Here is a 56,188-nt window from a genome sequence, read left to right on the forward strand (position 1 = left end):
TCGGCGGCGACGGTGGTCAGGACGGCCGGGACGTCGAACGCCTTGGCGGCCTTGGCCAGGCCCACGGTGGCGTTGATGATCGCGGTGCGGTCGCCGCTGCCGGTGCCGAAGAACATCTGCGGCTGGTGGTCGACGAACAGCATCACCGAGTTGTCGGGCGTGAGCAGGTCCGGGCTGGGAGCGGCGTGGACGTTGGCGATGTCGAACATGGCGGCTTCCTTCTCTTCTTCCGTTCGTCCCGTGTGGGGCGTCGTCATCAATCAATCTGACGCAGAAGATATTTCTGAAAAAGAAGTTGAATTAAGAACTAAATTGAGCCGTGCGTCACACCCCTGACATGACCTCGGGGGTGCCCCCGTGAAGGAGGGCACCCCCGATCCGGGTCCAGTGCTCGGGCCGGAGCAGCCAGACGAGCAGGACCAGCGACAGCAGCGGCGCCGCACCCAGCATGAGGGCGGCGGGGGCGCGGTGCGGCTCCTGGGGGAGCAGTGAGCGGTAGCGGACCCGCTACGGCCGGGCCGGATCCGGCTCGGTGAGCGGTCCCGCCAGCCGGCTGTAGTGCTCGTAGTCGTAGCGCGGCGGTGTCGTTCCGGTCCGGCGGAGGCCGCCGGTGTGGCCGGCCGGGTGCGACGGCGTCCCGGGCCGGGTCGTCTCGGACGGTTGCAAGCCCTGGCGGGCACCCGTCGGCGTCGACGTCATGAGTCATCCCCCCGCACGCACGCGAGCGTGTGTTCATCGGTCCTTGGTCCCGCCATGGCCCCCCTAGACCATTGCGGACACAACGTGGCAGGTCGGCTTCACTGCGCCGGCCACGTGAAATCTGCGCGAAACGCGATCTTCCGGTTGCTTGGACGCCCCCTCGACATCCGTTCGCGCGAGGTTCCCGCCCTCGCGCGCGCAACCGGGCTCAGCCCCCAACTGCCGTGCACCGGCAGTCCCTTGGAGCCCAGGGTCATACGGTGTCCGGCGTGATCGCAAGAGCGAAACGCGGTGTTTACCACTCAAACCCGGTCATTGGGAAGCTTCTCGTAATCTTCTGGGGCGGTTGAGGTCACGCGTGTGCGGATGTTGAGAAAGTGCTCCTTTATGGCCGCCTCCGCGCGTATGGAGTCCCCGGACCGCACCGCGTCGAGGATGTCCCGGTGCTGCCGGCAGGTGACCCGAGGATCCTGCGGTACGTCCACCAGGGCGGTGCGGACGCGGTGGAACGCGTCCCAGAAGGCCTCCAGGACCTCGCTCAGCAGGACATTGCCCAGCCCTCGGTAGAGGGTGGCGTGAAAGGCGCGGTCGGTCTCGGCGAGACCGACCCCCCGCGCGGCCTGCTGTTCCATCCGGTCGACGAGCCCGTCCAGCTCGGCCAGGTCCTGCACCGGCACCCGCCCGGCCAGCCGGGAGACCAGTCCCGTCTCCAGGGCCTCACGCAGCTCCAGCAGCTCCAGCAGACTGTCCTCGCCCCGGTGGTGCCCGGCGACCGTACGGAAGGCGAGGCCCTCGACCATCGGGGCCAGTGACATCGGGCCGACATAGGTGCCGAAGCCATGGCGGATGTCGACGATGCCCATCGCCTGGAGCGCCTTGAGGGCCTCGCGCACGGAGTTCCGGCCGGCGTCGAGCAGCGCCATCAGCTCGGGTTCGGTCGGCAGCACGGCGCCCGGGGGCAGCCGGCGGTCGATGATGAGCTCCTTGATCCGCTCCTGCAGGTCGCGCGCCATGGCCAGAGGGTAACCGGCCAATCCGTATGTTTCCCGGGTGTGCGCGCATACGAAAGGGCCCCTCGCCGTGGCGAGAGGCCCTTTCGGTCGTGCGCCGCCAGGGACTCGAACCCCGGACCCGCTGATTAAGAGTCAGCTGCTCTAACCAACTGAGCTAGCGGCGCCTGCTGACCTGGAGAACTCTACCCGATGGCGAGGGGTGCTCCCGACCGGGCGCCCGCTCGGGGCCTCCGTCCGGCCGTCCGTACCCCCAAGTGACGGCCACCCCATGCACCTTTCGGGGCGTCAACAGGCGGTTCGAGTGGACAGTTGGAAAGCTGACGCATTTACATAAATAGGACAAATTCACCAGGGTGCGGACAGGGAGTGTGAGGGGAATCGCATGAAGACTCCGGCATTCGAGGAATTCGATCCCACAAGCGACTGCGACTGCCCCGGATGCGTACACGGACGCCGTGCCGGCCACCGCACCCGCCCCTGCGGCCCGGCCCTGCGCCCGGCGGCCCGCGGGGTCCTCGCACTCGCCGCCGCCGCGGGCGCGGTGCTCGCCGTCCCGGACCAGGCCCTGGCCGTCCCCGCGATCGTCCACGACACCCCCTGGCCCATCGTTCCGGCAGGTGAGGAGCCGCCGGCCACCCCGCAGGGCCGCATCACACCGCTGCACGGCACCGGTGTGATGCCGAGCGGGGTGACGACGCCCACGACGACCCGGGCCGCGATCATCAACCGGGCCAAGAAGTGGGTCGCGGCCAAGGTCCCGTACAGCATGGACGACTACTGGTCGGACGGGTACCGGCAGGACTGCTCCGGTTTCGTCTCCATGGCCTGGAACCTCGGCAGCAACGAGTGGACGGGCAGCCTGGACCAGTTCGGCGACCGCATCGCCAAGGACGAGCTGCAGCCCGGCGACATCCTCCTCTTCCACAACGCCGACAACCCGGAGAAGGGCTCGCACGTCGTCATCTTCGGCGGCTGGACCGACTACACCCACCGGAACTACACCGCCTACGAGGAGACCCCGCCGCGCGCCCGTCGCAGGACCACCCCGTACGCCTACTGGTCCAACTCCAGCCGCTATGTGCCGTACCGCTACAAGGGGGTCGCGGACAGCAAGGCCGCCAAGGAGGGCGAGAACACTCCGGTCGGGGCGGGTGGCGCGCCGCTGCCGACGGTGGGCATCCCGGGTCTCGCCTCCGTCGGCCCGGGCGCCGACAACTCCTACGTCGCCGAGCTCGGCGGTCTGCTCGGCGCACGCGGCCGGTCCCGCCTCCCGCACCCGGGGGTGGTCCCGCCCCCGGGCGCGGACGGCAGGAGCAGCACTCGGGCGCTGGCCCCCGTGGGGGCCCCACCCGGGCCGGCCCCGGTGACCCCGCCGGGGAGCCGCTCGGCGGGGTCACCGAAGTCGGCGGGGCTGCTCGCCTATCCGGGCCGGGGCGCCTTCCGGCCGGGTGCCGTCGGCCCCGATGTCACCCGGCTGGGCCGGAAGCTGCTGGAGAAGGGGTTCGGCAAGCACTACGCCCACGGCCCGGGGCCGCGCTGGACCGAGGCCGACCGCCGCAATGTCGAGGCGTTCCAGCGCGCCCAGGGCTGGCGCGGGGCCGCGGCCGACGGCTACCCCGGGCCGGAGACCTGGCGACGGCTGTTCTCCTGACGCTCCGACCCGCCCCCTGTCTCCGGCCCGTCCCCTGTCCCCGACCCGTCCCTGTCCCCGACCCGTCCCTGTCCCCGACCGGTCCCTGTCCCCCGACTGGTCCCTGTCCCCGGTCCATCCCTGTTCCCGGTCCGCTGTTCGACGCATCCCGGTACGAGAGACCTCCTGGCGCGGAGGGTGGAGGCACGTATGAACACGACGTCATCGCCGGCCCCGGAGCCCGAGGGGGTGCCGCTCGATCCCGGCACCTCGTCGGCCCGGCTCATCCACGGCGAGTCGACCACCGAGATCCCGGTCCACCTGCTGTTCCGGGAAGCCCCCGAACCGGTGTCCCTGCCGGTCGCCCCCACCGTGGTGGGGCGCCGGCTCGGCACCGGCGAGCAGCCGTGCGTGCGTCCGCCCGTCGAGCCGGCGCGGCGGGTGCCGGCCGCCGATCCCGAGCTGGCCGAGCGGCCGGCCTGGGTGCTGCCCGGGTCGGTCGGCGTGCTGGCCGGGCTCGGCGGCTTGAGCGGCTGCGGGGTCGTCTCGTGGTGGGCGGGTGTTCTCTCGCCGGCCGCGATGCGGGTGCTGGAGCTTCCGGCGAGCGCGGACGTGGGACTCGGGCCCACGCAGTTGGCGGCGTACGTCGGCGCGGGGGCGCTCGGTCTGCTGGGCTTCAGCGGGCTGATGCGCGGGCGCGCGGGGTACGCCTGGGTGCTCGGCGTGTTCGGCCGCTACCGGGGCACGGCCCGCCGCACCGGCCTGATGTGGGTGAACCCGTTGGTGGTGCGCCACCGTGCCGATGTCCGGCTGCGGCACTGGCGCAGCGAGCCGATCCCCACGGTCGACGCCAACGGGGTCGCGCTGCGGGTGGTCGTACTGGTGACCTGGCGGGTCAAGGACACCGCGCGCGCCGTGCTCGGCATCGACGACCACCAGACCTATCTGCGGGAGTGCGTGGAGTCGGCGCTGGCGCGGGTGGTGCCGCAGGTGCCGGTGGAGGCGTCCGCGACCAAGGACGTGGTGAGTCTGCGCAATGTCGAGGCGATCGGCGACGCGCTGACCCGGTTGGTGGCGGCGGAGGCGGAGCCGGCCGGGCTGGAGGTGTTCGCGGCGCAGCCGACCCGGATCGAGTACGCGCCCGAGGTCGCCGAGCGGCTGCAGCGCCGCCGTATCGCCGCGCTCGACGCCGAGCACCGGGACACGGTGCTCACCACGGTCGTGGACTCGGTGGAGGACACGGTGACCCGGCTGACCATGCGGGGACTGGTCGAACTCGACGACTACGAACGCAAGGCGCTGGTGAAGGACCTGACGGTCGCGTTCTACACGGGACGTCCGGCCGACGGCGGATGAGGACCGGCATCGGGATGGGGATGGACATGCACAACTCACCGCCATAATCTGGGACTTGGTCTAGACCTGAACGCGCGCGCACGGCTCGAGGAACTCCCCACATCCTTAGGAGCGGCAGCATGCGCATCCGTACGACCAGAAAGGCGAAGTGGTACGCGGCCGTGGTCGGCCTCGCCACCGCGGGTTCGTTCGTGCTCTCCACCGGTGGCGCCAGCGCTCACGGCTACACCGACCAGCCCCTCAGCCGGCAGAAGATGTGCGCCGCGAACGGCGGCATCGTCTCCGGCTGCGGCGACATCCAGTGGGAACCGCAGAGCGTCGAGGGCCCGAAGGGCTTCCCGGCGGCGGGGCCCGGCGACGGGCAGATCTGCTCGGCGAACCACACCAACTTCGGCGCGCTCGACCAGCCGAGGACGCCCTCGGGCACGGCGTGGCCGACCACCAAGGTGACCGGCGGGCAGAGCTACACCTTCCGCTGGCAGTTCACGGCCTCGCACGCGACGACCGACTTCAAGTACTACGTCACCACACCGGGCTGGAACCAGAACCACGCCCTGACCAGGGCGGATCTCAACACCACCCCGTTCCTGACGGTTCCGTACAACGGTCAGCGTCCGCCGTCCACGCTCACCCACACCGGCACCCTGCCGACCGGGCTGAGCGGGCACCACATCATCCTCGGGGTGTGGACGATCGCGGACACCGGCAACGCGTTCTACTCGTGCGCGGATGTCACGTTCTGAGCACCGCCCCGTCCCGGGTTCGTGCCGGGGGAGATTTCTGAGCCTGGCTTGAGGAGCCCCGGCGGTCCGGGCGGGTACGTTCCACGCACGTCGGCATGGTCATGACGGCGTGCGTGGAGCCGTACCGGACTCGGGGGAACCATGGACTTCTTCTTCTACGCGGTGCCGGGCCTGATCATGGCCGGGGTGCTGGCCATGGCGGCGCGTGTGATCGGCCGCGCGCTCCAGCTGAGGAGCAACTGGGACAGCGGGCTCACCGCCGAGGCGCGCTGTCTGCGGACGTACACGACGACCAGCGGCGGTCACGGTGACGCCACCGCCACCACCACGCTGCATCACGTCTACGAGTTCACGACCCGCGAGGGCCGCGCCGTCCGCTTCGAGGAGAGGGGCGGCCCCAGGACGACGGTCGAGGGCGACATCGTCCCCGTCCACTACACCAAGGCCCATCCCGAACGCGCCACCGCCCACTCCCCGGCCCCGGGCAGGACCCTGGCGGGCACGGTGGGGACCCTGGTCTTCCTCTCGGTGATCGTCGCGTTCTGCGTCGCCTTCATGGCCACGTACCACGCCGCCGCCGCGATGGACGACCCGTTCGCGGGCATGCCGTAGGCCCCTCGGCGAAGGCGGCGATGGGGTCGGCTGGGCGGCGATGGGGGCTGCCGGCAGGCGGCTCCCGTGGTGTGGGGGTCGGAGCCCCCACAGCGCGCGGCGGAGCCGCGCAAAAACAACGATGGCGAGCCGGTTCGCGCTTTCCGCGAACACGACCCGCCATCGCCATGGTGCGCCGCCAGGGACTCGAACCCCGGACCCGCTGATTAAGAGTCAGCTGCTCTAACCAACTGAGCTAGCGGCGCAGACTCTGTCGCTCTTCGCTCTCGCGTCCGGCGACAAAAGAAATACTACCTGGTCCCGAGGGGTGGTCGTGACCGCCTTCAGATCGCCAGGGAGAGCAGTACCGGAGCCGCCCCCTTGTTCAGCCGGTCCGCCGCCTGCCGCAGCCGGTGCGCGTGCTCCACGGGCAGGGACAGGGCCAGACAGCCGACCGAGGAGCCCGCGGTGATCGGGACGGCCGCGCACACCGTGCCCACCGCGTACTCCTGGAGGTCGAGGACCGGGACCGTCGGCGGATGGGCGTCGAGGCGGGACAGCAGCAGCTTCTCGTTGGTGATCGTCCGCGAGGTGAGCCGGGCCATCTTGTGCCGGGCGAGATGGTCCCGCCGGCCGTTGACGTCGAGCTGCCCGAGCAGGCTCTTGCCGACCGCGCTCGCGTGCGCCGAGGAGCGGAAGTCCACCCACTCGTGCACCGCGGGCGTCGCCGGGCCCTCGGCGCACTGGGTGACCCGCACCTCGCCGTCGATGTACCGGCTGATGTAGACCGCGGCGCCCACCGAGTCGCGCAGCTGGTCCAGGGTCTGCTGGAGCTTCTCGCGCAGCGCCTCCTCATGGCTCTGGGCCGAGCCCAGCCGGCTGAGGGCGGCACCGGTGACGTACGCGCCGTCGGCGGTCTGCTCGACGTACCCCTCCCGGCGCAGCATCCGCAGCAGGGGGGTCAGTCGTTGGGTGCCCAGGCCGGTCAGGCGGGCCAGTACGGCGTCGGTGACGCCGGTGGAGTGCCGCGCCACCGTCTCCAGGACGCGCAGCGCGTCCCGGGCCGAGTGGTACGGAGCGGTCGGCTCATGGGTCAGCGCCACGGTCTCCCCCTGCGCTTTTTGGGCCATTCTCGGGACAGCTTGGCTGACTCCACGATAAGGCTCAAGGGCACCCCAGGGGGCGGGTGTTGACGAACTCTCTACCGACGGCGGCCCGCTCAGCAGGAACGCGTCACCCTGGCATATGCCAAGGTCATGCTCCGGTCGGTGCGGCCCGGCCGGAGCGCCGCGTTCACTTCCCGTAATCAGAGCACCGCGCTGAGGAACTCCCGCGTACGGGAGTGCTCGGGCGCGCTGAAGATCTTCTCCGGGTCACCCCCCTCGACGACGTGGCCGGAATCGAACATCAGGATGCGGTCCGAGATGTCGCGCGCGAAGTTCATCTCGTGGGTCACACAGAGCATGGTGATGTCCGTGGTGTGCGCGATGTCCCGCAGGACGTCGAGGACCCCGGCGACCAGCTCCGGGTCGAGCGCCGACGTCACCTCGTCGAGCAGCAGCACCTGCGGGCGCATCGCCAGTGCCCGGGCGATCGCCACGCGCTGCTGCTGGCCGCCGGAGAGCTGGCTCGGGTACTTGTCGAGATGGTCGCCGAGCCCCACCAGATCCAGCAGCTCCCGCGCCCGCTGCTCCGCCTCGTCCTTCGGCAGCCCGAGGACGGCCACCGGCGCCTCGGTGACGTTGCGCAGCACCTTCATGTTCGGGAACAGGTTGAACTGCTGGAAGACCATCCCTATGTTCTTGCGGATCTCCCGGACCTGCTTCTCATCGGCCGGGAACAGCCGCTGCCCGCCGACCGTGATCGTGCCCTCGTCGGGCTGGTCCAGGGTCATCAGCAGCCGCAGGATCGTGGTCTTCCCGGAGCCGGAGGGGCCGATCAGCGTGACGTGCCGGCCCGCCTCGACCGAGAAGTCGAGTCCGTCGAGGACCGTGTGGTGGCCGAAGCGCTTGGTGACCCCCTCGAAGCGGATCAGCTCGCCGGTGGCCGCCGGCTCCTCGGCGTGGGCGTCGGGTTCCTTCATGAGGGGAGTGTCAGCGGACAAGACGGCGCTCCAGGGCTCGCAGGAGGAGAGAGGCGGGATAGGAGATCAGGACGAAGGCCACACCGATGACGGTGAGCGGCTCGGTGAACTGGAAGTGCTGCTGGGAGAAGAGCCGCGCCTCGCCGAGCATGTCGAGGACGGTGATCGTCATCAGCATCGGTGTGTCCTTGAGCATCGCGATGACGTAGTTGCCGAGCGCGGGCACGACCCGGCGGATCGCCTGCGGCAGGATCACCGCCCCCCAGGTGCGCAGCGGCGGCAGGCTCAGCGCGGTGGCGGCCTCCCACTGACCGGCGGGCACGGCGTCGATGCCGGCCCGGTAGACCTGCATCGTGTACGTCGAGTAGTGCAGGCCGATCGCGACGACACCGGTGGTCAGCGCGGAGAAGGCGAGCCCCCATTCGGGCAGCACGTAGAAGAGGAAGAACAGCTGCACCAGCAGCGGGGTGTCGCGGATGAACTCGGTCACGATCCCCACCGGCCAGGTCACCCAGCGGGTCGGCGTGCGCATCAGCAGCGCCCACAGCAGACCCAGGGCGAAGGCGATCAGCGAGCCGAGCGCCAGCGCCTCGAGGGTGACGAGCAGGCCGTCCCGGAATTGCGGCATGAAGGCGCTGACGGCGCCCCAGTCCCAGGTCACGAGACACCACCTCCGACGGGCTGCGGAACAGAGACTTCCGGCTGTGCCGCCCTGCCCGCCCCGGCCTTGAGCCGGCGCTCCAGGCTCCGCATCAGCCGGGTCAGCAGGAAGGCGATCACGAAGTAGATGACCAGGACGTACGCGTAGATCTGCGCGCTCTCCTGGAGTGCGAGCCGCACCAGGTTGCCGCTGAACGCCAGGTCACCCATGCCCATGACGGAGACCAGCGAGGTGCCCTTGAGCAGTTCCACCAGCAGATTGCAGAACGGCGGGATCATCTCCGGCACCGCCTGCGGCAGCAGGATCTTGCGCATGCGCTGCCAGGGGGTGAAGCTCAGCGCGATCCCGCCCTCCCGCTGCGCCGGGTCGACGGAGTTCAGGGCGCCGCGCACGATCTCGGCGCCGTAGGCCCCGTAGGTCAGGCCCAGGGCGAGAGTGCCCGCCCACATCGGCACCAGCTGCCAGCCGAAGGCGAGCGGCAGCACGAAGAACACCCAGAAGATCATGATCAGGGCGGAGGTGCCCCGGAACACCTCGGTGTAGAAGCCGGCGACGAAGCGGACGACCCACCGGCGATGGGTGCGGGCGATGCCGACGGCGAAGGAGACGGCCGTCGCGAGCAGCGCGCTGAACACGAGGAGCTGAATGGTGGTCCAGACGCCCTTCAGTACGAGTTCCCACAGGCCCGTGGTCATCCGCGGCACAGCTCCTTCGCGGTCATGTCCGTCATCTCGGCCCGGGTGAAGCCGAACGGCCGCAGGACGCGGAAGAGTTCGTCGCTCGCCCGCATCTTCTTCAGCTCGGCGTTGAAGGCGTCCCGCAGCGCGGTCTCGGTGCGCCGGAAGGCGAACGCGCCGCCGTCGACGTGCGGTTTGCCCTTCACCAGGGGTGTGAAGGGCTTCGTGGACTCGGCCGCACGGGACTTCTTGACGACCTCGCGCGTGGTCAGGGCGGTACCGGCGAACACGTCGACGCGGCCCGCCTCCACCGCGTTCAGACCCGCGACCTGGTCCGGGACGATGAGGAGGTCGCTCTCCTTGTAACCGGCCTCCACCGCGTACTGGATCTCGGCGTATCCCGTGCCGGTGGCGAGTTTCGCCTTCTTCTCGACGACGTCCCGGTAGTCGTGCAAACCCTTCGGATTGCCTTTGCGCACGATGAAGGAGTCGAGCATCTGGTAGTCGGGGTCGGCGAAGACGACCTGCTGGCAGCGGTCCGGAGTGACGTACATCCCCGCGGAGACGACGTCGAACTGCTGCGAGTTGAGCCCGGGTATGAGCGAGCCGAACTCCGTCGGTACGGGCTGGACCCGGTCGACCCCGAGTCGGCGGAAGACGACTTTCGCCAGCTCAGGGGCCTCGCCGGTGAGCTGGCCGTCCTTGTCGATGTAGCCGAAGGGGATCTCGCCGGCGATACCGAGGCGGACGACGCCCTGGGCCCTGAGCCGGCCGAGCAGATCCCCGCCGCGGCTGCCCGACGCCTCGGCCACTCGGCTGCAGCCGACGGAGCCCAGCGCGCCGAACGCGGCGAGGCCGGCGAGCAGCGACCGTCTGGTGGATACCGGTTTCCCTGTGTGATGCGTCCGTGGTGCGGCCATGGGCGCGCGGCTACCCCGGACCACGCGAGGTATTCAGGCCGACTCTTTTCGGTGCGGGGCCTGCCGTGCCGGGCCGACGGCTGAGCGGCTCAGTGGCCGGGTACGTAGCCGCGTCGCTTGTCGACCACGTTCGGCAGCGGCTTCCCGGCTTCCCAGCGTGTGTACAACTCCACGAACTGGCGGCCCAGTTCGTCGTGCAGACCGACCGTGTTGCCGCTCATCCGCGGGGACAGCAGCAGGCCCGGGACCCGCCACAGCGGGCTGTCCGCAGGGAGCGGTTCCTGCCGGAGGACATCAAGGGCCGCCCCGGCGATCCATCGCTTCGACAGCGCGGCGACGAGCGCCTCCTCGTCCACCAGCGCGCCGTGGGCGACGTTGATGAAGCGAGCCGAGGGCTGCATCACCCCGAAACGGCGGATGTCGAACATGCCGCACGTCCGGTCGGTGAGCGGCGCCGCCGCGATCACCCAGTCGGCGCGGGCGATCATCCGGTCGAGATCGGCGGGACCGTGGATGCCGGTGAGCGGGACGCGGCCCACGACCGATGTCGTGACATCGAGTGACTTGAGCGTACGGGCTATCGCACGCCCGACCGGTCCGGAGCCGACCACGCACGCGCGCGTGCCCGCCACCCGCGTCACCGCGCGCGGCCGCCACTCCCGGCCCCGTTGCAGATCCCAGGTGCGGGGCAGGTCCTTGGCCAGCGCGAGGACGAGCCCGGCCACGTACTCGGCCACGGGCTGCTCGAAGATCCCGCGCGCGTTGGTCACCACGGTGTCGGACGCGGTGAGTTCGGGACACATCAGATGGTCCACGGCCGTGCTCGCCGTGTGCACCCAGCGCGGCCGGGGACCCTCGCCGGGCCAGGCCTCGCGCACCGCGTCCGTGGGGAAGTCCCAGACCAGCAGCACATCGGCGGCCGGCAGCCGTTCGGCCAGCGTGGAGGCGTCCGCGTGCTCGATCCGCGCCCGTCCGGTGAGCCGGCCGAGCCGGGGCGGCGGATCGGCGTCCAGGACGAGCAGAGTGGGACGGCCGGGCGGGGAAGGCGTCATACGGGAGCCGTTTCTCCCTTCGGCGGCGGCGGGCCGACGGCCGGTCCGGCGTCTGACATGCGCGGATTGACCACGGTCGCACCCGGTACCGGCGCCGTCAACAGGGTCGGAAGACGCCGTCCGGTACGACCGTCCCGGGCCCCGGCCCCGGCACCCGGGGGCCGCGCGCGACCCGGCGCCTCTCAGCCAACCGGGTGAGGGAGGAGAGGGCCCCGGGTCACCTGGGTACCCGGGTCATGGGCCCGTCTCGGACCACGCCGAAGGAGGCGGCACCGGGACCCGTACCGCCGGAAGAACAGGAAGGTTGGGCATGACCGCACTCGGATTTCTCTACCCGGGCCATTACGCCGAGGACGACTATCCACGCATGGAGCAGTTGCTGGGCAGCGACATCCGGGCGGACCTCGTGCACACCGACGACGCCGAGGAGGCGCAGCTGAGGGAGGCCCTGCGCCGGGGCGCCCTCCCCGCGGCGGCCGAGCGGCCGGAGAGCGGCGTACCGCGGCGGCTCGCGGCCGGTGTCGAGGAGCTGCGGCTCGCGGGTGTCGAGGCGGTGGTGTGGGCGTGCGCCGGCGGCAGCTTCGCCCACGGCTGGGAGGGGGCCCATGAGCAGGTGCGCGCCCTGGCGCTCGCCGCCGGGATGCCGGCCTCCTGCACCTCCTTCGCGTTCGTGCACGCGCTGCAGGAGATCGGGGCGCGACGGGTGGCGGTCGCGGCGACCTGTCCGGACACCCTGGCGGAGCTGTTCGCGGGGTTCCTGCGGGCGGGGGGCGTGGAGGTGGTGTCGGTGCACGGCGTGGGCGCCGCCCCGGACGAGGTGAGCACCTGGGGCGCGGCTCAGGTGCTGGCGCTGGCCCGCGAAGGTGATCACGCCGACGCCCAGGCGGTGCTGCTCCCCGACACCGCCCTGCACACGGCCGCCTATCTCCCGGAGCTGGAGAAGGAGCTGAGCAAACCGGTCCTCACCGCGAACCAGGTCACGATGTGGGAGGCCCTGCGTCTAGTGGACCGCCGGGTGAACGCGCCGGCCCTGGGGTCGCTGTTCACCAAGGAACCGGTCGTCCAGGTGTGACGGTCGGGGCGGTCCGGGGCCGGCGGACGCGGTCGGCGGGAATAACCGGGGACTGCCTCCTGTTGTGGCCGTGGAGACGCCACGTACAACACAGGAGGCACCCCGGTGGACGAGATCCGAGGCACGGCGCAGGGCACCGCCCCCGTCCCCCTCTCGGTACTGGACCTGGTCACGGTCGGAGCGGGCAGCACCGCCTCCGACGCCTTGCGCACCAGCGTCGCTCTCTCCCGTCTCGCGGAGTCCCGCGGCTTCCACCGCTACTGGGTCGCCGAACACCACTCGATGCCGGGCGTCGCCTCCTCCTCGCCCGCGGTCATCCTCGCCCACCTCGCCGCCCACACCGAGCGCATTCGGCTCGGCTCCGGCGGTGTGATGCTGCCCAACCACGCCCCGCTCGTCATCGCGGAGCAGTTCGGCACACTGGAGGCCATGGCCCCCGGCCGGGTCGACCTCGGTCTCGGCCGTGCCCCGGGCACCGACGGCGCCACCGCCGCCGCCCTGCGCCGCACCGACCGGCTGAACGAGGGCGCCGACGACTTCCCCCAGCAGCTCGCCGAGCTGACCCGCTTCCTCGACGACGACTTCCCGGACGGCCACCCCTACGCCCGGATCCACGCGATCCCGGGCCCGGTCCAGGCCACCACCCCGGGCGGCGTCCAGTCCCCGCACCGGCCGCCGATCTGGCTGCTGGGCTCCTCGGGCTTCAGCGCCCGGCTGTCCGGCATGCTCGGTCTGCCCTTCGCCTTCGCCCACCACTTCTCGGCGCAGAACACCATCCCGGCGCTGGATCTGTATCGCGACTCCTTCCGCCCCTCCGAGGTCCTCGACGCCCCCTACGCCCTGATAGGCGTCAGCGCGCTCGCCACCGACGAGGAGAAGGAGGCCCGCCGTCAGGTGCGGGCAGGTGCCCTGAACATGGTGCGGCTGCGCACCGGCCGGCCCGGCCTCTTCCCCGACCCGGAGGAGGCCGAGACGCTCACGCTCAGCCCGATGGAGGAGGAGTTCATCCAGTCCTGGTCCGCCAACGTCGTCCACGGCACCGCGGACGAGGTGCGGGCCGGCCTCGACGACCTTCAGAAGCGCACCGGCGCCGACGAGTTGATGATCACCTCCCACGCCCACACGGGTGACCTGCGCCTGCACTCGTACGAACTGATCGCGGACGCCTACGGGTTGCCGGTCGCCTGAGCGCGGCAGGATGCTGGTCTCCTGAGCGCGGCGGGTTGCCGTCCTACGCGGGCGGCGGCCCCGCCGGTCAGGAATGGCCGCAGGCCTCCGCGTCCACCAGTTCCGAGATACGGTCCGGCGACACGGGCCGCGAGTACAGCCAGCCCTGCCCGGTGTCGCACCCGATCCGGCGCAGCCGGGTGGCCTGCGCGGAGGTCTCCACGCACTCCGCGGTGACCGTCAGGCCCAGCCGGTGGGCGAGCCGGATCATGGCCTCGACGACGACCTCGTCGGCCGGGTTGGGGTGGGTGTCCGAGCCCTCGTACTGGAAACCGCGGACGAACGAACCGTCCAGCTTCAGCACGGACACCGGCAGCCGGCTGAGATAGGCGAGGTTCGAGTAGCCGGTGCCGAAGTCGTCGATGGCGATGCGCACTCCCATGTCGCTGAGCGCCTGGAGCGCCTGCAGCGGCCGGCCGGCCGAGCCCATCACCGCGGACTCGGTCAGCTCCAACTGCAGCAGACGGGGGGCGAGGCCGGTCTCCGCGAGGGTTCCGGCCACGTCCGCCACCAGGTCGGAGTCCCACACCTGACGCACCGCCACATTCACACTGACGAAGAGCGGCGGCTCGTCGGGGCGCTCCAGCTGCCAGCGACGGGCCTGGCGGCAGGCGGTCTTCAGCACCCAGCGCCCGAGCTGGACGATCGAGCCGTCCTCCTCCGCCAGTCCGATGAACCGATTCGGCGTCAGTGTGCCGAACTGCGGGTGGTGCCAGCGCACCAGCGCCTCCACACCGCGCACCCGTCCGTCCTCCATACCCACGAGGGGCTGGTACTCCAGGGCGAACTCGCCCCGCTCGATGGCCGGGCGCAGACCGGAGGACAGGGCTTGGCGGGTCATACGGTGGGCGTTGCGCTCGGGGTCGAAGAGGGTCCAGCGGGACTTTCCGTCGGCCTTCGCCCAGTACAGCGTCGTGTCGGCCGCCTGCATCAGACCGGTCGCCGTGGTCCCGGCCGCGTGCCGCTCCACCACACCGATGGACGCCGAGACCGACAACCGTTGCCCGGCCAGGTCGAACGGCGCCTGAAGTGACTTGAGCACCGACTCGGCCAGCTCGGCGAGTTGGTCGGTGCCCGTCGAGTCCTCGACGAGCAGGGCGAACTCGTCGCCGCCGAGCCGGGCCACCAGGGGAGTGACGGCCCGGTTGTGCCCCGCCTCGTCCGCGCAGTGCGTCAGACGCTCGGCGACGGCCGCGAGCAGCCGGTCGCCGACGCGGTGGCCGAGGGTGTCGTTGACCGCCTTGAACCCGTCGAGGTCGAGGTAGCACAGCCCGATCCGGCCGGTCCCGCTCTCCTCGTACGACTCCGCCTCCAGTGCGGCGGACAGGCGTTCGAAGAACAGCGTCCGGTTGGGCAGCCGGGTCACCGGGTCGTGCATCTGCAAGTGGCGCAGCCGGGACTGCAGTTCACGGCGCGCGCTGATGTCGGAGACCGAGAGCAGGACGGCCCTCTCGGCCTCGGGCAGCGGGGTGACGGTCACCTGCACCCAGAGCGAGTGCCCGTCGGGGTGCTTGAGGCGGCGCGCGCAGCGCAGCCGGGCCTGACGGCCGCGGAGCACCTCACGGTACGCGTGCCAGGTGCGGGCGTCGGAGGACAGATCGAGCAGGTCGGCGGCGACCCTGCCGGCCAGCCCGCCGGTGCCGAGCAGCTCGCCCAGGGTGTCGTTGGCGGTGACCACCAGGCCCTCCCGGTCGACGACCGCCATGGCGTGCGGCGCGGCGGCGAACACGGCGCCGAAGGACGGGGATTGCGGGACGGGGGACGGCAGAGCGGGGGATGGCGGGGAGGCAGATGGCGGAGAGGCGGAGGCGCCCGGTTGCGGCAGCGCGTCCGCGGGAGGCGGAAGTGGATACGCCCCGAGGAGGGGCGGTGGCTCAGATGTACCGGATGACGCGCTGTCGTGACTTTCTGTGACGGCCGGGCCGACGAGGTCTGCCGCGGGCGCCTGCCCTTCGGACATTCCGCTCACCGCTCGCTCCCGCAGTGCACTCGTTCTACGTACGGATCTCGTGGGTCTCGTCGGGGTCGACGGCCGCTGGGGGTGCGGCCGCACAAGCCGTGTTCGTGCAGGAAAGTGTGCCGATCATAGAGGCTGGTCCAGGGGCCTTCCAGCCGCTGTCCAGTCTCCCGGAACGAGCACATGGTCTGACAGATCGTTTCTGCTCGCACCTTGCCCCGGTCCATCAGGCCGCCTTCGAGTGTGACGTTCCGTGAGTATTCGGGGCGTCGGCCCATGTCGGCGCCCCCTCGGCGCTCGTGCGCCGGTGTGTGCTCCCACCCGCACTGCCCCTCCCCCGGCCGTCGCGGTTTCCCTTCTGGCCTTTCCCCCGGCTGACGGCCTCTCACCCTTCTGGGGCAGACAAACAGGACGTAGTAATACAAGTAAGACAAGGCTGGGTGCGTAGTTGCCCGAATCGCACCCGGAGGTCGACGTGCCGCGTCCGCTCCCCAGCAGGGGGTTCAGCCACGAGGCTCTGCGGCCACGTGTCCGGGGGCGGACGCCCTTCGTCGTGCGTCGAACCGTGGCCGCGGCCACCTCGATGACGGCGCTGGTCGCGACCTCGCTCGTCACGGGCCCCGCGCTCGTCGGCTCCCTCGACGCGCCGTGCGAACTCACCCGGAGCGAGGCACACCACTCGGAGGGAATCGACACCTGGAACGCCGCCTACACGCGGCCCGACCGGCCTCTGAACGCGGTCCTGGTCTTCCTGTCCTTCCCGGACTCCGTGCCGACGACCACGCCGGCCGAGCTGACCTCGGACTACTTCCCGGCCACCAGTCGCTTCTTCGACCGTGCCTCCTACGGCCGGTTCACGGTGCGTCCGCATCCGCTGGACCATTGGATCCGGATGCCCCAGCCCTCCGTCTCGTACGGCGTACAGCGTGACTGGGACCCCGATCACCGGAGCGCGTATCTGCACGACGCGCTCGCCGTGACCGACAAGGAGGTCGACTTCTCGCGGTACGACGTCGTGTACTTCGTGGCCGACCCGGACGCGCCCGGCATCGACTCGGACGCCACGAAGGTGGTCAATCTGGAGACCCCGCTGCAGGCCGACGGCACGGATGTCCGCCGGGTGGTCACGGTCTTCGAGAAGCACCCGCCGGACCGGCTGGTGCTCGCCCATGAGACCGGGCATGTCTTCGATCTGCCCGACCTCTACCACCGGCCGGTGGACGGCAAGGGCGACTGGGACACCTATGTCGGCGACTGGGATCTCATGGGCAGCCAGTTCGGCCTGGCCCCGGATCTCTTCGCCTGGCACAAGTGGAAACTGGGCTGGCTGGACGACCGCCAGGTGGTGTGTGTGCGGGGAAGGGGGAGCAAACGGGTGACGCTTGAGCCGCTGGGGGCGGGAGAGCAGGGAGTGCGGGAGGTGGCGGTGAACGCGGGCTCGCCCTCGGACTCCGGGGCGGCGGGGGCGCGGCCCCTCGGGCCCGGAGTGCAGGCGTTCGGGTCCGGGCACGGCACCAAACTGGCGGTCGTACGCACCGGAGTCGACAGTGTGCTCGCCCTGGAGGCGCGCGATGCCACGGGGAACGACAGTGCGACCTGCACCCAAGGGGTTCTCGTCTATCGCGTCCATGGCGACACGGCGTCGGGCGGCGGCCCGATCGAGGTCCTCGACGCCCATCCGCACTCCTCGGCCTGCTGGAACACCTCGGTGTACCCGGCCCTGGCGGACGCGCCCGTGGACGTGGGAGAGAGCTTCACCGTGCCCGGCGACGGCGTACGCGTGGAGGTGGAGGACCGCACGGCCACGGGCGCGTGGACGGTGCGGATCACTCGACAGTGAGGCGTTGGGGCGGGCGGTTCCTACGGTTCGCGCTGTCCGCGAGCACGGGCGCCCGTGGGAACGGGCGGTTCCCGTGGTGTGGTGTGGGGGGTGTGGGTGGCGCAGCCCCCACAGCGCGTGGCGGAGCCGGGCAAAAACAACGATGGCGACCCCGTTCGCGCTTTCCGCGAACACGAATCGCCATCGCCATCGTGCGCCGCCAGGGACTCGAACCCCGGACCCGCTGATTAAGAGTCAGCTGCTCTAACCAACTGAGCTAGCGGCGCCTGCTGACGTCGTAGACCTTAGCATCCTGGTCGGCGGGAGGAAAAATCGATATCCGTACGGCAGAGGAGGCGGCTGCCCGGGCCGCCCGGACCGCCGCCCACAGGACGACTTCCGGCCCGGGCAGCCAGGGATGACGGGTGTCGGGCGCGACGAGCCAGCGGGACTCCGGGCGGCTGCCGGGGCCGGCCGCGGGGGCGGTGGGGCTGCTCCCGGGCACGGTGACGGCGTCCCCGGGGCCATGGCACAGCAGCGGCGGCACCACGGGGGTGCGGCCGCCCCACTCCTCCCAGTCCAGCAGCGCCGCCAGCCGCCGGGCCGTGCCGGGGGCCGTGAACAGCAGCATGCGCCCCCGGTGCTCGGCGACCGGCCCGGAGCCCGGCCCCTCGCCCCAGAGCCGGTCGAGCATGAGCCGCCCGAAGATCGCGGGGGCGCTCACGACGTCGAACGCGGTGCCGCAGGGCAGCACGACCGGGGCGGCGGGCCGCTCCGCCCAGTGCGCCGCCGTGCTACGCGGATACGTTCCTGCGGAGGCGAGCCAGGCGGCCCCCTCCGAGGTGGGGCGGAAAGGCTCGGTGAACGGCAGTCGACTGCTCATGACCGTCAGATGTACCGGGTGTGAGGGGTCCGTCTCCGAGAGTCGCGGAAAACCGGGACGGCGAAGGCCCGGGCAGAGTATCGTGCCGCCGCATATGCCAGAAGATCATTCGGTCGGTGCGGCGGACGCTCAGCCCAGGCTCTCGGGGCCGCTCGACTCGGCGCCCCGCAGCAGGTCCTGCCCGAACTCCACCATCTTCTTCGCGTAGTCCTCGGTCCACTCCGCCCGCTCGGCGATGGCCGCCGGGGTCAGCCGGTCGAAGCGGCGCGGATCGGCGAGCTGGGCGGCGGCGATCGCCTGGTACTCCACCGCGCGGTCCGTGGCCGCGCGGAACGCCTGAGCCAGCTCGGTCGCCCGCGTGAGCAGTGCCCGCGGGTCGTCGATCGACTCCAGGTCGAAGAAGTGTTCCGGGTCGGAGGCCGCCTCCTCGGGCTCGAAGAGCAGGGGCGCGGGGCGTAGCCGCGGCTCGTTCCGACGCGGCGTGGGCTCCGCCATGTCTTCTCCTCCTCGTACGGTCGGGTGGCTCCCCTCGCGGGTGGGCCACCGTCCATTGTCGCGCGGCGCCGCAAGGGCGCGGGACCGAGCGGATAGCGCCCGCCCGTGCTCCGCGCACCACACGGCTCCGGACCTCTCAAGGCCGCGGGGCCGGGCGATGTTCCCCGCGGCCTCCGGCACCGCTCCTCGTGGCCCGGGGTGCCGGCCCCGCCGTGCGTCAGGGCCGCCACGTCACCCGGTGCTCGGACAGATGCGCCAGCACCGCGTGGTTCGCCTCCCAGCCGTCCGGGAACTTCACCGTCACTCCCAGTTGCACCGGCTCGGTCGAGGGGTGGTCGTCCAGCAGTTCCGTCACTCCCGCCCGGCATACCACGATGCACGCGTGCCGGTGCCGGGACGCGAGCACGCACAGCCGCCCGGTCTCCAGGTGGAAGGCCGTCGCGTCCGGTCTTCCCGACAGCGGGTGCAGCACCACCGTCACATCGAACTCGCGGCCCTGGAGCCGGTTGGCCGTGTCCACCGTCACATCCGCCACCCCGAGCTCCGCCAGCGCGGAGCGCACCGCCGCAGCCTGGTCACGGTGCGCGGTGCCGACGGCGATCCGGTCCGCGGTCAGCGGCACCGGCTCCGCCGCCCGCTCCGAGACCGCCGCCCCGCCCCGGTCCAGCAACCGCCGCACGAGCGTCGCGACCGCCCGTACCGCCTCCGGATCCGTGCGCGGGGTGTGCCGGGCGGGGAGTTCGAGGAGCCCCCAGCCGGTCTCGGCCGCCTCGTCGATCACCCGGTCGGGACCCGAGCCGTCCGAGGGCACGCCGAACGACAGCCTCCGGTCCCCGTGCCCCGTACCGCTGCGGAACGGCGTGTACGGATAGAACGCGTCCGACACCAGCGGCGCCGCCGACGCCGGCAGCCGCCAGGACACCGGCAGCCGGTGCTGCGGCAGCTCGGGATTGTGGGCCAGGAGCGTGGTCACGGCCGACGCCGACGGGTCGTACGACAGACCGGCCCACTGCTCCGCGCCCACGATCGCGAACGGGTCCAGCTGGCCCGGATCGCCCACGAACAGTGCCCGCTCGAACAGTCCCGCCACCGCCAGCAGCGCGTCCGAGCGCATCTGGTACGCCTCGTCGACGATCGCGTGCCGCCAGGGCTCGACGTCCTTGACGTGCGCCCACTTGGCGGCGGTGGAGATGACGACGTCCAGGCCCGCCAGCTCCTTGGCCTTCGCCGACTTGCGGACGTTCGGCAGATCGTCGAGGGCCTTGTCGTAGGGGTCCGGATCGCTGCTGTGCAACCGCCCGACCGGGAGGTCCGGGTCCTTCTCCGCCAGCCGCAGCACCAGGTCGTCCACCTGCGCGTTGGTCTGTGCGATGACCATCAACGGACGCCCGGCGGACGCGAGTTCGAGCGCGGCCCGCACCACGAGCGTCGACTTCCCGGCACCCGGCGGAGAGTCCACGACGACCCCGCGGTGCGCGCCGTGCAGCGTGTCCCGCAGGATCGCCTCGGTGGCCCGGGTGGCCGCGGTCCCGGGATCGAAGTCCCCGCCCGGCCGGGCGAACACGGTCACAGCACGTCCTCCTCGGTCACCGGGTCCGGCCGGGGCGTCGCGTCGCCCTCACCCGGCGGCCCGCCATGGGTCCAGGGTGTCTCCTCCGGCTCGGGCAGCTTCGCCCCGCCGCGCTGTTCGTGCTCGAACAACGTGAAGCAGACGCGGTCGCCCTTCTCCGGCACGGATCCGGCCTCCGGCTCCCTGCCGCGGCCCATCTTGTCGACGATGCGCAGCACCAGAAGGGCGCTTTCCGCGCCGCCCCCGTCGCCTCCCCGGCCGTCCTCGCCCGTGTCCTCGTCCGCGTTCTCGTGTCCCTCGTATCCGACGAACTCGGCCGCCTGCGGCTTTCCCCCCAGCGACCGGTACACCTTCACGCCCTCCCCGAGATGCGGCCGGTCCTCGGTCCGTACGGTCACCAGCGGACGGGGGCTCGGGCGCCTGCCCTCGCTGTACGCCATCACGACATCCGTGACCTCGCCCGCGAACGCCTCCCCGGCCAGCCGTCGCGCGGCCATCACCAGCGGGTCGTCCAGCGCCTCCTGGGCGTCCAGCCGGGCCTGTTCGCGCTCGCGCGTGGCGAGCTTGTTCGCCGCGGTGACCGCGTCGTCGTGGCGCGGCTGGGGCGGCTCCCCGGCCGTCACCCGGTCCCGGTGGCCGGTGAACGACCAGCGGTCGCGGGTCCACCGCTCCTCGGCATACGCGCCCTGTGGCAGCGCGCGCAGCAGATCGAGCCCGCGCCACACGGCATCCCACGTCGGCCGCGTGCGGCTCTCCACCAGCGCCCGGATCTCCCTCTCGGCGGCGGAGAGTTCACCGAACCGGTCGTCCGCCTCGACGCCGTCCTCGGCGGCGGCGAGCCGGGCCCGAGCGCGGTCGTAGCGCTCGATGGCGGGAGCGAGCAGCTTGTTGTCGAAGGCCGGGTCGGTGGCGGGTCCGGCCGGCGGGCACAGCAACTGGCCCTCCGCGTCCCGCGCCAGCTCGGCCCGCAGTGCCGCCGCGGCGCCCGAGGTGCCCTCCGGCGGGTCGATCCAGGCGAGCAGCGCGCCCAGATGCTGGTCCTCCAGGCTCGACTGCCCGGTCGTCCAGTGCCGCCCCAGCACCTCGGTGAGGGCGAGCAGCAGCGCGGAGCCGGGCACCCGGGCGCGCTCCCCGAAGTGGGTGAGCCAGCGGCCGAGGAGCGGCACCCGTGGGGGCGCCGGATGCGGGGTCTCGGGGTCCTGTTCGGCGGTGCGGCGGAACCGCATGGAGCGCCCCAGCAGCCGTACGAAGTCGATGCCCGCCCGGCTCGGCACGATCAGCTGCGGGGCGTCCGCGCACAGCTCGACCTCGACCTTGACCCGCTTGCCGGTCTCGGGATCGGTCTCGGTGCGCTCGGCGGCCTCGACCGCTTCGGCGTATCCGTCGACGTAGGGCAGGACGATGTCGGCGAGGGCGGCGAGGAACGCGAACCTGAGGTCGCGGTCGCGCGGCTGGGGCACGACGAGCAGCCGGGGCGTGTCCCGGTCGGTGCCGACCAGCGCGCCGAGCGGCGCCCCGGCCTCACCGGCGGTGGTGAGCGGCACGAGGACGAGGGGGCGCGCGGACAGGTGCCGGTGCCGGACGGTGGCGGCGGGCTGGGCCTGCCCCGACCGCACGGCCTCCAGACGGGCGAGGGTGGCGATCAGCGACATGCGGCGCCCTCCAGGGCCCCGAGCACCTCGGCACGCAGATGTGCCGCCCGGCGCAGGGCCGCCACCGCCGGGTCGTCCGGGTCCCCGGCGCTCCCGTGGGCGGCAGCCAGGACGTCGTCCACCGTCGCGAGGTCGCCCAGCTCGGCGCGCAGCGAGCGCCCGTAGGACGTCACCGCGCCCTCCGCGCGGGCGCGGGCGCGGCAGTGGAAGGCCATCTCGCACGCGGCCAGGCACTCGGGGGCGTAGGCCGCGGGGACCGACTCGACGGCGGCCGTCAGCTCCTCCTGGGGCAGGTCGGGCGCGAAGCACAGGCCCTCGGGGAGGTCGTCCGCGATCTCCTCGATCCGGGTGAGACGGGCCAGCTGGCGGCGGGTGACCGCGCGCTGCTTGCGGATGTCGACCGGGGAGGCGGCGGGCAGGTTGGAGAAGTCCTTGGGGCACACCAGCAGAATCCGGTGGCGCACCACGGGCGCGGGGGCGTCCGGTTCCGTGCCGAGGCGGGCGGCGACCTCCTCCAGCGCCAGGACGTAGACCGCGGCCTGGCGCGCGGCGGCTCCGACCTTCGCAGGGTCCGCCGAACCGTCCAGCAGCGGGAAGGACTTGATCTCCACGACGGTCCAGCTGCCGTCGGGGTGGACGACCACGGCGTCCGGCTCCAGGAACGCGGGGGAGCCCGCCACCTCCAGGGCGAGCAGCGGGTGGTCGAGCAGCGCCCAGGTGCGTGCCGTGACGGCCTCGAGCAGCGCCACCGCCGTACGGGCGGTGCGGCCCTGCGGGCCGGCGGCGGTGAGATCGGGGACGAGGGCTCCGTCCGGCGCCGCGGCGGCCGGGTCCAGCTTCTCGTGCACCAGGCGGAGCAGCTCCGCGCCGCCGTCCGCCTTGACCCGGGCCTCGAAGGCGTTGCCCCGCATGAAGGCGAACTGCGACTGCCCGAACGCCGACGGCGCGCCGAGCGCACCCGCCAGCGCCGCCTTGTCCACCCCTGCGCCGTCCAGGAGCGCGCGCCGCCTGCACCCGGGGTTCGCGGCGAGCGCGGCGAGGGCGCGCGCGTCGAGCGCCTTGGGCGGGAGGGAAGCGCCGCGCAGGTCAGCGAGTTGCTGCCGGAGCGCCGTCCCCCGCGTCCGCGGGAGAGGCACCCGGCTCGGCTTCCGGCCCGGTGCGGGAGTTGCGCTGTCGGGGAATTCGCTCACCCGTCGAAGTCTGGCATCCGGCACTGACAATCGGGGAACCCGCGGCCCCTGGGGCAGCCGTGACGGGAGCGGTCCGCGCCCGCAGCCGGTTCCTGACCGTGTGCACGGCCCGCAGCAGCGGCCTGCTGAGCAGGAGGCCCACGCCCATGGTGGCGACGCCCGCGACGGCGTCGAGGAAGTAGTGGTTCGCGGTGCCCATCACGACGAGCGCGGTCAGCAGCGGATAGGCGACGCCCACCGCCTTCGCCCAGCGGGTGCGGCCGTGGCGCCACAGCATCACTCCGCACCACAGCGCCCAGCCGACGTGCAGGCTGGGCATGGCCGCGTACTGGTTCGTCATGCCGCCCAGGCCGCGCGGCGCGCTCGCGTCGCCGCCCCACCAGCCGTAGGAGCTGTACTGGGCCATGGTGTCGACGAAACCGTGATCCGGGGAGAGCAGACGGGGCGGGCAGGTGGGCAGCAGCGTGAAGCCGATCAGGCCGATGAACGTGGACGTCATCAGCCAGGTGCGGGCCGCGCGGTAGTGCTCCGCGCGGCGCCTGAAGATCCATACCAGGATCGCCGGGGTCACCAGGTAGTGCAGCGAGGCGTACCAGAAGTCGGCGGGTATGCCGAGCCATGCCTCACGGGTGAAGAGACGGTTCAGCGGATGCTCGGCGTTGATGTGGAGCAACTTCTCCAGGCGCAGGATCGCCAGACCGTGGTCGACGGCGTCGGAGACGTCACCCCGGGCGAGCAGCCGGCCCGCGGAGTACGAGGCGTACACCAGGAGGATCAGGGGCAGCTCGGTCCACCAGCGCAGCCGGGCCGGGTGGGCTTCCCCGGTGCCTGGTGTCTCGGCCTGCGCCATCCGATTCGCCCTCCCCCTTCTTCACGGCGGCCCCCGGCCGTCCGGCCGTGTCACTTTACGGCGTCCGAGGACGGCCCGACGGGGCGCCCCGGCCCTCAAAGACGCAGGGATCGCCCCCCGGGTTGCCCGGGAACGGGGTGGGAGATGATGGAGGGACCCCTCGTTGATATCTCCCGGAAAGGCCCCTCATGGCACCGCGCATCCTGCTGGCCCGGCACGGACAGACGGCATGGTCGCTGTCCGGCAAGCACACCGGGAGGACGGATGTGCCGCTCCTGGAGGAGGGCCGGCGGGGCGCCAAGCTCCTGGGCGAGCGGCTGCACCGGGCGCCCTTCGAGGGGCTGCCGGACGTCGAGGTCCGCACGAGTCCGCTGGTACGCGCGCGTGAGACGTGCGAGCTGGCCGGGTTCGGCGAGCGGGCGAGCGCCTGGGACGCGCTGATGGAGTGGGACTACGGGGCGTACGAGGGGATGACGCCGGCCGAGATACAGGCGATCCGGCCGGGCTGGCTGATCTGGCGCGACGGAGTCCCCGAGGGGGAGAGCCTCGCCGAGGTCTCCGCGCGCGCGGACGAGGTCGTCGCCTGGGCCCGCGCGGCGGACCGTGACGTCCTGGTCTTCGCCCACGGCCACATCCTGCGGTCCATCGGGGCGCGCTGGCTGGGCCTGCCGCTGGACTTCGCCGCGCGGATCAGGCTCAACCCCACGTCGTTGTCGGTGCTGGGGTGGGCCTACGGGGAGCCGGCCATCGAGTCCTGGAACGACTGCGGCCACCTGACGGTCTAGGTCAGCCCCAGGACCGCCGGGCGGCCGCGCACGCCGTGTTCCTCAGGCCATGCGCGGCAGGCTCGCGTGCCGGTCGAGGAACGCCGACACCCCCGATGCCCGCCGGTGCGGCAGCAGCACGCGCGCGGTGCCCGCCAGCATGGTCAGGATCCTGGACGACTGGACCTGGTCCAGGAGGTCCAGGACGCGCAGACCCGCCTGGGCCGCCTCGTCGGGGCGTCCGCCGCGGGCCAGGTCGTCGGCCAGTTCCGCGGTGTACAGGGCGATGTTCCGGGAGAAGTGCGGGTCCTGCAGATGCGCGGCACGCCGGGCGTGCCGGGCCGCGCGCGGCCAGTCGCCCAGTGCCGACCAGCACTGCGCCTCCAGGCCCTCCAGCTCGGCCTCTCCGTAGAAGCTCATCCACTCGGGGTCGGCGTCCGACGTCCCCCGCTCGAACAGGGCCTGCGCCCGGGCCAGCGCCTGCTCGCAGCCCGCCCGGTCGGCGAGTCCGGCCCAGCCGCCCGCCTCCCGCAGCGCCAGCAGCGACATCAGGCGGTTCGAGCCGAGGGGCCGGGCGGCGCGCTGGGCGGCCTGCGCCGTCCGTACGGCCTCCCGTGGCCGGCCCGCGTCACGGGCGAGGAACGCCGTGTTGCAGAAGGCGTGCGCCTCCAGGGCCGGGTCCCCGGACATCCGGGCGGTGGCCAACGCCTCCGCGTAGTGCGAGCGGGCGTCGTCGAAACGCCCCGAGTCATGCGCCAACCAGCCCACCGAGATGGCCAGTTCACCCGCGCCCGCGTACAGCCGCTCCGCGACCGCCTGCCGGGTCGTGCCCGCGTCGAGCAGCGCGTACGCGGCCCGCAGGGGAGCCGCCGCGCGTCGGTAGAGGCCGTCCGCGCCGTGCCGGTCGTCGAGCAGTCTGATCTTGCGTACGGCCTCCTCGAGCGCGTTCGCCTCGGACGTGCCTGCACGGTGGACGGGGCGTTCGGCGGCCGCCGCCGTGCCGCCGACGGTGAGTCCGAGCGGGCTCAGGGAGGCGGCCGCCACGGTGGCGGTGCCCCCGCTCATGAATGCGCGACGCTGCACGTCGCTCTCCTCGTGGTTCTCTTCGTCGTCCGGGCGTGTGCCGTACGACTCGTACGTTCCGTGGATGGCTCGGGTGTCCCGCATGTCATACGTCTCACACGCCCTCGGGGTCTCACCGGGAGCGTGCGGGAAGCTGTCGCGGTACATGGGGGGCGCTTCCTCGTCGGTGCGCGCCCCCCTTCCGCGTACGGAAGAGCGAGGGGCGAATCCCAGGTCCGCGAGTGTGTGACCGGGGAACATATGGAGGAACACGCGTTCGTAGGCGTAGTTGGGGCAGCGGATCTCACCCGCCTCCACCCGGCCGATGTAACGAGCGTCACAGCTGACGCGCTCGCCGATCTCGCGTGCGGCGCGCCGTACCGCCGCGGCGAACTCGCCCGGCGAGCGCTGTCCGCGCAGTTGCCGGAAGGCGAGGTTCGGCCGCGGTGGCCTGGGGGACTGGGACGTACTCATGGCCGGGCCCTCTCTTGCGAACCGTCGAACCATGCCGGATTCAGGATGGCTTGTCCGTGTGGTGCCAGTTGGCTCCCTGTGTCCGGCGGTGCAAGAAAGTACCTGCCCCACAGGTGCCGTCATGCACGGTTTGGCTACAAACCGGATATCTCATGCGCGATCTGCCATGAACTGCCATCCTTGACGGCGGTGTTGTGCCGTTGCCGTTGACGTTTCACCGCGTTGAACCCTGCGGACCGGGAGCCGCCCGAACTCCCGACCCAACTCAGCGTCGAGGAGGGGTTCCGTTGGAGGCCGGGATGCAGACCAGGCAGAGCACCGAGTTCGGTACGCAGTCGTCGACCGCGAGCCCTGCGCCGGAGCGCGGCGCACCGCCGCACCTCACTCCCGACCTCGTGACCGTCCCGGCCCGGCAGGGCCTCGAAGCGGTCGACATCCTCCGCCGCGGCGCGGGCGACTGCGTCGGCCCCGTCCTGCACGACGGAGGCGGCGACACCCTCGGCTTCCTGGTCCCGCCGGGCACGGCGGACGGATGGGACGTCCCGGGCAGCACCTGCACCCAGACGGACGGAAAGGGCCTGAGCCTCGTCGCGGAGCGGCCCCAGGCCGAGGGCACCGGCTGGCTGCTCCCGCCCGGCGACGCGGAACTGGCCACGGACCCGGTGGTGCTGCGCGAGGCACTCGGAGAAGCGGCCCGGCTGATCGAGGCCGCGGACAACTGTCGGTAAGCGCTCGCGGACAGCGCGGAATCCCGCCGCGGGGCCCGTCGGCCCCGAGCGGCCGACCCCTCGGATGCCCCCGATAATGGCGGGATGGGGAGGTCACGGAACGCGCGACGAGGACAGGACTCCGAGGCCGTCGTCGAGGCGGTCGACGGCGGGCTCGCCCAGCTCGTACCCGACCGGGACCGGGCGCGGGCCTGGACCCTGCTCATCGACGGCGCCCCGCAGTCCCACGTCGATCTCGACGACCCGGCCCATCTCGCCTTCGAGTACCAACGCCGCCTCGGCCATGTCATCGACCAGGTCGCCCCGCCCGGCCGCCCCGTGCAGGCCGTGCACCTCGGCGGCGGCGCGTTCACCCTCGCCCGCTACACCGCCGCCACCCGTCCCCGCTCCACCCAGCAGATCGTCGAGCGCGACGCGGCCCTCGTCCAACTCGTGCGGCGCGCACTGCCGTTGGACCCGAACGCCCGCATCCGGGTGCGTTCCACGGACGCCCGCGAAGGGCTCGCGAAGATACCGGACGGCTGGGCGGACCTGGTCATCGTGGATGTGTTCAGCGGGGCGCGCACCCCGGCACACCTCACCTCGGTCGAGTTCCTCACCGAGGTCCGCAGAGCACTGAAGGACGGCGGTGTGTACGCGGCCAACCTCGCCGACGGCCCGCCGCTGGCCCATCTGCGCGGCCAGATCTCGACCGCGGCGGCCGTCTTCCCCGAGCTGGCGCTGCTCGCCGACCCGGCCGTGCTGCGCGGCAAGCGCTTCGGCAACGCCGTCCTGGTGGCCTCGGCCCATCCGCTGCCGGTCGCCGAACTGACCCGTCGCGCCGCCTCGGACCCGCACCCCGCGCGCGTGGAGCACGGCAGGGCACTGGCCGACTTCACCGGCGGCGCGGCGGCGGTCACGGACGCGGCGGCGGTGGCGTCACCGGCACCGCCGCCCTCGGTGTTCCGCTGACCACCGGCCGGTCGGCCGGCGGTGCGTGATCAGTAGTTCCCGATCTCCACATGCGGCGGCCCGTCGTGCCAGGTGCAGAACACCGACACCCGGTTCGCGCCCGAGGTGAACTCCACCCGGATCCATGACTCCGTCTTCCACACCTGCATCGACCAGCCCGCCCCGGGCGTGGCCGACACCAGCGTCGCGGAGACGTCGCCGAGGTCGAAGACCACGTGTCCGCCGTCGGTGTCGTAGCTCTTGACCCGGCCCGAGGAGGAGGCGGAGGGCGAGGACGACGGCGTGGCCGCGGTCGTGGCGGGGGCGGGACGTGTGCCGGCCGTCTTCGAGGGGGTCGGTCGCGGGCTCGGGGCCGGCTTCCCGCGGTGACTGCGCGACGCCTCCGGTCGCTCCGTCGACGACGTCAGCGGTGCCGCCGCTCCCTGCGCCGTGGCGCCGCCCGCCGTGATGGGCAGGGCGCGCGGCGGGTCGTAGGCGGTCCCCGCCATCACGGTGTGGACACCCCACCACGACAGCGTGACCGCCGCGCCCGTGGCGAGCGACCAGGCCAGTACGTGTACGAGTCCTCTGAGCATCCCGGCCATAGTGCCTCACGCGCCCCATGCATGTCTCACGGGTCGCACACAGTTCCGTTTGTCCCGTTGGCGCACCGGAGTTGTCCACAGGCCCCGGCCGGGCTCCCCCGTATGGCGTACGGTGCCGCCCATGGCAAGTGTGCTCGTGGTGGAGGACGACCAGTTCGTGCGCTCCGCGCTCATCAGGCACCTGACCGAGGCCGGGCACACCGTGCGCAGCGTCGGCACGGCACTGGAGGCGCTGCGCGAGGTCGCCCATCTCTCCTTCGACGTCGTGATCCTCGACCTCGGACTGCCCGATCTGGACGGGTCCGAGGCGCTGAAGATGCTGCGCGGCATCACCGACGTACCGGTCATCATCGCCACCGCGCGGGACGACGAGACGGAGATCGTCCGCCTGCTCAACGCGGGCGCGGACGACTATCTGACCAAGCCGTTCTCGGTCGAGCACCTGTCGGCACGGATCGCGGCGGTGCTGCGCCGCTCCCGGGCGGTCGCGGCGGAGGCCGCGCCGCCGTCGGTCCTGCGGGTCGGCGGCCTCGCCATCGACCCCTTGCGCCGCCACGCCGAACTCGACGGCGCCCGCCTCGACCTGACCCGCCGTGAGTTCGACCTGCTCGCCTTTCTCGCGGGCCGGCCCGGCGTGGTCGTCCCGCGCCGGGAGCTGCTCGCCGAGGTGTGGCAGCAGTCGTACGGGGACGACCAGACCATCGACGTCCATCTCTCCTGGCTCAGGCGGAAGCTGGGGGAGACCGCTGCCAGGCCCCGCTATCTGCACACCCTCCGGGGCGTCGGCGTGAAGCTGGAGCCGCCGAGGACGGAGCCGGGGCCATGAGGTGGGCACTGGTCAAGGTGTGCGTGGCGGTGACCACGATGGTGGTGGTCGCCTTCGCGGTCCCGCTCGGGCTGGTCATCAAGGAGATGGCCCGCGACCGGGCCTTCTCGAACGCGGAGCGGGAGGCCGCCGCGATCGCGCCCGCGCTCTCCATCACCACCGACCGGGACCAGTTGGAGCGGGTCGTGGCCTCGGCGGGCTCCGACGACGGGATCGCGGTGCACATACCGGCGGGCGACGGCACCAGGGCGATCGACATCGGCCGCCGGCGCGCCGCCGACAAGGACATCGGGGCCACCCGCCGGCTGGGCCGCGCCTCCACCAGCGAGGTCCCGGGCGGCTCCACGCTGCTCCAGCCCACCGCGATCAGCTCCGGCGCGATCGCCGTGGTCGAGGTCTATGTGCCCGACTCCGAGGTCACCAACGGACTCGGCACGGCCTGGGCGGTGCTCGCCGGGGTCGGCATCGCGCTGATCATCGGCTCGGTGGCCGTTGCCGACCGGCTCGGGGTGCGGATGGTGCAGCCCGCGCAGCGCCTGGTGGAGGGCGCGCACGAACTGGGGGAGGGAAAGCTCGGGGCGCGCGTCCCGGAGGAGGGGCCGACCGAACTGCGCCTGGCGGCGGTCGCGTTCAACTCGATGGCCGACCAGGTCGTGCAACTCCTGGCGAACGAACGGGAGCTGGCGGCGGACCTGTCCCACCGGCTCCGCACCCCGCTGACCGTGCTGCGGCTGAACGCCGCCTCGCTCGGCGAGGGGCCGGCCGCCGAACAGACGCGCACGGCCGTGGCGCAGCTGGAACGCGAGGTGGACACGATCATCCGTACGGCCCGGGAGGCCAAGCCGCAGACGGCGGCGGGCCCGGGCGCCGGGTGCGACGCGGCCGAAGTGGTCCGTGAGCGGATGGAGTTCTGGTCGGCGCTCGCCGAGGACGAGGGCCGCAAGTGGCGGGTGGCCGGGGTCGACCGACCGATGCGGACACCCGTGGCCCGCGCCGATCTCGCGGCCGCACTCGACGCGCTGCTCGGCAACGTCTTCCGGCACACCGCGGAGGGCACGGCGTTCGCGGTCGATCTGCACAACGGCGAGGACGCGGTGATCGTGCTGGTCTCGGACGCCGGGCCGGGCATCGCCGACCCGCAGGCGGCGATGGCCCGCGGTCGCGGTTCGGGCAGTGACGGCTCGACGGGCCTCGGTCTGGACATCGTGCGCCGACTCGCGGAGTCGACAGGCGGGGACGTGCGGATCGGCTCGTCGGTGCTGGGCGGCACAGAGGTGCGGATCTGGTTCCAGCTGGACGGGCGGGCACCGGTGCGGCGCGGGCACCGGGGGTCGGTGCGACGCCGCCGCCCCGGCAGACTGGTCTCTACCTTTAACCGTCCCCGATCCCTTTCTTAAGCGCACCCTAAGATCCACAACGGGCGTCCGGAACAGGCCGTTTGACCGATTCCGGCCCGCTAGCGTGCTGCCGCACCCACCCCCCGTGAGCAGTGAAGGCAGGCACGCGATGAGCAGTACGCACCGGCGCACGATCAGCGTCCGGAACAAGGTGATCGGCGGTCTCGTCGCCGCCTCCGCCGTGGGCGGCGGGGCGATCCTGATCACCGGCACGGCGCACGCCGCCGCGGTCGGCGCCGTGTACACCAAGACCAGCGACTGGTCGACGGGATACACCGCGCAGTACGTCGTCACGAACGACAACGGCAAGGCAAAGGACGACTGGACGCTGCAGTTCGACCTGCCCTCCGGTGCGAAGCTCAGCTCCCTGTGGAACGGCACGTCGACGGTGAGCGGACAGCATGTCACCGTACGACCGCCGTCCTGGGACAGGGACGGACTCACCGCGGGCGAGTCGGTGACCGTGGGCTTCGTGGTGACCGGGTCGGGCGATCCGACCGGCTGCCTCATAGACGGAGCGAAGTGCTCGGCGGACGACGGTGCGACGCCCGAGCCGAGCGGCCGCCCCACCCGGCCCGCCACCCCGACGCAGACCCCGACCCCGACGGCGACCACCAAGCCGACCCCCACCGCGCCGGCCACCCCCCACCCCACCGCCCCGGCCACCCCGGCGCCCACCCAGACCTCGGACTCCGGCACGACCACCGGCGCCGGCTTCGCCCCGTACGTCGACACCTCCCTCTACCCGGCCTTCGACCTGCTCGCCGCCGCGAACGCCACAGGGGTCAAGAACTACAACCTGGCCTTCGTCACCGACGGCGGCGGCTGTACGCCCAAGTGGGGCGGCGTCACGGCCATCGGCAGCGACGCGGTGGCCGCGCAGATCGGCGACCTGCGCGCCAAGGGCGGCGATGTACGCGTCTCCTTCGGCGGCGCCTCCGGTTCGGAGCTGGCGACCACATGCTCCTCCGCGGACGCGCTCGCGGCGGCGTACGGAAAGGCCGTGGACGCCTACAAGCTCACCAAGGTCGACTTCGACGTCGAGGGCGGCGCGCTGCCGAACACGGCCGCGAACACGCGCCGCGCCCAGGCCATCGCCCAGCTCCAGCGGCAACACCCCGGCTTGGACGTCTCGTTCACCCTCCCGGTCATGCCCGAGGGCCTCACCCAGGACGGCGTGAACCTCCTGGCCGACGCCAAGGCGAACGGCGTGAAGATCTCCGCCGTCAACATCATGGCGATGGACTACGGCCCCGCGTACAGCGGCGACATGGGCACCTACGCCGTGCAGGCCGCCACCGCCACCCAGGCGCAGATCAAGAGCGTGCTCGCCCTCTCCGACAGCGCCGCCTGGAAGACGGTCGCGGTCACCCCGATGATCGGCGTCAACGACGTCTCGTCCGAGATCTTCGAGGTCGACGACGCCACCCAGCTGGTCGACTTCGCCAAGTCCAAGGGACTCGGCGGGCTGTCGATGTGGTCGGCCGCCCGCGACAAGGCGTGCGACGGCGGCCCCAAGCCCACCGCGGACGCGACCTGTAGCTCGATCGCCCAGGAGAAGTTCGCCTTCTCCAAGGCGTTCGCCGCCTTCCAGTAGCCCCGGCGCACCCGGGGCGCGGCACTCCCCTCCCCGTGCCGCGCCCCGGACGGTCAGGCGGTCGCCGGCGGCAGCGTGCCCGTCCGGGCCGCCCGGCCGTACCAGTGCGCGCTCGACTTCGGGGTGCGGGCCAGCGTCGCGTAGTCCACGTACACCGCCCCGAACCGCTTCTCGTAGCCGTAGGCCCACTCGAAGTTGTCCAGCAGGGACCACAGGTAGTAGCCGCGCACCTCGGCGCCGTCGGCCAGGGCGCGGCGGACCGCCGACAGATGCCCGTGCAGATACGCGATCCGCTCCGGGTCGTGGACCCGGCCGTCCGGGTCCGGCTTGTCGTCGTACGCCGCGCCGTTCTCCGTGACATACAGCGGCAGCCCCGGCGCCTCCCGCGAGTACCGCATGAGCAGGTCGTACAGTCCGCTCGGATCGATGGGCCAGCCCATCTCCGTTCGCTCGCCCGGCGTCTGATGGAAGGTCACGTCGTCCGCGCCCGGCCAGGGGGAGTACGGGCTCGCGCCATGACCGTCCGCCCGCGGGCCGCTCGCCCTCGCCTCCCCGGCCGCGGACACCAGTGCCGGTGTGTAGTAGTTCAGGCCGAGCGCGTCCAGCGGCTGGTTGATGATCGCCAGGTCACCGTCCCGCACCTGCGACCAGTCCGTGACGGAGGACGTCGCGGCGAGCAGGGTCTCCGGATACGCCCCGTGCAGCATCGGGCCGTGGAAGACCCCGTTCGCCAGGTCGTCGATCCTCCGGGCCGCCGCCAGGTCCGCCGGGTCCTGCGACACCGTGCGCACCACCGAGGAGTTCAGGCTCACCGCGACCGAGTTGCGGGACGGCATCACGGACCGCAGCGCGGAGGTGCCGAGCCCATGGGCCAGGTTCAGATGGTGGGCCGCGCGCAGGGAGGCCGCCGCGTCCGTACGGCCCGGGGCGTGCACCCCGGAGCCGTAGCCCAGGAAGGCGCTGCACCACGGCTCGTTCAGGGTGATCCACTGCTCGACACGGTCGCCCAGCGCCTCGCCCACGATCCGCGCGTACTCGGCGAACCGGAACGCCACGTCCCGCTCCGGCCAGCCGCCCGCGTCCTCCAGCTCCTGCGGCAGGTCCCAGTGGTAGAGGGTGATCGCGGGCCGGATGCCATGGGCGAGCAGTTCGTCGACCAGACGGCGGTAGAAGTCCAGGCCCCGCTGGACCGCGGGACCCCGGCCGGTCGGCTGCACCCGTGACCAGGAGATCGAGAAGCGGTACGCCGACAGGCCCAGCTCGGCCATCAGCGCGACGTCCTCGCGGTAGCGGTGGTAGTGGTCGACAGCGATGTCACCGGTCTCGCCGCCGGCCGTGCGGCCCGGCGTATGGCTGAAGGTGTCCCAGATGGAGGGGGTACGGCCGTCCTCCCGCACCGCCCCCTCGATCTGGTACGCGGAGGTCGCCGCGCCCCAGAGGAAGGCAGGGGGGAAGGTCACGGGCGTTGCGGACTCAGGCATGGAAGCGCTCCCATTTTGGTCGAGGAGACCGACGGTGGTGCGGGACCCGACGGGCCCAGGGGGTCCGGGGGATCCGCGGTGGCGGGGAGGAGAAGGAGGGAAGGGGGCCGGGGCGGCGGTGACCCGGCCCCCGGACGTCAGGGGCGGCGAGGGAGGTCCCTCGCGCGAGCCGGTCGGGCGTGGGCGGCGGTCAGCCCTTGATCGCACCCTGCATGATCCCGCCCACGATCTGCTTCCCGAACAGCAGGAAGGCGATCAGCAGCGGTAGCGTGCCGAGCAGGGCGCCGGCCATGATGACCGCCTGGTCGGGGACGTACCCGGTGCCCAGCGAGTTCAGTGCGACCTGCACGGTCGGGTTCTGCTGGTTGAGGGCGATGATCGGCCACAGGAAGTCGTTCCAGGCGAACACGAAGGTCAGCAGGCCGAGCACGGCCATCGCGGGCCGCGCCGCGGGAAAGACCACATGCCACACCACCCGGAGACTGCTCGCGCCGTCCACCCGCGCCGCCTCGATCAGCTCGGTGGGCAGCGCCTGCACCAGGTACTGCCGCATGAAGAACGTACCGAAGGCGGTCACCAGCGTCGGCAGGACGACGGTCTGCAACTGGTTGGACCAGCCGAGGTCGGACATCCACAGATACAGCGGTACGACGGCCAGCTGCGGCGGGATCATCATCGTGCCGATGGTCAGCAGCAGCAGCGCGCTGGAGAACCGGAACCGCAGTTTGGCGAAGGCGAAGCCGGCGAGCGTGGAGAACAGGACCGTGCTGACGGTGATGGTGGCCGCGACGAGCGTCGAGTTGAACATCGCGGTGCCGAGTCCCGCCTGCTCCCAGGCCGCCTGGAGGTTCTTGAACAGGTTCCCGCCGAACCACAGCGGCGGCGGTGTCTCGGCGAGCCGGCGGTCGGTGCGGGAAGCCGCGATCGCCGTCCACACCAGCGGTGCCAGCGAGACGAGCGCGAAGACGGTCAGGACGGCATAGGTGACCGGGCCCGCGTCCAGCTGCCTGCCCGCGCCCACCACCCGGGGCCGCCGCCGCTCGCCCCGGGACGTCCCCTTCCCAGGTGCCTGTGGCAGCGTCAGATCACGTGTGGTCATTGGGACTTCCTCAGCCTTCGGGAGAGCAGCATGTTGACCACGGCCACCACCAGCAGGATCAGGAACATCGACCAGGCGATCGCGGAGGCCTTGCCGAGGTTGCCGATGATCCAGCCCTGGTCGTACATGTACAGGCCGAGCGTCTGGTACTGGTGCTCGGAGCCGCCCTTGGAGCCGCTGACCCCGCCGAACAGCAGGGGCTCACCGAAGAGCTGCGTCGCGCCGATCGTGGAGACGATCACCGTGAACAGGATCGTCGGCCGCAGCATCGGCACCGTCACATGGCGGAACTGCTGCCAGCGCCCCGCGCCGTCCAGGGCCGCCGACTCGTACAGATCGCTGGGGATCGCCTGCATCGCCGCGAGGTAGATCAGCGCGTTGTAGCCGGTCCACCGCCAGATCACGATCGAGGACACCGCGAACTGCGAACCCCAGTCGGACTCCCGCCAGTTGACCGGGCCGACGCCGACGAAGTGCAGCAGCCAGTTGACCATGCCGCCGTCCCAGGAGTACAGCAGCGTGAAGACCAGCGTCGCCGCGGCCACCGAGGTGGCGTACGGGGTGAGCATCACGACCCGCCAGACGGTTGAGCCGCGCAGCCGGTAGTGGAGCAGATGCGCGAGCCACAGCGCCGCCAGGAGCTGGGGCACCGTGGAGATCACGCCGATGGTGAAGGTGTTCTCCAGCGCGTTCCAGAAGAACTCCGAGGAGAACAGGTTCGTGTAGTTGTCCAGACCCGCCCAGGTCTGATGGTCCAGCGCGGACAGCTGCACGCTGTGCAGCGAGTACCAGGCCGTGTAGAGCAGCGGGACCAGCGAGAAGGCCCCGAAGACGACGAAGAAGGGGGCGATGAACACATACGGCGACGCCTTCATGTCCCAGCGGTACAGCCGGCTGCGCCAGGAGCCGGGGCCCGCCGGCGGCGTACCGCGACCGTGAGCGCCCCGGGCCGCGCCCGGCTGGCTGCCGGGCGCGGCCTCGGCGCTCGACGCGGGGTGCGCGAGAGCCTCCTGGGAGCTGGTCACTGGCCGAGCACGTCCTTGATCTCCTTGGAGGCCGCGTCCCAGCCCTGGGCCGGGGTCCTGCCCTTCTGCTCGACCTGGAGGATGCCGATGTCGGTGATCGCGCCGTCGATCGGCTTGTCCTTGGGGCCGAGGGGCTGCGACGGGATGGTCTTGGCCGAGTCGGAGAAGATCTGGGTGAGCGGCGCGTTCGAGAAGTAGGCGGTGGTGTCGGCCTGCGGCGTGAGGTTCGCGTACGCCGACGGGGTCGACGGGAAACTGGCCTGCTTGGCAAAGACCTTCGCCTGCTGCTCGGGCGCGGTCAGCCACTTCGCCAGGGCGATGGCCTCCTTCTGGTGCTTGCTCGCCGTCGGCACGCCGAGGAAGGAGCCGCCCCAGTTCGACGCGGTCGGGGCCGCCGCCACGTCCCACTTGCCCTTGCCGGAGTCACCGGACTTCTGCTCGATGTAGCCGATCATCCACGCCGGGCAGGCCACCGTGGCGAAGGTGCCGTTGGCGAAGCCCTGGTCCCAGGTCGGGTCGAACTGCTTCAGCTTCGCCGACATGTTGCTCGTCGCCGCGGTCATGGCGACGTCCCAGGCCTTCTTCACGCCCTCGGACTTGTCCCAGACGACGTTGCCGTCCTTGTCGTAGTTGCGCTCGCTCGCACCGCCCAGCACCGCGTTGTAGACCGAGGCGGCCGAGTCCACGAACTTGGTGCCCTTCGGCGCCTTGTTCATGTACTGCTTGCCGAGGTCGACGTACTTGGCCCAGTCGCCCTTCCACAGTGCGGCGAGCTTGGTGCGGTCCGTCTCCAGACCGGCCTTCTGGAACAGGTCCTTGCGGTAGCAGATCGCCATCGGGCCGATGTCCGTACCGAGCCCGATCGTCTTGCCGTCCTTGGTGGTGGCCTGTGCCAGCTTCCAGTCCAGCCACTGGGACTTGTCGACCTCCTTGCCGAGGTCGACGAACTTGGCGGCCTGCGTCTCCACGGCCTCGGTGATGTTGCCGACCTCGATCGCCTGGACGTCGTCCGTACCGGAACCGGCCTGCAGACGGGTGAGAACCTTCGGCCAGTAGACGTCGGTGCGGGTGGTGACGTTCTCCTTGATGGAGATGTCCGGGTGCAGCTTCATGTACTCGTCGTAGAGACCGGCCTGCTTGTAGCCGAAGACGCCGAACGTGCCGATCGTCAGGGTGGTCTTGCCCTTGCCGCCGCCACCGCCGCTCGCGTCCGACGAGCCGTCGTCCGAGTCTTTGGCGCAGCCGGCCAGCAGACCCGTGGCCAGCGCGGCGACGGCCGCGAAGGCCACCAGCCTGTGGGACCGGCGGGTACTCGTGCGCATTGCGTCCTCCTGTTGCCTGACGTGCCGACCCCCCGGCCAACTGCATTGGTTGGACCCGTTCGTACTCACTGCGGCTCGGGCGGGGAACGTGCGGGACGTGTATGTGTCAGGTACTGTGGGAGCGCTCCCACATGTGATGAGTTGAAGAGTCGTGGGTCAAGGCGGGGGTGTCAAGGGAGCGGACGCGCAGAACTGCGTTCAGTTATCGGGCTGTTAACCGGAACCGGGGCGGGTCGCTCGGTGCTCGCCGCGCGGTCGGCGCTCGCCGCAAGTGATCACCACGGCGGACGCGACTGTTAGATTCCAGGCCAGCGTGAGACGACTGCGGGAGGCGGAGCCCCATGGCAAGCCACGGAGCGCGGGGCAGGGGCGGCGGTCGGCCGACCCTCGAAGAGGTGGCCGCACGCGCCGGCGTCGGCCGCGGCACGGTGTCCCGGGTGATCAACGGCTCGCCCCGGGTCAGTGACGCGACACGCGCGGCGGTCGAGGCGGCGGTCGCGGAACTCGGCTATGTGCCGAACACGGCGGCGCGGGCACTGGCCGCCAACCGCACGGACGCCATCGCCCTCGTCGTCCCCGAGCCGGAGACCCGCTTCTTCGCCGAGCCGTACTTCTCGGACATGCTCAAGGGCGTGGGCGCCGAGTTGTCGGACACGGAGATGCAACTGCTGCTGATCTTCGCGGGCAACGACCGTGAGCGCCGCCGGCTGGCCCAGTACCTCGCGGCGCACCGCGTGGACGGGGTCCTGCTGGTGTCCGTGCACGCGGACGACCCGCTGCCCGATCTCCTCGCCCAGTTGGAGATCCCGGCGGTGATCAGCGGCCCGCGCTCGGAACGCGAGACGCTGCCGTCGGTGGACTCGGACAACTACGGCGGCGGCCGCTCGGCGGTCGAGCATCTGCTCGCCCGCGGTCGCGCGCACATCGCCACGATCACCGGCCCGCTCGACGTCTTCGGCGCCCAGCGGCGCATCGACGGCTACCGCGACGCACTGCGGGACGCGGGCCGCGTGGTGGACGAGGCCCTGATCGCCCATGGTGACTTCACCGAGGAGGGCGGTCGCCGGGCCATGGCGGAACTGCTGGCCCGCCGTCCCGCGCTGGACGCGGTGTTCGCGGAGTCGGACGTGATGGCGGCCGGGGCCCGCCAGGTGCTGCGCGAGGTAGGGCGCCGTGTCCCCGACGACGTGGCGCTGGTCGGCTTCGACGACTCGGTGATCGCCCGCCATATGGATCCGCCCCTGACGAGCGTGCGCCAGCCGATAGAGGAGATGGGCCGCGCGATGCTCGACCTGCTGCTGGAGGAGATAGCGGACCGGCGCCCGGCGGCCGCACGCGGCCTGGAACGCCGTCAGCTGGTCCTGCCGACGGAACTGGTGGAGCGGGCCTCCTCCTGAGAGGCGCTTCCGCACGGCGCGCCGCACCCGCCGAGGGCCGGGTGCGTTCCGGCTGCCGAGGCTTTCTGCGCCCGCGCGTGCGCCGGGTGTGTCGTACGACGGCCGGAGTGCGGGGGCCGAAACGCAGTCCAGCCGGTGTCCCGCTCCCACGGGTCACCGGCTGGCTACTGAGGGTGAGTGACGGGACTCGAACCCGCGACATCCTGGACCACAACCAGGTGCTCTACCATCTGAGCTACACCCACCATGACCGGTACTTTGTGCTTTCCGCACCGGCCGAGAAAAAGTGTACAGGGTCCGAAGGGGTGCTCGCGCCAGCGTTTCTCCGGGGCCCGTCAGGGCCCCGTCAACATCGCTACTGCGCGGGCAGCACGTGCCGGGCCGCGATCGTGCGGGCCGTGTCCGAGTCGGGACCCGGCTGCGGCACGAAGATCGCCTCCCGGTAGTAGCGCAACTCCGCGATCGACTCGCGGATGTCGGCCAGCGCCCGGTGGTTGCCGTTCTTCTCGGGGCTGTTGAAGTACGCCCTCGGGTACCAGCGCCGGGCCAGTTCCTTGATCGAGCTGACGTCCACGATCCGGTAGTGGAGGTAGTCCTCCAGTGTCGGCATGTCGCGGGCCAGGAAGCCGCGGTCCGTGCCGACGGAGTTGCCGCACAGCGGCGCCTTGCCCGGTTCCTTGACGTGCTCCCGGATGTAGGAGAGGACCTGCTCCTCGGCGTCGGCGAGTGTCGTGCCGGCCGCCAGCTCGTCGAGCAGTCCCGAGGTGGTGTGCATCTGACGCACCACCTCCGGCATCGTCTCCAGCGCCGCGTCGGGCGGCCGGATCACGATGTCCACACCCTCGCCGAGTACGTTCAGCTCCGAGTCGGTGACCAGTGCGGCCACCTCGATGAGCGCGTCGTCGGACAGCGAGAGTCCGGTCATCTCGCAGTCGATCCACACCATGCGATCGTTCATGTGTCCCACCTTATGGCCCGCCCGGGCTGTGCGGACCGCCTGTGCGGCGAGAAAGGCCCGGTCCCGGCCCTGCGGGCATGCCGAAGGGGCGGGATCCGCGTGGTGTGCGCCACGTCTCGTGGATCCCGCCCGTCCCCGGCTACCGGCCGGGCGGCGGTGCTAGTGCGCGCTGCGCTGCCCCGGCAGGCTCGGGCGGCTCGCCGCGTACAGCTCCGGGACATGCCTGACCGGATGGTCGACGTGCTTGCCGTGGCGGTCCGTGGACAGGGACGCCGCGGCGCCGAGCGAGCTCGCGGCGGCCGTGCGCCGGGTCTGCATCGGGACCGGGGCGGCCTCCGGCGCCACCTGCGGCGCCACTGGTCCGGCGGGCCCGTCGGGGTCCCCCGGCCGTTCGCTCTGCGGACGGCGCGCCCGGTACGCGGCCCGGTACGCCGCCGGCGACGAGCCGAGCTGGCGCCGGAAGTGCCCGCGCAGCGCGACCGGCGAGCGGAAGCCGCAGCGCCCGGCGACCTCGTCGACCGAGTAGTCGGAGGTCTCCAGCAGCCGTTGTGCCTGCAGCACCCGCTGGGTGATCAGCCACTGCAGCGGCGCGCTGCCGGTCAGCGAACGGAAGCGCCGGTCGAACGTCCGCCTGCTCATGTACGCGCGCGCGGCCAGGGTCTCCACGTCGAACTGCTCGTGGAGGTGCTCCAAGGCCCAGGCGACGACCTCCGCGAGGGGGTCGGCGCCGATCTCCTCAGGTAAAGACCTGTCGAGATAGCGCTCCTGGCCGCCGCTGCGGCGCGGCGGGACCACCAGGCGCCGGGCGAGCGCGCCCGCCGCCTCGTTGCCGTGGTCCGTGCGCACGATATGGAGACAGAGGTCGATACCGGCCGCGGTGCCGGCCGATGTCAGGACGTCGCCGTCGTCCACGAACAGCTCGCGTGGATCGACGTGCACCGACGGATAGCGCTTGGCCAGCGTCGGTGCGTACATCCAGTGTGTGGTGGCCGGTCGGCCGTCCAGCAGTCCGGCGGCGGCCAGCACGAAGGCGCCGGTGCACAGCCCGACGATGCGGGCGCCCTCTTCGTGCGCCCGGCGCACTGCGTCGAGCGCCTCCTCGGGCGGTGGTGAGGTGATCGACCTCCAGGCCGGCACCACGACGGTGCCCGCCCGTGAGATCGCCTCCAGCCCGTACGGCGCGGTGAGTTCCAGGCCCCCTGTGGTCCGCAGCGGGCCTTCCTCTCCGGCGGCCACCAGCAGTCGGTAGCGCGGAACTCCGGCGTCCTGGCGGTCGATCCCGAACACCGAAAGCGGTATGGAACTCTCGAAGATGGGGCCGCCGCTGAACAGCAGCACCGCGACGATCTCCTTGCGCCGCCGCCCGGACAGCTTCCGGGCCGCGGCATCCGCCGTGGCAGTGGAGTCGTGGCTCATCCTGCTAAGCCCCCCTCGGTGGTCGCGGCTCCTCGGTTGTGTCGCTCCTGCACGTTTCCCCTCGGTCCTGCACGAGTCCCCCGCCGTAAAGACAATCATGATCGAATTTACTGTGTCCCGCCGTGGCGGCGTGACCAGTTCACCATCCGGCACATTGTCGACATGACAACTTGGCGTGAAGCATTCGATCACGAAGGGTTGCACTCGTGGGCCGTGCAGGGAAGTGCGCCTCGTCCCAGTGGCCAATCCGCATAGGGTCCGGGAGCCCTCCGGGACCCTTTCGGCGCAGGTCGAACGGGGGGTGGGGGGCCGTTCGGCCCCCTGATGCGCGGGTGTGAGAAGTTGGCTGAAAAGAAGCGGGGGCGTGCGCGGAAACCGGTCAGTCGACCGGAGTGTTTGCGTCTCCGTTCCGTCCGCCCCCGCGCGCCCCCGTTCCGGCCGTGCCGTACCGGGCGGAGTGTCGGAAGCCGCAGGGTGCGCACTCCTCGTCCGCGGGCCGCGCCGCGCCCAGTTCGGACTGGCGCAGCAGCGCGCGGCACGCCCAGGTGACCGCCGTGAGGCCCAGCGTGGCGCTGATCGCACCGGCGACCGAGGTGCCGCTCCAGACGAGGACCACGGGAACCAGGACACAGGTGAACCAGGCCCAGCGGACGACCACGGCCGCCGTTTCGGAAGGGGGACGGTTCCGGGGTGCGGGACGGTTCCGAGGGGCGGGGCGGGGTGCGGGCAAGGCGGGCTCCCTGGGGCGGAGGGTCACCGGAATCAACGCGTGTCCGACCGGTCGGTCACTGGCGTTCCCGGGTGTCCGACCGGTTGGTCACCGGCGTCCCCGGGTGTCCCCGGGTGTCCGGGGCGGGCCCGGGCCTCGGCGGCCGGCCACCGAGGCCCGGTTCGGCTGACCCCGGGCCCCGGGTTCGGATCGTCGCGAGGCGTCCCCTTTTCACGGCGTGAGCCGCCCGTCGCTCCCTGACGCCGTGACCGTGTCCGTCGCCCCCTGTCCGAACCTGTACCGCGGAAGCCGGGCCGCTGCCCTGGTTGCTGAGTGAACCCCGAGCAAACCACCTGTACGAGGCAGCAACCATTGCGTTACGGGCGTCCCTCGTGCATGCTCTCTGGAACCCCGTGACGGGGGCCCCTCTGGTTCGGGCGAAGCCGGGAACTCTGGGGGTCGCGCGGGATCTGGGCGAAGGAGGCGTGCCGCCGTACCCTTGGGGGTATGGGGTGGGGAAGATGATTCCCGGACACCGCTCCGCCGCACAGTGTCGTCCCACCCACGAGGATCACAACGCCGAGACACTCATGGCCGGTCACGAATTCTTCGAACCCGCGGACCGCAAGCGCCGCGTCGCCGATCCCACGGCGGCCGAGCCCTTGGCGGCGGAAGAGTCACGCGCGTCCTGCGACCCCGCCTTCAAGCACGGTGTGGTGGTCGGCTTCGACGGTTCCATGTCCAGCGAGCGCGCGCTCGCCTATGCGATCGGCATGGCCCACCGTTCCGGTTCAGGCCTGATCATCGTGCATGTCGCCAACCGGCTGCCCACCACGGTGTGGGCGGGCTGCGAGCCGCCGGTCTTCGTCGATGTGCCGGATCACCGCACCGAGGTCCTCGGGCTGGAACTGGCCTGCGCCGAGCATCTCGCCGAGGTGCCCTGGATCCTGGTCGAGCGCGGCGGCGACATCTGCCACGAACTCGAAGAGGTGGGGCGGGAGTACGAGGCGGACGCGATCGTCGTCGGCTCCACCCAGGGCATCGTCGGCCGTATCTTCGGCTCGGTCGCCGGCCGGCTCGCCAAGCGCGCCCGGCGCCCCGTCATCGTCATTCCCTGAGGCCCCCGACGCCCCCTCCGGGCGCCCCGGCATGCCCGTAGAGGGTTGCGCGTGCGCACGACTGCCCGGTCGCGCCCATGGCCGGTTTCACGCGCGGACGACCGCCCGGCGCCGGCCCCCTGGCCCCGCGACACCGTCGCAACCTCCGCGCCGCCCTTTCGTAACTCCCCGTCGGTTCAGGCGAGATGGGGGACGACCACCTCCAACTCCCGTGCGAGAGCGCGCGAATCTACTCGCGCGTAGAGGTGTTTGTGCCCTTGTGAAGGGCATATATCGGTCACCGCACGACCGTACGTGCAGGACAAGAAGGGAGCCCGCCGTGGACAACGACGTCTCTGCGGGAAGCACCACAACGATCGTCGGCCGACTCGCGCTGGGTGTCACGCTGTTGGCCTTCGGTCTCGGAACGACCAACGTGATCGACGGCGTGACGACGGCCGACGCCGTGTCACTGGCTCACTATGTGGGCGGTGTCGCCCTGTTCCTCGCCGGCCTGCTCGCTTTCCGCGACCGCGACTTGGCCACCGGTACGGCCTTCTCGGCGCTCGGCGCCCTGTGGTTCACCTGGGCCGTCACGGCCGGTGGCCAGATGTCCGACAACGCCGCAGGGCTCTTCCTCCTGCTGTTCGCCCTCGTTGTCCTGAGCCTGGCGCTCGGCGCGGCCGGCGACGTCCTCGGCCAGGGCACCTATGCCCTGCTCTGCGTCTCCCTGGTACTGCTCGCCGTCGGGCGCTTCGCGGGCAACGACGCGCTGGGCAAGGCCGGCGGCTGGTGCGCGGTCGCCGCGGGCGCCGTCGCCTGGTACGCGGCCACGGCGGTCCTGGCCAAGTGGCCCACGTCCCTGCCGCGGCGTGCTGCCGGCCGGGGGGTGACGGCCGCCGGCTGAGGCAGCGCCGGGCCGGGGAAGGGCGGCCCCGGTCCCTTGAGGGAACGACCCCCTGTGCTGGTGGCACACAGGGGGTCGTTCACGTCGTGCGAGGTGATCCGGGGCGGAGGGGGAGCCGCTACTCCACCGTCACCGACTTGGCCAGGTTGCGCGGCTTGTCGATGTCCCGGCCCAGCGCCAGTGCGGTGTGGTAGGCGAGGAGCTGCAGCGGGATGCCCATCAGGATCGGGTCCAGCTCGTCCTCGTTCTTCGGGACCACGATCGTGTGGTCGGCCTTCTCCTGCGCCCGGTGGGCGACCGCGAGGATCTTGCCGCTACGGGCCTTGATCTCCTCCATGGCCGCGCGGTTCTTCTCCAGCAGATCGTCGTCCGGCACGATCGCCACGGTCGGCAGGGCCGGCTCGATCAGCGCCAGCGGGCCGTGCTTCAGCTCGGAGGCCGGGTAGGCCTCGGCGTGGATGTACGAGACCTCCTTCAGCTTCAGCGAGGCCTCGCGGGCCACCGGGTAGCCGCGCACACGGCCGATGAAGAGCATCGAGCGGGCGTCGGCGAACTGGTCCGCCAGCGCCTTGATCTCCTCCTCCTGCTTGAGGATCTCGGAGATCTGCTGGGGCAGCTTCCGCAGACCCTCGATGATCCGCTTGCCGTCGCGCACCGACAGGTCCCGGGTGCGGCCGAGGTGCAGCGCGAGCAGCGCGAAGGCGACGGTGGTGTTGGTGAAGCACTTGGTGGAGACCACGCACACCTCGGGGCCGGCGTGGACGTACATGCCGCCGTCCGCCTCCCGCGCGATCGCCGAGCCGACGACGTTGACGATGCCCAGCACCCGCGCGCCCTTGCGCTTGAGCTCCTGGACGGCCGCGAGGACGTCGTAGGTCTCACCTGACTGCGAGACCGCGACGTACAGCGTGTCGGGGTCCACGACCGCGTTGCGGTAGCGGAACTCGGAGGCGGGCTCGGCGTCCGCGGGGATCCGGGCCAGCTCCTCGATCATCTGGGCGCCGATCATGCCGGCGTGGTACGAGGTGCCACAGCCGAGGATCTTCACCCGGCGCACCGCGCGCGCCTCGCGGGCGTCCAGGTTGAGGCCGCCCAGGTGGACGGTGGAGAACCGGTCGTCGATGCGGCCGCGCAGCACCCGGTCCACGGCCTCGGCCTGCTCGTGGATCTCCTTGTGCATGTACGTGTCGTGGCCGCCCATGTCGTACGACTCGGCCTCCCACTCCACGGTGGTCGGCTCGGCCGTCGTCCGGGTGCCCTCGGTGGTGTACGTGCGGAAGTCGTCGGCCTTGAGGGTGGCCATCTCGCCGTCGTCGAGGGTGACTATCTGACGGGTGTGGGTGACCAGCGCGGCGACGTCGGAGGCGACGAACATCTCCTTCTCGCCGATGCCGAGCACGACGGGGGAGCCGTTGCGGGCGACCACGATGCGGTCGGCGAAGTCGGCGTGCATCACCGCGATGCCGTAGGTGCCCTCGACGGCCCGCAGCGCCTGGCGGACCTTCTCCTCCAGGGTCTCGGCCTGGGAGCGGGCGATGAGGTGGGTGAGGACCTCGGTGTCGGTCTCGGAGAGGAACTCGACGCCGTCCGCCTCCAGCTTCTTCCTGAGGTCGGAGGCGTTGTCGATGATGCCGTTGTGGACGACGGCGACCTTGTGGTCGGCCGACATGTGCGGGTGGGCGTTCACGTCGGACGGGGCGCCGTGGGTGGCCCAGCGGGTGTGGGCGATACCGGTGGTGCCCTTGAAACGCGCGGGGACCTTGGCCTCCAGGTCGCGGACCCGGCCCTTGGCCTTGACCATCTTCAGGCCCGACGTCTTGGGCGACGTGACGACGATGCCCGCCGAGTCGTAGCCGCGGTACTCCAGCCGCTGCAGACCTTCCAGCAGCAGCGGGGCCACATCGCGCTTACCGATGTATCCAACGATTCCGCACATATATATCCTTAAGTCCCTTTTCCCCGTTGTGGTGAGGTGGCCCCGAGGGGCCTTCTCCGGCGCCTCAGCCGTAGACGATGCGGCGCAGCTGGCGGAGTGTGAGCTCGGGCGGCGCGACCGTGCGGTACCTCAGGTCGGCCTCGATCCGCTCGAAGATCGTCGCGTTCACCAGGCCCTGGGCCTGCAGTTCGCGATGACGGCGGCGGACGAACTCCTCGGTCGTCTCGTCGAAATAGGCGAGCACGTCCTGGACCACGCGCAGTGCCTCGCCCCGGCTCAGGGTCGTGGACCGCGTCAGATGATCAACAAGTTCGTCGTGCACCCGGTAGATCCTGCGATACGGGCGCCGGAATCGCAAGATTCGTGCCCGATTTCGGGCAGACCCTCCTGGCGGCTCTCGTGGGCCCGTGTTCGACGCCTGTCCATTCTGTGTCTTGTGCCACGTTGCTTATGTGGAGGAAGTTCAGGCCACATGGACACACCTCGTATGGGAGTACCTGAGAAGCTCGCCGCCCGCATGAACATGGCGGAGCAGCACGAGTACCTGCGCACGCGATTCTCCCGGCGCACGATGATCAGAGGCGGCGCCGTCACCCTGGGCGCCGTCACCGGTGGCGCGTTCGTCCCGGGCGCCACCGCCCAGGCCGCCGTCCCCACCCAGCGCACCGCCCCCGCCCCCGCGACCGAGTCCGTCGACGGCGCCCTCGTCGCGCCCTTCGGCCGCCACCTCGCCTTCGGCAACGACCCGCGCACCGAGATCACCGTCTCCTGGCAGGTCCCGGTCGCCGTGAAGAAGCCGTTCATCCGCATCGGCGCCCACCCCTGGGACCTCTCCCGCAAGATCCCCGCCGAGGTCCGCACCCTCTACACCCCGGCCGGCGTCGGGGCCAGCGGCGACCACACCCAGTACTACCTGCACGCCAGGCTCACCAACCTGCGCCCCGGCAAGACCTATTACTACGGCGTCGGCCACGCGGGCTTCGACCCGGCCGAGCGGCACCTGCTCGGCACCCTCGGCACCTTCACCACGGCTCCCGCCCACAAGGAGCCGTTCACCTTCACCGCGTTCGGTGACGAGGGCGTCAGCTACCACGGCCTGGCCAACAACGCCCTGCTGCTCGGCCAGAACCCGGCCTTCCATCTGCATGCCGGCGACATCGCCTACGCCGACCCGTCCGGCGCCGGCAAGACCGCCGACACGGGCTTCGACTCCCGCGTGTGGGACCAGTTCCTGTACCAGACGGAGTCGGTCGCCAAGCAGGTCCCGTGGATGCCGGCCTACGGCAACCACGACATGGAAGCCTGGTACTCGCCCAACGGCTACGGCGGCGAGGAGGCCCGCTGGACCCTGCCGGACAACGGACCGGACAAGACGAACCTCCCGGGCGTCTACTCCTTCGTCTACGGCAACACGGCGGTCATCTCGCTGGACGCCAACGACATCTCCTTCGAGATCCCGGCCAACCTCGGCATCTCGGGCGGCACCCAGACCAAGTGGCTGGAGGCCCAGCTCAAGAAGTACCGCGCCAGCCACGACATCGACTTCGTCGTCGTGTTCTTCCACCACTGCGCGTACTGCACCTCCACGGCGCACGCCTCGGAGGGGGGCGTGCGACAGGAGTGGGTGCCGCTGTTCGAGAAGTACACCGTGGACCTGGTCATCAACGGCCACAACCACCAGTACGAGCGCACCGACGTCATCAAGGGCGACAAGGTCGTCAAGAAGCTCCCGATCGGCGGCACGGCGTACCCCGAGTCCGAGGGCGTGGTGTACGTGACGGCGGGCGCGGCGGGCCGCAGCCTGTACGCGTTCAGCGCCCCGCTGTCGTACGAGGGCCACGAGAACGAGGTCGAGTCCGTCGCCTCGTTCATCAACGTCAAGGAAGGCAAGCAGAACGAGACGGTCGCCTGGTCGCGCGTGCGCTACCTCGACTACTCCTTCCTGCGCGTCGACGTCACCCCCGCCGCCAAGGGCCGCCACGCCACGCTGACGGTGCGCGGCATCGCCGAGTCCGGTGAGCAGGTCGACCACTTCACGGTGGCGCGCCGGGCGAAGTAACACCACTGCGGAAGGCCACTTCGGCGCCCGGACGGCAGGGCGCGGGAGACGGCGGGCGGTCCTCGTGTCCGGAACGAGGGCCGCCCGCTTGGTTCTCGGCGCGTTTCCCGGCCGCCGGACGCCCCACCGGGAGCCCTCGCACGGCCTGCCCGCCGGGATGAATTTCCGGCGGGGCAAGGGTTGCCCGGGCCCGATCTGCGGGAGAGTGGTCTATACCCCTCTCGTCCGGTCCGGGCGAGCCCATGGGTCCTCGTGGAAGGGAGCGCATGTGTCACAGCACCACAGAACGCCCCGCATCCTCGGAACACTTCTGCTCGTCGCGACGGCCGGACTCACCCTCGGCGTCGGCGCCCAGCCCGCCGCGGCCGCCCGCGACGCCGGAGCCTTCGCCCGGGTGGTCCCGGCGCCCGCCTCCGCCGAGGCGGGCGGGTCCCCGTACGCGATCACACAGAGCACCCGCATCCGGGTGGACGGCACGAGCGAGACCCGGCGCGTCGGCGAGTACCTCGCGGACGTCCTGCGGCCCTCGACCGGCTACCGGCTGCCGGTCACCACGACCGGCGCCGGAGGCATCCGGCTCACCCTCGGCAGCGGCCCGTTCGGCGCCGAGGGCTATCGGCTCGCCAGCGACGCCCGGGGCGTGACCATCACCGCCGGCCGGCCCGCCGGTCTCTTCCACGGGGTGCAGACGCTGCGCCAGTTGCTGCCCCCGGCCGTCGAGAGGAAGACCGTGCAGCCCGGCCCCTGGCTGGTCGCGGGCGGCACCGTCACGGACTCCCCGCGCTACGCCTACCGTGGCGCGATGCTCGACGTCTCCCGCCACTTCTTCAGCGTCGCCCAGGTCGAGCGCTACATCGACGCCCTGGCGCTCTACAAGATCAACACCCTGCATCTGCATCTGAGCGACGACCAGGGCTGGCGCATCGACGTCGACTCCTGGCCGCGTCTTGCGGCCTACGGCGGCTCGACCCAGGTCGGCGGCGGCAAGGGCGGCTTCTACACCAAGGCGCAGTACCAGGAGATCGTCCGCCATGCCGCCGCCCGCTATGTCGAGATCGTCCCCGAGATCGACCTGCCCGGCCACACCAACGCCGCGCTCGCCTCGTACGCCCCGCTGAACTGCGACGGCGTCGCACCCCCGCTCTACACCGGTACCGACGTGGGCTTCAGCTCGCTGTGCGTGAACAAGCCGGTGACCTACGACTTCGTGGACGACGTCGTGCGGGAGCTGGCCGCCCTCACCCCGGGCCGCTACCTCCACATCGGCGGCGACGAGGCGCACTCCACCAGCCACGCCGACTATGTGACGTTCATGGACCGGGTGCAGCCCATCGTCGCCAAGTACGGCAAGACCGTGATCGGCTGGCACCAGATGACCGGGGCGCACCCGGCGAAGGGCGCGCTCGCCCAGTACTGGGGCCTCGACGACACCGCCGCCGACGAGAAGGCCCAGGTCGTCCAGGCCGCGCGCAACGGCACCGGGCTGATCCTGTCTCCGGCCGACCGGGTCTACCTCGACATGAAGTACACCAAGGACACACCGCTCGGACAGGACTGGGCGGGGCTGGTGGAGGTGAAACGGTCCTACGACTGGGACCCGGGCACCTATCTGCCGGGCGCGCCCGCCTCGGCGATCGCCGGTGTCGAGGCGCCGCTGTGGTCCGAGACGATCGTCACCGACGCCGACATCGACTACATGGCCTTCCCTCGGCTGCCGGGCGTGGCCGAGCTGGGCTGGTCGCCGGCCGCCACGCACGACTGGGACGCCTACCGGGTACGGCTCGCGGCACAGGGGCCCCGGTGGGAGGCGCTGGGAATCGGGTACTACCGGTCGCCCCAGGTGCCCTGGCCCGCGCGGTAGGTCCGCGAGACGACGACGGGCACCCCGGTGGACCGTACACCGGGGTGCCCGCCTGTCTGTTCGGGCCTCAGCGGCCCGCGATCGGGTTCCTCAGGGTCCCGACCAGCTGGAGCGCCCCCGAGGGATCCGCGAGGTCCACCATCTGCCGGTTGTTGCGCAGCTGGAGCCGGTTGAGGCAGGACAGGGCGAACTCCGGGGCGAACATGTCGTACCGCCGGAACCGGTCGGCGAGGTGCGGATGCGCGTCCTGGTACTCGTGGACGACCTCGGCGACTGTGCGCCAGAAGTCCTCCTCCGCCAGGACGCCCTCGCTCGCGAGGTTCGCCGCGACGAAGCGGAAGAAGCAGTCGAAGACGTCCGTGAAGACCGACAGCAGCTTCTGGTCCTCGGGCACCTCCACCCGGATCCGGGTGACCTCCGGCGGCAGCACCGCGTCCGGGTCCATCACCGCGATCTCCTCGGCGATGTCCTTGAAGACCGCGCGCCGCACCACACCGTCCTCCAGGACGAGGATGACGTTCTCGCCGTGCGGCATGAAGACCAGGTCGTAGGCGTAGAAGCAGTGCAGCAGCGGGGTGAGGTAGGCCCGCAGATACCGGCGCAGCCACTCGGTGGGGGCGAGCCCCGACTGCTCGATCAGCGCCCCCGCGAAGGAGGCGCCCTCGTGGTCGACATGGGCGAGGGAGGCCATCGTCGCCAGGGTCTCGCCCTCCTGGAGCGAGCCGACCGGGCTCTCGCGCCACAGGGCGGCGAGCATCGTGCGGTACGGGGAGGTGCGGTCGGTGGCCGCCTCGTACTCCAGATGGCGGTAGCCGACGGCAGCCCGCTCGCGCAGGATCGTCAGGCCGGTCGCCTTGAGCACCGGATCGCCCTCGATCAGCCCGTGCAGCCAGTCGTTGATCGCCGGGGTCGCCTCCATGTAGGCGGCCGAGAGCCCGCGCATGAACCCCATGTTGAGGACGGACAGGGCCGTCTTCACGTAGTACTTCTCGGGGTGGTCGCTGTTGAAGAAGGTCCGTACCGACTGCTGGGCCAGATACTCGTCGTCCCCCTCGCCGAGGCAGACGAGGTGCCCCCGGGCGACCTCCGCGGCGAAGGTGACGGTGAGCTTGTTCCACCACTGCCAGGGATGGACGGGGATGAGGAGGTAGTCCGCCGGGTCCAGGCCCTGGCCGGTGAGCTGCCGGTGGAAGCGGTCCAGGGTCGCGGCCCCCAGCTCCTGCCGTACGAAGGACTCGTACGCGATGCCCGTGCCGGCCGTGAACGCGGCCCGTGAGCGGTGCGCCGCCAGCCACACCAGCCGGAGGGGGTTCGCGGTCTCGGGGGCGTACGACAGGTACTCGTGGATGCCGAAGCCGAGCCGCCCGTTGTTGGCGACGAAGCAGGGGTGGCCCTCGGTCATCCCGGTCTCTATGGCCTGGAACCCGCTTCGGGCCAGGCCGGCGGAGGTGACCTGCGGCTTGGTGAGCTTGTAGCAGGTGCCGGAGAGAGTGGAGGAGATCTCCTCCAGATAGACGGGCAGGATCTCGTTGCTCAGGCCGAGGGACGTCCTCAGCTCGATGAAGAAGTCCAGCGCCGCGAGGGGAAGTTCGGCGCCGTCACGGTGGCGGGTGATCGACTCGGGGTCGACCTCCCAGTGGTCGAGGGCACGCAGGGTGGCGCGGAACCGGTAGCGGGTGAGCCGGTCGTCGCTGTGGACGACGTAGTGGCCGTCGTCCCCCGGTGCGGGGGTGATCAGCCGCTCGTGCGCGAACTCGGCCAGCGCCTTGCGTATGAGGAGACGGTTGGCCTGCTCCCAGCGCTCCGGGGAGAGATGGGCGACGGCGTCGGTGAGGGTCATGCCGCCACCGCCCGCTCGAACCGCTCGCGGGTGCAGAAGCTGAGCAGCGCCGTCTTCTCCGGCGTGGTGATCTCCCGCTCGGGCACGAACCCGACCGCCGTGTTCAGCGCGTGCACGGCCGTGTTGCGCACATCGGGCTCGACCACGATCCGCTCGGTGGCCGGGTCCTCGAACAGCTGCCGCACGACGGCGGTGATGACGGCCCGGGTGAACCCGTGCACGGGCCGGTCGGTGGGGGCGACGAGGAAGTGCATGCCGACGTCACCGGGCCGGGGCTCGTACAGGCCGACGAGTTCGCGGTGGGCGGGGTCGTAGTGCTCCATCAGGAACGCGGGCTCGCCGTCGTGCAGCCCGAGGAACGCGTGGTGGTGCCGGTCGGCCGCGATCTCCATGTACGCCCGCTCCACGTCCTCCAGCCGGGCCTCCTGCATCATCCAGAAGGCCGCCTTGGGGTGGGTGACCCAGCGGTGCAGGAGTTCGGCGTCCTTGAGGGGGTCGAGGGGGCGGAAGGCGAGGGTGCCGACGGCACTCGTGGTCGTGCTCATACCGCGAACTCCTGGAAGGCGATGGTCTTCTCGACGGGGTAGTACTCGGTGCCCAGCAGTTCCCGGATGATGTACGCGTTCCGGTAGGCGCCCATGCCCAGGTCGGGGCTGGTGATGCTGTGCGTGTGGACGCCGGCGTTCTGCAGGAACACGCCCCGGCCCGTCACGTCGACGGCGTAGTTGCGGGCCACGTCGAAGTTGCCGTGTCCGTCGTAGCGCAGACGGTCGCGGACCGGCTTCAGGAACTCCGGTTCGACGTACCGGTAGCCGGTCGCGAGGATCAGGCCCTGGGAACTCAGCTCGAAGTCCTTCCCCTGCTCCTCCTGGCGGAAGCCGAGGGTGAAGGTGCCGTTCTCGTGGCGGGCGCCGGTGAGCGCGGAGTTGGTGAGCAGTCGGGTGGGCACCGGGCCGTCGAGGTTCTTCTGGTACAGCAGGTCGAAGATCTCGTCGATCAGAACCCCGTCGATGCCCTTGAACAGGCCCTTCTGCTGCTCGGTGAGGCGGTAGCGGGTCGGTTCGGGCAGGGCGTGGAAGTAGTCGATGTACTCCGGGGAGGTCATCTCCAGGGTGAGCTTGGTGTATTCCAGCGGGAAGAAGCGCGGGGAGCGGGTCACCCAGTCCAGCCGGTAGCCGTGGACGTCGATCTCGCTGAGCAGGTCGTAGTAGATCTCGGCGGCGGACTGGCCGCTGCCGACCAGGGTGATCGACTCCTTGGTCTGGAGCTGGTGCTTGCGGTCCAGATAGCGCGAGTTGTGGATGACGTCGCCCGCGAGGCCCCGGCAGGCCTCGGGGATGTGGGGCGGGGTGCCGGTGCCGAGGACCAGGTGGCGGGCCCGGTAGACGTCCCCCTCCCGCGTGTGTACGACGTACAGCTCGTCCTGCTCCTCGTACGTCACCTCGGTGACCGTGGTGTCGTAGCGGACGCAGCTCAGCTTCGAGGCCGCCCAGCGGCAGTAGTCGTCGTACTCCACGCGCAGCGGATAGAAGTTCTCGCGGATGTAGAACGAGTACAGCCGCCCGCGCTCCTTGAGGTAGTTGAGGAAGGAGTACGGGGAGGTGGGGTCGGCCAGGGTGACCAGGTCGGACATGAACGGGGTCTGGAGGTGGGCGCCCTCCAGGAACATCCCGGAGTGCCACTCGAAGGCGGGCTTCGACTCCAGGAAGACGCCGTCGAGTCGGTCGATCGGCTCGGTGAGGCAGGCGAGGCCGAGGTTGAAAGGGCCGAGTCCGATCCCCACGAAGTCGTGGGTGGTGTCGGGGGTGTCAGGATGCGCGGTCAAGGGACTCTCCCAGGTACTGCTCGGCGTGGCCGGCGATCAGATCGAGTACGGCGGCGATGTCGTCGGCCGTCGTCTCGGGATTGAGCAGGGTGAACTTCAGATAGTGGCGGCCGGCCACCTTGGTGCCCGCGACCACGGCGTCGCCGGAGGCGAACAGGGCCTTGCGGGCGTACAGGTTGGCGCGGTCGATACCGGCGGGGTCGGTGACGGCCGCCGGGATGTAGCGGAAGACCAGGGTGGACAGCTGCGGCTCGACGACCACGTCGAAGCGGGGGTCGGCCGCCAGCAGTGCCCAGCCCTTTCGTGCCAGGTCGCAGACCTCGTCGAAGAGGGCGCCGACGCCGTCCGCGCCCATCACGCGCAGGGTCATCCACAGCTTGAGGGCGTCGAAGCGGCGGGTGGTCTGCAGGGACTTGTCGACCTGGTTGGGGATGCGCTCGGTGACCATGCGGCGCGGGTTGAGATAGTCCGCGTGGTAGGTCGCATGGTGCAGTGTGGAGGCGTCCCGGACCAGCACGGCGGACGAACTCACCGGCTGGAAGAAGGACTTGTGGTAGTCGACGGTAACCGAGTCGGCGCGCTCGATGCCGTCGAGGAGATGGCGCCGGGCGGGCGAGACGAGCAGTCCGCAGCCGTAGGCCGCGTCCACGTGCAGCCAGGTGTCGTAGCGGGCGCACAGCTCGGCGATCTCCGGCAGCGGGTCGATGGAGCCGAAGTCGGTGGTCCCGGCGGTGGCGACGACGGCCATCGGGATGAGGCGGTCCGCGACGCAGCGCTCCAGCTCGTGCGCGAGGGCGACGGTCTGCATCCGCTTGTCGGCGCCCACCGGGACGGGGACGACGGCGTCGGCGCTCAGACCGAGCAGTTTCGCCGACTTCTGCACGCTGAAGTGGCCGGCCTCGGAGGCGAAGATCCGCAGTTTGGCGAGGGTGCCGGAGGCGTCGGACGTGTCCCACCCGGCCCGCCCCGGCTTGGCCTCCTCGCGGGCCAGCAGCAGCGCCTGGAGGTTGGACTGGCTGCCGCCGGAGGTGAACACGCCGTCGGCGGCGGGTCCGAAGCCGATGCGCCCGGCGGTCCAGTCGATGAGCCGGCGCTCGATCAGGGTGCCGCCGGCCGACTGGTCCCAGGTGTCGAGGGAGGAGTTGACGGCGGACAGAACAGCCTCGCCGAGCACGGCCGGGATGACGACCGGGCAGTTGAGATGGGCGAGATAGCGCGGGTGGTGGAAGTAGACGGCGTCACGGAGGTACAGCTCCTCCAGCTCGTCCAGGGCCGCGGTGCTGTCGTGCAGCGGGCGGTCCAGGTTGATCCCCTCGATGCGGGGGGCGAGGGCGTCGACCGTGACGCCGGTGAACGGACGGTCGGTGGCGGCGAGTTTGGCGGCCACCCGCTCTACTCCTTCGGTCACGGAGCGGCGGTAGTGCTCCGCGGTGAGGTCATTGAGCAGGTGCGAGCGCATGTAGGGGTCCTCCGGTGGGGACAGTCCGTGCGGGACAGGGCGGGGGCGGAGTCGCCCGGCAGAACTTAGGTTAGCCTAACCTAAGTTTGATCTCGGGAAGCCTCGCCCCCGGCGAGCGCCGTCACTCCTCGGCGCGCAGTTGCTCCTCGCTCAGCCCCTGCCGCCAGTAGCCGACGAAGGTGATGCGCCGGCGGTCGATCCCGCGTTCGCCGACGAAGTGCCGGCGCACCTCCTTGACCTGGCCGGACTCGCCCGCGATCCACACGTACGGGGCCTGTGCGTCGGGGAGTTCGGCGTCTTTGAGCGCCGTGAGGGCGGTGGGGGACCCCGTGCCGCGGACGAGCCACGTGACGTCGGCGTCGGCCTCGGTCGCCAGGTCCTGGATGTCACCGGCCTGCCCGGCCTCCAGCCAGACATGGGCGCGGGTGCCCGAGGGCAGCTGTTCGAGGATCGCGGAGGCGGCGGGCACGGCGGTCTCGTCGGCCCAGATCACCACCAGATCGGTGTCCTCGGGCGGGCGGAAGCGGATCGCGCGGTTGTCCGCGACGGCCGGGCCGATCAGGACGACACGGTCACCGGCGGCGGCACGCGAGGCCCAGAGCGAGGCGGGACCCGCCGGGACAGGGGCGCCCGGCTGCACGCCGTGCAGCACGAAGTCGATGTCGATCTCATCGGGTTCGCCGGGACCGCGCCGCAGGGACCGCAGCGTGTACGAGCGCATCACTGCCCGTACGTCGTCGGGCAGTTCGCGCCAGCCCTGCCACCAGAAGTCGCCGAGCTCGATCGGCACGGCGGGCTCGCTCTGGCCGGGATGCGGAAGGAAGAGGGACAGGCTCTGGTCGTGTCCGTCGGAGCGGAACGTACGTAGGTCGTCCCCCGCGAAGGTGATACGGACGACGGACGGGCCGAGCCGCCTCGTCCGTACGACCTGGAGGGAGAAGAAACGGAACGGGGCGGCCACGGCCGTCGTCATGGGTGCTCCTGGGGGCAGGGCTCCCGAGAGGCGGGGCTCCTCGGGAGCGGGGCGCCTGGGGCGGTGGGGGCGGTCAGCTGACCTTCTTGGCCGTCTCGATGGCCTTGGCGAGGTCCTCGAGCAGCGGGGCGCACTTGTCGTACGACAGGATCGGCTCGGGGTTGCGGGCGATGACCTGGCCCGCCTTGACCGCGGGGAGCTTCTTCCAGGTCGCCTCGGTGATGTCGGCGGGCTGGATGGCCGAGCTGCGGTTGTCCATCATGATGATGTCCGCCGGGTGCTTGTCGACGTTCTCCCAGCT

The 56,188-nt window shown here is 71.3% G+C and carries 49 protein-coding genes, 4 tRNA genes and 2 pseudogenes (1 of these 55 cut by a window edge); 18 read left to right on the forward strand and 37 right to left on the reverse strand.

All coding sequences use genetic code 11. The annotated features are described in order from the left end of the window. The 4 genes and pseudogenes from AB0L95_RS13850 to AB0L95_RS13865 all read right to left on the reverse strand — a co-directional run. Positions 1-209 (reverse strand): annotated as a pseudogene (locus AB0L95_RS13850) (hydrolase); the annotation flags it as partial. A gap of 172 nt (positions 210-381) precedes the next feature. Next, positions 382-699: pseudogene (locus AB0L95_RS13855) on the reverse strand (glycosyl transferase); the annotation flags it as partial. A gap of 302 nt (positions 700-1,001) precedes the next feature. Further along, positions 1,002-1,712 carry a FadR/GntR family transcriptional regulator gene (locus AB0L95_RS13860; RefSeq protein WP_365161503.1) on the reverse strand — a complete coding sequence of 237 codons (711 nt, stop codon included), beginning with the start codon at positions 1,710-1,712 and terminating at the stop codon, positions 1,002-1,004. A gap of 90 nt (positions 1,713-1,802) precedes the next feature. Next, positions 1,803-1,876 (reverse strand) — tRNA-Lys (locus AB0L95_RS13865). A 218-nt stretch (positions 1,877-2,094) separates the two neighbouring features. Between AB0L95_RS13865 and AB0L95_RS13870 the strand changes: the two genes are divergently transcribed. The 4 genes from AB0L95_RS13870 to AB0L95_RS13885 all read left to right on the forward strand — a co-directional run bounded on the left by AB0L95_RS13870 (position 2,095) and on the right by AB0L95_RS13885 (position 6,053). Continuing rightward, complete coding sequence (locus tag AB0L95_RS13870) at positions 2,095-3,363, forward strand: peptidoglycan-binding protein (RefSeq protein WP_365161505.1); 1,269 nt, start codon at positions 2,095-2,097, stop codon at positions 3,361-3,363. 189 nt (positions 3,364-3,552) lie between these two features. Next, positions 3,553-4,698 carry an SPFH domain-containing protein gene (locus AB0L95_RS13875; protein ID WP_365161507.1) on the forward strand — a complete coding sequence of 382 codons (1,146 nt, stop codon included), beginning with the start codon at positions 3,553-3,555 and terminating at the stop codon, positions 4,696-4,698. A gap of 119 nt (positions 4,699-4,817) precedes the next feature. Then, positions 4,818-5,441 (forward strand): lytic polysaccharide monooxygenase, encoded by a 624-nt coding sequence (locus tag AB0L95_RS13880; protein ID WP_365161508.1) that lies wholly within the window; start codon positions 4,818-4,820, stop codon positions 5,439-5,441. A 141-nt stretch (positions 5,442-5,582) separates the two neighbouring features. Continuing rightward, entirely contained in the window at positions 5,583-6,053 is a 471-nt protein-coding gene (locus AB0L95_RS13885; RefSeq protein ID WP_365161510.1) for a DUF3592 domain-containing protein, read from the forward strand. Positions 6,054-6,221: 168 nt separating this feature from the next. Here the strand turns inward: AB0L95_RS13885 and AB0L95_RS13890 are convergent. From AB0L95_RS13890 to AB0L95_RS13920, 7 genes are all read right to left on the reverse strand, one after another. Next, positions 6,222-6,298: transfer RNA gene (locus AB0L95_RS13890), tRNA-Lys, on the reverse strand. A gap of 78 nt (positions 6,299-6,376) precedes the next feature. After that, positions 6,377-7,135: an IclR family transcriptional regulator C-terminal domain-containing protein gene (locus tag AB0L95_RS13895; protein WP_365161511.1), complete on the reverse strand. Its 759-nt coding sequence runs from the start codon at positions 7,133-7,135 to the stop codon at positions 6,377-6,379. Between the two features lie 203 nt (positions 7,136-7,338). After that, a complete protein-coding gene (ehuA, locus tag AB0L95_RS13900) occupies positions 7,339-8,115 on the reverse strand; it encodes an ectoine/hydroxyectoine ABC transporter ATP-binding protein EhuA (RefSeq protein ID WP_365161513.1) in 777 nt (258 codons plus the stop codon). Positions 8,116-8,125: 10 nt separating this feature from the next. Then, positions 8,126-8,776 (reverse strand): ectoine/hydroxyectoine ABC transporter permease subunit EhuD, encoded by a 651-nt coding sequence (gene ehuD, locus AB0L95_RS13905; protein WP_365161515.1) that lies wholly within the window; start codon positions 8,774-8,776, stop codon positions 8,126-8,128. Next, positions 8,773-9,471, reverse strand: a complete 699-nt coding sequence (gene ehuC / locus AB0L95_RS13910; protein WP_365161517.1) for an ectoine/hydroxyectoine ABC transporter permease subunit EhuC — start codon at positions 9,469-9,471, stop codon at positions 8,773-8,775. The genes ehuD and ehuC overlap by 4 nt, the downstream gene beginning before the upstream one ends. After that, a complete protein-coding gene (gene ehuB / locus AB0L95_RS13915) occupies positions 9,468-10,373 on the reverse strand; it encodes an ectoine/hydroxyectoine ABC transporter substrate-binding protein EhuB (protein WP_365161518.1) in 906 nt (301 codons plus the stop codon). The genes ehuC and ehuB overlap by 4 nt, the downstream gene beginning before the upstream one ends. Before the next feature lie 89 nt (positions 10,374-10,462). Continuing rightward, complete coding sequence (locus AB0L95_RS13920) at positions 10,463-11,425, reverse strand: D-2-hydroxyacid dehydrogenase (protein WP_365161520.1); 963 nt, start codon at positions 11,423-11,425, stop codon at positions 10,463-10,465. A 310-nt stretch (positions 11,426-11,735) separates the two neighbouring features. On the opposite strand from AB0L95_RS13920, the gene AB0L95_RS13925 reads away from it, so the two are divergent. Together AB0L95_RS13925 and AB0L95_RS13930 are read left to right on the forward strand one after the other, a co-directional pair. After that, positions 11,736-12,497 carry a decarboxylase gene (locus AB0L95_RS13925; RefSeq protein WP_365161522.1) on the forward strand — a complete coding sequence of 254 codons (762 nt, stop codon included), beginning with the start codon at positions 11,736-11,738 and terminating at the stop codon, positions 12,495-12,497. A gap of 105 nt (positions 12,498-12,602) precedes the next feature. Next, positions 12,603-13,685: an LLM class flavin-dependent oxidoreductase gene (locus AB0L95_RS13930; RefSeq protein WP_365161524.1), complete on the forward strand. Its 1,083-nt coding sequence runs from the start codon at positions 12,603-12,605 to the stop codon at positions 13,683-13,685. A 67-nt stretch (positions 13,686-13,752) separates the two neighbouring features. Here AB0L95_RS13930 and AB0L95_RS13935 read toward each other — a convergent pair whose 3' ends face one another. Next, the gene (locus tag AB0L95_RS13935) at positions 13,753-15,693 is read right to left on the reverse strand and encodes an EAL domain-containing protein (protein ID WP_365161526.1); all 1,941 of its coding nucleotides are present in this window, start codon (positions 15,691-15,693) and stop codon (positions 13,753-13,755) included. Between the two features lie 463 nt (positions 15,694-16,156). Here AB0L95_RS13935 and AB0L95_RS13940 point away from each other — a divergent pair, with 463 nt between their 5' ends. Continuing rightward, positions 16,157-17,521 carry a M6 family metalloprotease domain-containing protein gene (locus tag AB0L95_RS13940; protein WP_365161904.1) on the forward strand — a complete coding sequence of 455 codons (1,365 nt, stop codon included), beginning with the start codon at positions 16,157-16,159 and terminating at the stop codon, positions 17,519-17,521. 192 nt (positions 17,522-17,713) lie between these two features. Here the strand turns inward: AB0L95_RS13940 and AB0L95_RS13945 are convergent. From AB0L95_RS13945 to AB0L95_RS13975, 7 genes are all read right to left on the reverse strand, one after another. Then, positions 17,714-17,787: transfer RNA gene (locus tag AB0L95_RS13945), tRNA-Lys, on the reverse strand. After that, complete coding sequence (locus AB0L95_RS13950; protein WP_365161528.1) at positions 17,778-18,383, reverse strand: bifunctional DNA primase/polymerase; 606 nt, start codon at positions 18,381-18,383, stop codon at positions 17,778-17,780. The genes AB0L95_RS13945 and AB0L95_RS13950 overlap by 10 nt, the downstream gene beginning before the upstream one ends. Positions 18,384-18,512: 129 nt before the next feature. Beyond that, on the reverse strand, positions 18,513-18,878 hold the full coding sequence (locus AB0L95_RS13955) for a hypothetical protein (RefSeq protein ID WP_355904171.1): 366 nt from the start codon (positions 18,876-18,878) through the stop codon (positions 18,513-18,515). A gap of 217 nt (positions 18,879-19,095) precedes the next feature. Continuing rightward, positions 19,096-20,448 (reverse strand): AAA domain-containing protein, encoded by a 1,353-nt coding sequence (locus AB0L95_RS13960; RefSeq protein WP_365161530.1) that lies wholly within the window; start codon positions 20,446-20,448, stop codon positions 19,096-19,098. Further along, positions 20,445-22,100 carry a hypothetical protein gene (locus AB0L95_RS13965; protein WP_365161532.1) on the reverse strand — a complete coding sequence of 552 codons (1,656 nt, stop codon included), beginning with the start codon at positions 22,098-22,100 and terminating at the stop codon, positions 20,445-20,447. Before AB0L95_RS13965 ends, AB0L95_RS13960 begins: the two co-directional genes overlap by 4 nt. Further along, positions 22,091-23,236: a hypothetical protein gene (locus tag AB0L95_RS13970; RefSeq protein WP_365161533.1), complete on the reverse strand. Its 1,146-nt coding sequence runs from the start codon at positions 23,234-23,236 to the stop codon at positions 22,091-22,093. Before AB0L95_RS13970 ends, AB0L95_RS13965 begins: the two co-directional genes overlap by 10 nt. Continuing rightward, positions 23,187-24,140, reverse strand: a complete 954-nt coding sequence (locus AB0L95_RS13975; RefSeq protein WP_365161535.1) for a phosphatase PAP2 family protein — start codon at positions 24,138-24,140, stop codon at positions 23,187-23,189. Before AB0L95_RS13975 ends, AB0L95_RS13970 begins: the two co-directional genes overlap by 50 nt. Positions 24,141-24,328: 188 nt before the next feature. Between AB0L95_RS13975 and AB0L95_RS13980 the strand changes: the two genes are divergently transcribed. Beyond that, complete coding sequence (locus AB0L95_RS13980; RefSeq protein WP_365161537.1) at positions 24,329-24,925, forward strand: histidine phosphatase family protein; 597 nt, start codon at positions 24,329-24,331, stop codon at positions 24,923-24,925. Between the two features lie 42 nt (positions 24,926-24,967). On the opposite strand, the gene AB0L95_RS13985 is transcribed toward AB0L95_RS13980, so the two are convergent. Continuing rightward, positions 24,968-26,440 carry a hypothetical protein gene (locus AB0L95_RS13985; protein WP_365161539.1) on the reverse strand — a complete coding sequence of 491 codons (1,473 nt, stop codon included), beginning with the start codon at positions 26,438-26,440 and terminating at the stop codon, positions 24,968-24,970. 299 nt (positions 26,441-26,739) lie between these two features. Here AB0L95_RS13985 and AB0L95_RS13990 point away from each other — a divergent pair, with 299 nt between their 5' ends. Together AB0L95_RS13990 and AB0L95_RS13995 are read left to right on the forward strand one after the other, a co-directional pair. Further along, the gene (locus AB0L95_RS13990) at positions 26,740-27,168 is read left to right on the forward strand and encodes a hypothetical protein (protein ID WP_365161541.1); all 429 of its coding nucleotides are present in this window, start codon (positions 26,740-26,742) and stop codon (positions 27,166-27,168) included. 84 nt (positions 27,169-27,252) lie between these two features. Continuing rightward, a complete protein-coding gene (locus tag AB0L95_RS13995; RefSeq protein WP_365161543.1) occupies positions 27,253-28,119 on the forward strand; it encodes a fused MFS/spermidine synthase in 867 nt (288 codons plus the stop codon). Between the two features lie 29 nt (positions 28,120-28,148). Here the strand turns inward: AB0L95_RS13995 and AB0L95_RS14000 are convergent, their stop codons facing one another. After that, positions 28,149-28,694 (reverse strand): hypothetical protein, encoded by a 546-nt coding sequence (locus tag AB0L95_RS14000; protein ID WP_365161545.1) that lies wholly within the window; start codon positions 28,692-28,694, stop codon positions 28,149-28,151. A gap of 130 nt (positions 28,695-28,824) precedes the next feature. On the opposite strand from AB0L95_RS14000, the gene AB0L95_RS14005 reads away from it, so the two are divergent. From AB0L95_RS14005 to AB0L95_RS14015, 3 genes are all read left to right on the forward strand, one after another. Beyond that, positions 28,825-29,529 carry a response regulator transcription factor gene (locus AB0L95_RS14005; protein ID WP_365161547.1) on the forward strand — a complete coding sequence of 235 codons (705 nt, stop codon included), beginning with the start codon at positions 28,825-28,827 and terminating at the stop codon, positions 29,527-29,529. Beyond that, positions 29,526-30,926, forward strand: a complete 1,401-nt coding sequence (locus tag AB0L95_RS14010; RefSeq protein WP_365161549.1) for a HAMP domain-containing sensor histidine kinase — start codon at positions 29,526-29,528, stop codon at positions 30,924-30,926. The genes AB0L95_RS14005 and AB0L95_RS14010 overlap by 4 nt, the downstream gene beginning before the upstream one ends. A gap of 109 nt (positions 30,927-31,035) precedes the next feature. Beyond that, a complete protein-coding gene (locus tag AB0L95_RS14015; protein ID WP_365161551.1) occupies positions 31,036-32,523 on the forward strand; it encodes a cellulose binding domain-containing protein in 1,488 nt (495 codons plus the stop codon). Positions 32,524-32,576: 53 nt separating this feature from the next. Here AB0L95_RS14015 and AB0L95_RS14020 read toward each other — a convergent pair whose 3' ends face one another. From AB0L95_RS14020 to AB0L95_RS14035, 4 genes are all read right to left on the reverse strand, one after another. Further along, positions 32,577-34,004, reverse strand: a complete 1,428-nt coding sequence (locus AB0L95_RS14020; protein WP_365161553.1) for a GH1 family beta-glucosidase — start codon at positions 34,002-34,004, stop codon at positions 32,577-32,579. Between the two features lie 190 nt (positions 34,005-34,194). Then, a complete protein-coding gene (locus AB0L95_RS14025) occupies positions 34,195-35,103 on the reverse strand; it encodes a carbohydrate ABC transporter permease (RefSeq protein ID WP_365161555.1) in 909 nt (302 codons plus the stop codon). Continuing rightward, complete coding sequence (locus AB0L95_RS14030) at positions 35,100-36,128, reverse strand: sugar ABC transporter permease (protein WP_365161557.1); 1,029 nt, start codon at positions 36,126-36,128, stop codon at positions 35,100-35,102. The genes AB0L95_RS14025 and AB0L95_RS14030 overlap by 4 nt, the downstream gene beginning before the upstream one ends. Then, positions 36,125-37,450 (reverse strand): ABC transporter substrate-binding protein, encoded by a 1,326-nt coding sequence (locus AB0L95_RS14035; RefSeq protein ID WP_365161558.1) that lies wholly within the window; start codon positions 37,448-37,450, stop codon positions 36,125-36,127. The genes AB0L95_RS14030 and AB0L95_RS14035 overlap by 4 nt, the downstream gene beginning before the upstream one ends. Positions 37,451-37,791: 341 nt before the next feature. Here AB0L95_RS14035 and AB0L95_RS14040 point away from each other — a divergent pair, with 341 nt between their 5' ends. After that, positions 37,792-38,847, forward strand: coding sequence for a LacI family DNA-binding transcriptional regulator (locus AB0L95_RS14040; RefSeq protein ID WP_365161560.1), 1,056 nt, complete (start codon positions 37,792-37,794; stop codon positions 38,845-38,847). A gap of 172 nt (positions 38,848-39,019) precedes the next feature. Here AB0L95_RS14040 and AB0L95_RS14045 read toward each other — a convergent pair. The 4 genes from AB0L95_RS14045 to AB0L95_RS14060 all read right to left on the reverse strand — a co-directional run bounded on the left by AB0L95_RS14045 (position 39,020) and on the right by AB0L95_RS14060 (position 41,879). Further along, positions 39,020-39,092: transfer RNA gene (locus AB0L95_RS14045), tRNA-His, on the reverse strand. A gap of 110 nt (positions 39,093-39,202) precedes the next feature. Then, positions 39,203-39,805 (reverse strand): oligoribonuclease, encoded by a 603-nt coding sequence (orn, locus tag AB0L95_RS14050; RefSeq protein WP_365161561.1) that lies wholly within the window; start codon positions 39,803-39,805, stop codon positions 39,203-39,205. A gap of 159 nt (positions 39,806-39,964) precedes the next feature. Continuing rightward, positions 39,965-41,221 (reverse strand): helix-turn-helix domain-containing protein, encoded by a 1,257-nt coding sequence (locus AB0L95_RS14055; protein WP_365161563.1) that lies wholly within the window; start codon positions 41,219-41,221, stop codon positions 39,965-39,967. A 379-nt stretch (positions 41,222-41,600) separates the two neighbouring features. Beyond that, complete coding sequence (locus AB0L95_RS14060; protein WP_365161565.1) at positions 41,601-41,879, reverse strand: hypothetical protein; 279 nt, start codon at positions 41,877-41,879, stop codon at positions 41,601-41,603. A gap of 641 nt (positions 41,880-42,520) precedes the next feature. Between AB0L95_RS14060 and AB0L95_RS14065 the strand changes: the two genes are divergently transcribed. Together AB0L95_RS14065 and AB0L95_RS14070 are read left to right on the forward strand one after the other, a co-directional pair. After that, positions 42,521-43,048 (forward strand): universal stress protein, encoded by a 528-nt coding sequence (locus AB0L95_RS14065; protein WP_365161567.1) that lies wholly within the window; start codon positions 42,521-42,523, stop codon positions 43,046-43,048. 319 nt (positions 43,049-43,367) lie between these two features. Continuing rightward, complete coding sequence (locus AB0L95_RS14070) at positions 43,368-43,934, forward strand: GPR1/FUN34/YaaH family transporter (RefSeq protein ID WP_365161568.1); 567 nt, start codon at positions 43,368-43,370, stop codon at positions 43,932-43,934. A 118-nt stretch (positions 43,935-44,052) separates the two neighbouring features. Here the strand turns inward: AB0L95_RS14070 and glmS are convergent, their stop codons facing one another. Both glmS and AB0L95_RS14080 read right to left on the reverse strand, forming a co-directional pair. Continuing rightward, positions 44,053-45,870 (reverse strand): glutamine--fructose-6-phosphate transaminase (isomerizing), encoded by a 1,818-nt coding sequence (gene glmS / locus AB0L95_RS14075; RefSeq protein ID WP_365161570.1) that lies wholly within the window; start codon positions 45,868-45,870, stop codon positions 44,053-44,055. A gap of 64 nt (positions 45,871-45,934) precedes the next feature. Further along, complete coding sequence (locus AB0L95_RS14080) at positions 45,935-46,192, reverse strand: hypothetical protein (RefSeq protein WP_365161572.1); 258 nt, start codon at positions 46,190-46,192, stop codon at positions 45,935-45,937. A 165-nt stretch (positions 46,193-46,357) separates the two neighbouring features. On the opposite strand from AB0L95_RS14080, the gene AB0L95_RS14085 reads away from it, so the two are divergent. Together AB0L95_RS14085 and AB0L95_RS14090 are read left to right on the forward strand one after the other, a co-directional pair. Next, the gene (locus AB0L95_RS14085) at positions 46,358-47,929 is read left to right on the forward strand and encodes a metallophosphoesterase family protein (RefSeq protein WP_365161574.1); all 1,572 of its coding nucleotides are present in this window, start codon (positions 46,358-46,360) and stop codon (positions 47,927-47,929) included. 268 nt (positions 47,930-48,197) lie between these two features. Further along, a complete protein-coding gene (locus AB0L95_RS14090) occupies positions 48,198-49,790 on the forward strand; it encodes a beta-N-acetylhexosaminidase (RefSeq protein WP_365161575.1) in 1,593 nt (530 codons plus the stop codon). A gap of 67 nt (positions 49,791-49,857) precedes the next feature. On the opposite strand, the gene AB0L95_RS14095 is transcribed toward AB0L95_RS14090, so the two are convergent. The 6 genes from AB0L95_RS14095 to AB0L95_RS14120 all read right to left on the reverse strand — a co-directional run. Next, on the reverse strand, positions 49,858-51,630 hold the full coding sequence (locus AB0L95_RS14095) for an IucA/IucC family siderophore biosynthesis protein (protein WP_365161577.1): 1,773 nt from the start codon (positions 51,628-51,630) through the stop codon (positions 49,858-49,860). Beyond that, complete coding sequence (locus AB0L95_RS14100) at positions 51,627-52,175, reverse strand: GNAT family N-acetyltransferase (RefSeq protein WP_365161579.1); 549 nt, start codon at positions 52,173-52,175, stop codon at positions 51,627-51,629. Before AB0L95_RS14100 ends, AB0L95_RS14095 begins: the two co-directional genes overlap by 4 nt. Next, complete coding sequence (locus tag AB0L95_RS14105) at positions 52,172-53,455, reverse strand: SidA/IucD/PvdA family monooxygenase (RefSeq protein WP_365161581.1); 1,284 nt, start codon at positions 53,453-53,455, stop codon at positions 52,172-52,174. Before AB0L95_RS14105 ends, AB0L95_RS14100 begins: the two co-directional genes overlap by 4 nt. Further along, a complete protein-coding gene (gene desA / locus AB0L95_RS14110; protein ID WP_365161583.1) occupies positions 53,439-54,914 on the reverse strand; it encodes a lysine decarboxylase DesA in 1,476 nt (491 codons plus the stop codon). The genes AB0L95_RS14105 and desA overlap by 17 nt, the downstream gene beginning before the upstream one ends. Positions 54,915-55,035: 121 nt before the next feature. Then, positions 55,036-55,887: a siderophore-interacting protein gene (locus AB0L95_RS14115; RefSeq protein ID WP_365161585.1), complete on the reverse strand. Its 852-nt coding sequence runs from the start codon at positions 55,885-55,887 to the stop codon at positions 55,036-55,038. A gap of 73 nt (positions 55,888-55,960) precedes the next feature. Next, positions 55,961-56,188 carry the 3' portion of an ABC transporter substrate-binding protein gene (locus tag AB0L95_RS14120; protein ID WP_365161587.1) on the reverse strand. The gene runs 822 nt beyond the window's last position, so the window shows 228 of its 1,050 coding nt (coding positions 823-1,050); its start codon lies beyond the right edge, outside the window; it ends in the stop codon at positions 55,961-55,963.

The sequence above is a fragment of the Streptomyces sp. NPDC052036 genome (genome assembly GCF_040680495.1).
Lineage (GTDB): Bacteria > Actinomycetota > Actinomycetes > Streptomycetales > Streptomycetaceae > Streptomyces.

Coding starts and splice junctions, on each gene's coding strand:
- AB0L95_RS13860 (WP_365161503.1), bottom strand. CDS start 1,712: ATGGCGCGCGACCTGCAGGAGCGGATCAAGGAGCTCATCATCGACCGC.
- AB0L95_RS13870 (WP_365161505.1), top strand. CDS start 2,095: ATGAAGACTCCGGCATTCGAGGAATTCGATCCCACAAGCGACTGCGAC.
- AB0L95_RS13875 (WP_365161507.1), top strand. CDS start 3,553: ATGAACACGACGTCATCGCCGGCCCCGGAGCCCGAGGGGGTGCCGCTC.
- AB0L95_RS13880 (WP_365161508.1), top strand. CDS start 4,818: ATGCGCATCCGTACGACCAGAAAGGCGAAGTGGTACGCGGCCGTGGTC.
- AB0L95_RS13885 (WP_365161510.1), top strand. CDS start 5,583: ATGGACTTCTTCTTCTACGCGGTGCCGGGCCTGATCATGGCCGGGGTG.
- ehuA (WP_365161513.1), bottom strand. CDS start 8,115: ATGAAGGAACCCGACGCCCACGCCGAGGAGCCGGCGGCCACCGGCGAG.
- ehuC (WP_365161517.1), bottom strand. CDS start 9,471: ATGACCACGGGCCTGTGGGAACTCGTACTGAAGGGCGTCTGGACCACC.
- ehuB (WP_365161518.1), bottom strand. CDS start 10,373: ATGGCCGCACCACGGACGCATCACACAGGGAAACCGGTATCCACCAGA.
- AB0L95_RS13920 (WP_365161520.1), bottom strand. CDS start 11,425: ATGACGCCTTCCCCGCCCGGCCGTCCCACTCTGCTCGTCCTGGACGCC.
- AB0L95_RS13925 (WP_365161522.1), top strand. CDS start 11,736: ATGACCGCACTCGGATTTCTCTACCCGGGCCATTACGCCGAGGACGAC.
- AB0L95_RS13950 (WP_365161528.1), bottom strand. CDS start 18,383: ATGAGCAGTCGACTGCCGTTCACCGAGCCTTTCCGCCCCACCTCGGAG.
- AB0L95_RS13955 (WP_355904171.1), bottom strand. CDS start 18,878: ATGGCGGAGCCCACGCCGCGTCGGAACGAGCCGCGGCTACGCCCCGCG.
- AB0L95_RS13965 (WP_365161532.1), bottom strand. CDS start 22,100: ATGTCGCTGATCGCCACCCTCGCCCGTCTGGAGGCCGTGCGGTCGGGG.
- AB0L95_RS13975 (WP_365161535.1), bottom strand. CDS start 24,140: ATGGCGCAGGCCGAGACACCAGGCACCGGGGAAGCCCACCCGGCCCGG.
- AB0L95_RS13980 (WP_365161537.1), top strand. CDS start 24,329: ATGGCACCGCGCATCCTGCTGGCCCGGCACGGACAGACGGCATGGTCG.
- AB0L95_RS13985 (WP_365161539.1), bottom strand. CDS start 26,440: ATGAGTACGTCCCAGTCCCCCAGGCCACCGCGGCCGAACCTCGCCTTC.
- AB0L95_RS13990 (WP_365161541.1), top strand. CDS start 26,740: ATGCAGACCAGGCAGAGCACCGAGTTCGGTACGCAGTCGTCGACCGCG.
- AB0L95_RS13995 (WP_365161543.1), top strand. CDS start 27,253: ATGGGGAGGTCACGGAACGCGCGACGAGGACAGGACTCCGAGGCCGTC.
- AB0L95_RS14000 (WP_365161545.1), bottom strand. CDS start 28,694: ATGCTCAGAGGACTCGTACACGTACTGGCCTGGTCGCTCGCCACGGGC.
- AB0L95_RS14005 (WP_365161547.1), top strand. CDS start 28,825: ATGGCAAGTGTGCTCGTGGTGGAGGACGACCAGTTCGTGCGCTCCGCG.
- AB0L95_RS14010 (WP_365161549.1), top strand. CDS start 29,526: ATGAGGTGGGCACTGGTCAAGGTGTGCGTGGCGGTGACCACGATGGTG.
- AB0L95_RS14015 (WP_365161551.1), top strand. CDS start 31,036: ATGAGCAGTACGCACCGGCGCACGATCAGCGTCCGGAACAAGGTGATC.
- AB0L95_RS14020 (WP_365161553.1), bottom strand. CDS start 34,004: ATGCCTGAGTCCGCAACGCCCGTGACCTTCCCCCCTGCCTTCCTCTGG.
- AB0L95_RS14025 (WP_365161555.1), bottom strand. CDS start 35,103: ATGACCACACGTGATCTGACGCTGCCACAGGCACCTGGGAAGGGGACG.
- AB0L95_RS14035 (WP_365161558.1), bottom strand. CDS start 37,450: ATGCGCACGAGTACCCGCCGGTCCCACAGGCTGGTGGCCTTCGCGGCC.
- AB0L95_RS14040 (WP_365161560.1), top strand. CDS start 37,792: ATGGCAAGCCACGGAGCGCGGGGCAGGGGCGGCGGTCGGCCGACCCTC.
- orn (WP_365161561.1), bottom strand. CDS start 39,805: ATGAACGATCGCATGGTGTGGATCGACTGCGAGATGACCGGACTCTCG.
- AB0L95_RS14055 (WP_365161563.1), bottom strand. CDS start 41,221: ATGAGCCACGACTCCACTGCCACGGCGGATGCCGCGGCCCGGAAGCTG.
- AB0L95_RS14065 (WP_365161567.1), top strand. CDS start 42,521: ATGGCCGGTCACGAATTCTTCGAACCCGCGGACCGCAAGCGCCGCGTC.
- glmS (WP_365161570.1), bottom strand. CDS start 45,870: ATGTGCGGAATCGTTGGATACATCGGTAAGCGCGATGTGGCCCCGCTG.
- AB0L95_RS14085 (WP_365161574.1), top strand. CDS start 46,358: ATGGGAGTACCTGAGAAGCTCGCCGCCCGCATGAACATGGCGGAGCAG.
- AB0L95_RS14095 (WP_365161577.1), bottom strand. CDS start 51,630: ATGACCCTCACCGACGCCGTCGCCCATCTCTCCCCGGAGCGCTGGGAG.
- AB0L95_RS14100 (WP_365161579.1), bottom strand. CDS start 52,175: ATGAGCACGACCACGAGTGCCGTCGGCACCCTCGCCTTCCGCCCCCTC.
- desA (WP_365161583.1), bottom strand. CDS start 54,914: ATGCGCTCGCACCTGCTCAATGACCTCACCGCGGAGCACTACCGCCGC.
- AB0L95_RS14115 (WP_365161585.1), bottom strand. CDS start 55,887: ATGACGACGGCCGTGGCCGCCCCGTTCCGTTTCTTCTCCCTCCAGGTC.